A 55,393-nucleotide genomic window follows, 5' to 3' on the forward strand; every position below is an offset into this window, starting at 1 on the left:
GTCCTACGGCATCACTGAAACAGAAAATAATCACTAAAACTGCGATTGTTGAACATAAGATAGATAAATTTAAAAAACTTACGCGGCTTTCTTTTTTGCCCGCTAGTAATCTCAAACTTTCAAGATTAGTGCGAGAATAACCATCTAGCATTGATAATGTCGTACCGAAAATACACATAAATGCGATAAAGGCAATGAGGTCTTTTGCCCATTCACCAATGGTTGAAGAATACATATTGATAAGCTGTGCAATATATTTCCCCCCTACCATTTCAACGGTTTCGTTGGAGCCAAATTGCACTAGCGCACCCAATGCAAGAAACACTAACGCTAAAATCGCAGTGCTAACATAGCCAACATTAAAATCAAAAATCCCATCTTTATAAGATACTTTAGTTAAACGGCGTTTTGCCACCACCCACATTGAATTAATGACGGAAAGTTCAATCGGAGCTGGCATCCACCCCATTAGCGCCACAATAAAAGCTAATGCGCTTAAATTCCAAGGTGATGGGGAAATATAATCATCGGCTGCAATTCCTTGCACGCCATTACGCATCAGTGCGATTACCACGGCGGCAACGGTCGTTACCGTTAATGCAATCATAATCACTTTCGCTAAACCATCTAATAAGCGATACTTCCCAAAAAGTAAAATCACTGCAGCGGAAGAAATCATTATTGCGCTTAAGATAGACATATTAACTGGTGTAGGTAACACAAAATTAAGAATAACCGCACACAACAAGGAAATCGCTGTCATATTAATGGCGGTTGAGAAAATATTAAGTAAAAAGAAAACCCATAAATATAATTTTCCTTTTTGGCGATAACCGTCAAGTAAGGTATTGCCTGTATCTAGCGTGTATTGCACACCGAAACGGAAAAAAGGATATTTAAAAAAATTTGCAAGAATAATGATAATTGCAAGTTGCCAACCATAAATTGCCCCAGCTTGGGTAGAAGCAATAATATGCGATCCGCCGATGGCGGCTGATGCCATTAAAATCCCCGGCCCTAGGGAGCTAAACTTAGTTGTCCAGCCTGTTTTTGTTGTGTTTGTGGTCATAGTTATTCCTTATGAAAAAAGGAAATGATTATAATTGATATAAATGCAAAAAACATAAGTGCGGTGTAATTTTTTACAACTTTTTTACACTATAAAAAGAAGAATAAAGGAAAATCTATTAGGAAAGATAATGGCTGGGGTACTAGGATTCGAACCTAGGAATGCCGAGATCAAAACCCGGTGCCTTACCGCTTGGCGATACCCCAATAGGAAATTCTTTAAGAAAAGAAGATTGAAATATTAGATAGTATGGCTGGGGTACTAGGATTCGAACCTAGGAATGCCGAGATCAAAACCCGGTGCCTTACCGCTTGGCGATACCCCACCTACTAAAGAACTGCAAGCTAATGAATGGTGCGGGACGAGGGACTTGAACCCACACACCTCGCGGCGCCAGAACCTAAATCTGGTGCGTCTACCAATTTCGCCAGTCCCGCAATATGGTGGCTATGACGGGATTCGAACCTGTGACCCCAACATTATGAGTGTTGTGCTCTAACCAACTGAGCTACATAGCCAAACACTTTGCATTCACCTCATCGGCTTTGCGGGGCTAATTATGCTGATCTGACTCCCCTTCGTCAACTCTTTTTTTATGCTTTTTTCTAAATTCTTTCTCATTCGCATAGAGATTATACAAATCGGCGTAAAAGCAACCGCACTTTACTCGGTTAATAAATGTTGTAGCAATCTGCCATCTAATAAGGCTTGTTTAATCAATGCAAATGCGCCAATCACATCTTCATTTTTTAATTCAGATGCCACCAGTGGCGTGCTTTTCACAAACGCGGGTAAAGCTAAATTGTCTAAGGTTCGGCGAATGGCCGCAAACAGCACGCTTTGTGCTTGCGTAATCTCCCCTGAAATAACAATTTTTTCAGGATTAAACATATTGACACTCATCGCCAATACGCGTCCAATCTGCACGCCAACGTGTTCGATCAAATCCACTGCCACGGCATCTTGCTTATTTACCGCTTTACAAATCGCTTCAATATCGTGACTTTCTAAAGAAATCCATTTGCTTTGATAACCATCTTCTAGCAAACGCTGCATTTTTTCTTCAATTGCGGCATTGCTCACCACCGTTTCCAAGCACCCCACATTGCCGCATAAACAACGCTTACCCAAAGGGTCCACCTGAATATGCCCAATTTCTCCCACATTATTTTTATAGCCGAGAAAGACTTCGTGATTAATCACAATGCCTGCGCCAACGCCACGATGAATACGCAATAATAAGGAATCATAGCAATCTTTGGTAACACCAAAATAATGCTCCGCTAAGGCTAAACTTCGCACATCGTGGCCAATAAAAGTCATTAATTGGAAGTGTTCTGCAAGGTGATTCGCCAGCGCCCAAGGTTTATCAAGGGATAAATGCGGTAAATATTGAATGTCGTTGGTCTTCACATCCACAAAGCCCGGCACAGTAATGCCAATGGCAATAAATTCCGCATTTTTACGCTGATTTTTTTCGATAAACTGCGCAAGGTGCGTTATTAAAAATTGCTCAATTTGCACCGCACTTTGATAGTCAGGCAACAGCACAATTTCTCTTTTTAACAGCTTGGTAGAAAGATCCATAGTAGCAAAGGTTACCTGTTTACGCCCTAGATGAATTAGAATAGTACGAAAAGCTTTATGCTCAGCGACAATCGAGGTGGCGCGACGCCCCCCCGTAGATTGCTGCTGTTCCACCTCTTTAATCAGCCCTCGCCCTAACAGGTTACGCGTGATTTTGGTCACACTCGCTGGGGCAAGTTGGCTCAGTTCAGAAATTTGAATACGAGAAATCGGCCCTTGCTGGTCAATTAATTTATAAACCACCGCACTATTCATCTGTTTAACAAAATCAACATTCGCGATTTGATGATTATCCCGCATTCTTTTTCCCACACATAAAATACATAAAACGAATAATGCTGTATTTTAAAATGAATTGGGCAAAATGCCTAGACTAGAAAATGGCTAAACAAAAAGGCAACCGAAGCTGCCTTTATTTCGTATTTAAATAGCACTCAAAGTGCGGTGATTTTTACTCGTTTTTATACCACGTCCACTGCCCATTGACTGCGCTGCCTAGCACGTCAAAATCATTGTTAAACACAGTCAAATTAGCGATTTTTCCTTCTGCAATATCGCCTAAATGATCATCGACACCAATGGCTTTGGCTGGGTAGTAATTGCACATTCTTAGGGTTTCATCAAGTGGAATGCCCACTTGTTTCACCGCATTTTCTACCGATTCAATCATTGTGATTGCAGAACCGCCGAGCGTGCCGTTGGCGTCATAGCATTTGCCATCACGCACATACACGGTTTTGCCGACAAAGTCGAAAGATTCAATATCCGCGCCTGCGGCGGCTGTGGCATCTGTAACAATGCACAGTTTATCGCCTTTCACTTTTTTATCAATTTTGATATTACCGAATTCAACGTGCAAGCCATCAACGATAATACCCGTGTAAATATCGCTATCTAACACCGCGCCGACAACGCCCATTTCACGTCCTGAGCTAATTGGCGACATCGCATTGTGCAAGTGAGTGGCGAACGTTGCGCCATTGGCAATGGCTTGTTTAGCCACATCATAAGTAGCGTTAGAATGCCCAATAGAAACCACAATCCCACTTTGTACAAAATCACCAATATATTTTGCCGTTGGATTTTCAGGGGCAAGGGTGATTTTAGTGATCACCGCTGAATTTTGGCATAGAAAATCTTTCATTTCAGAGCTTATGGCTCGAATATATTCTGCCTGATGCACGCCTTTCTTTTCGACACTTAAATAAGGGCCTTCCAAATGCAAACCAAGGGCTTGATTTTTATGCTTTTTAAGATATTCCCCCATTACCGAAACAGCTTGCTTAATGCCCTCATCATCTGCTGTGATAAAGGTTGGCAGATAACTTGTTGTGCCAGAACGCAAATTGGTTTGCTGCATAATTTCAAGGGTCTTCACGGAGGTATCGCCATTAAACATCACGCCACCACAGCCGTTTAATTGCAGATCAATAAATCCTGCTGTGAGATTATTCCCTTTTAGATCAATTTGTTGCATTCCTTCAGGCAGATTTTCTTGTGGCAAGATAGAAAGGATTTTTTCATCTTCCACAATCACCGCGTGTCCATAAAGCACGGCTTGGGCGGTATAAATCACGCCATTAACTAACGCATAACGCATTTTTTCACCTTCTTTTTTATTCGCTATAACACACTATGAATGGCTTTGGCTTCTAACTCAGTGAAATATTTCACGGTTTTCACTTTTAATTCCTGCGTTGCAGGTTCATCACAAACAAAGATTGCGTGGCGGTGTAGCTGTAACGCACTGATCGTCCAAAAATGGTTCACACTTCCCTCTACACCCGCTTGCAAAGCAAGGGCTTTATTATGCCCTGTGACTAAAAGCATCACTTCTGCTGCGTCAAGCAACGTGGCAACCCCAATGGTTAAGGCATATTTTGGCACTTTATTCACATCATTATCAAAAAAACGTGAATTAGCGATAAGGGTATCTTCTGTCAGGGTTTTAATTCTGGTGCGAGAAGCCAGCGATGACGCTGGTTCGTTAAAGGCGATATGGCCGTCCACGCCAACGCCGCCCATAAATAAATTGACCTTGCCGTAAGATTGCATTTTTTCTTCATAACGGCGACATTCAGCATCAAGATCAGGCGCATTGCCGTCTAATAAGTTAATATTTTTTTCTTGAATATCAACGTGATCGAAAAAATTCTTATACATAAAAGAGCGGTAACTTTCTGGGTGATCTTTTGGCAGCCCAACATATTCGTCCATATTAAAGGTCACCACGTTCTTAAAGCTCACTTCTCCAGCTTGATAAAGTTTGATTAATTCTTTATAGGTTTGTAACGGCGTGCCGCCTGTGGGCAATCCCAACACAAAAGGGCGTTCTTCCGTTGGTTTAAATTCATTAATACGATCAACAATATGACGTGCAGCCCATTTGCTGACTTGCTCGGCGGTTTTTAAAGGAATTAAACGCATAGCTCTCTCCTGTTTGCTATCTCAATTTCATTATTTTGAAGTATCATTTCATAATTTTCATTATAAAATAAGATTAACTTCAAAGAGAAATAGAATTTTAACGAAAAGAGAAAATCGTGATCTAAATCACAAAGAGAAAAATTTGCAAAAATAATACCGCTCTATAAAAAAGCGGTATTCTTCTATCATCAGGAATGAAAGGTTAGAAATTACGCCTTACCCCAAACTTCCTCAACAATTTCACGAATAAAATTCAGTTTGTTCCATTGTTGCTCTTCTGTCAGGATATTGCCTTCTTCCGTTGAAGCAAAGCCACATTGCGGGCTTAAACAAAGCTGGTTGATGTCCACATATTGTGCGGCCTCTTGAATACGTTTGATGATTTCGTTTTTATCTTCAAGATTGCCGTCTTTTGAAGTAACCAAACCTAGCACTACTTGCTGATCTTTAATAAAGCGCAATGGTTTGAAATCGCCCGAACGATCGCTATCGTACTCAAGGAAGAAGCCATCAACGTTACAATGCCCAAATAGCGTTTCTGCCACAGGTTCATAGCCGCCTGATGAGAACCAAGTTGAGCGGAAGTTACCACGGCAAATGTGCATTGTAATCGTCATATCCGCTGGTTTCGCGGCAATAATGCGGTTCACCATATACACATAATCTTTCGCCAGTTGCTCTAAATCGAAGCCACGTTCTTGATAAGCTTGACGCTTTTCTTCAGAACATAATTCACCCCAGCTCGTGTCATCTAATTGCAGGTTACGGCAGCCTAGCGCATAGAATTTTTGCATCGCACTAATATAAGCGTCTGCAATATCATCAAGTAATTGCTGATTGTTATTTTTGTAACGCTCAATTGGCTGATAATCCGTTTCACGCACCGTACAAATTAAATGTAACATTGAAGGCGATGGAATGGTGAATTTGACAGGATAATCACCAGCGATTTGCTGTAAGGAACGGTAATGTTCAAGGAATGGGTGAGTATCCGAGAAACCGATTTTATCAACAATTTTCAACGTCTTAGGACGAACATTATGATGTTTAAATTGAACAGAAAATTTTTCTGCTTCCACTTCTTCCACGCCATCTAACGCACTTAAAAATCTAAAGGCCAAAAGGTACGGGCGAAACTCCGCATCAATTACGGCTGGTAAGCCCACTGCTTTTTGTTGCGCCACTAAATTGGCAATTTCTTTATCTTCCACTTGGGTAAGAACCGCACAAGAAATATCCCCACAGCTACATTATTGGCACGCCTGTTTTAAACTTTCAGGACGTAAAAAACTGCCAACAATATCAAAACGATAGGGCGCTTTATCACGAAGTTGTGCATTAGGAAATAGTTTGCTCATAATCACTCTCTTTTAGTTATATTTAGATAGAAAGCCGTAATTTTAACAAAAAATTCACACATATTCTAAAAAAATCCCAAAACACCACCGCACTTTTAAAACCACAATAATTTTTACGATCGAGATCGCAAAACCAAATTGCATTTTCCACAAGCACTAAAAAGTCGCTTAATATCCCAACCAAATTTTTATTGCGCAGAAAAATCGGGGAAAAAATTATGCTTTATATTCAGCGTATCCTGCTCATTTTATTCGCACTATGCTCAGCATTAGCTAAGGCCAATCCGCCAGATTTAATGCTACTTGGCACTTACCACAATCAAAATGTGCAAGGTTGGGTGATGAGCGAAAAGTTAGACGGCATCAGGGGATATTGGGACGGTAAACAGCTTTTTACAAGACAGAATAAAATTCTCACGCCGCCATATTATTTCATTAAAGATTTTCCGCCTTTTGCCATTGATGGTGAACTGTTTAGCCAACGCAATGCGTTTGAGCAAATTTCTTCTATTGTGCGTTCGCAAAAAGATAAAGGTTGGGAAAAATTAAAGCTTTATGTGTTTGATGTGCCTAATGCCAAAGGCAATTTATTTGAACGTTTAGCCGTGTTGGAAAATTATTTAGCCCAGCACCCAAGCCAATATATTGAAATTATTAAACAAATTCCAATCAAACATTATGCCCAAGTACAAGATTTTTTGCGTGAAGTAGAACAAAAACAAGGGGAAGGCTTGGTGCTGCGTAACCCTAATGCACCTTATGAAAACAAACGCAGTCAGCAAATTTTGAAATTAAAGACCGCACTTGATGAAGAATGTGAAGTGATTGCACACCATAAAGGCAAGGGGCAATTTGCTGATAAACTCGGTGCGATTACTTGTAAAAATCAGCGTGGCGAATTTCGTATCGGTTCAGGTTTTAAATTATCGGATAGAGAAAATCCACCACCAATCGGTTCAATCATTACCTACAAATACCGTGGTTTGACACAAAAAGGGCTGCCACGATTTGCCACTTATTGGCGGAAGAAGGAATAATAGCGCATAAAAAATCCCCTTGAAATCAAGGGGATTGATAAAGTGCGGTGGAAATTAAGCGAGAATTTTATCTAATTCTGCACTCACTTCTTCCACTTTTTGCGTACCGTCTAAACGGAAATATTTTGTATTGCCCGCTTCGGCTTCAGCTTGGTAATAATCAACCAACGGTTTGGTGGTGTTGTGATACACTTTCAAGCGATCTAATACGGTTTCAGGCTTGTCATCAGCACGGATAATTAAATCTTCACCGGTTACATCATCTTTACCTTCCACTTTTGGCGGGTTATACACAACGTGGTAAGTACGTCCAGAAGCTTGGTGAACACGGCGACCACTCATACGCTCAACAATCACTTCATCTGGCACATCAAATTCCAACACATAATCAATGCTGATGCCTGCGCTTTTTAAGGCGTCCGCTTGCGGAATGGTGCGCGGGAAGCCGTCTAATAAAAAGCCTTTCGCGCAATCTTCTTGTGCAACACGCTCTTTCACGAGCGAAATAATTAAATCATCTGGCACAAGCTGCCCTGCGTCCATTAAGGTTTTCGCTTGTTTGCCTAATTCTGTTCCCGCTTTAATTGCCGCGCGCAACATATCGCCCGTAGAAATTTGCGGAATACCGAATTTGTTCATAATAAATTGTGCTTGCGTGCCTTTACCTGCACCCGGCGCACCTAAAAGAATAATCTTCATATCAACCTCGTTTATAAAAAAATCTGCGATAACATACCTTTAATAAGTCGAAAACTCAAGGGCGATGAAAATCAAAATTAACTAATTTGCAAAAAATTCATAAAAAAGCACCGCACTTTATTTTCCTTGCTCTCACGAAATCTCTTCCGCAAGTTCCTTTTGTGAAGGGGATTTGCGGTATTTATCCACCCATAATAAGAAATTAGCATAAACCGTTCCTGCCACAGAGTGCCACACGCACGCCACGGCACAAACCACCGCTGATTCTGGAATAGTTGGGAAGAACTTCATACTTAATCCGGTGGCTAAGCCTGCGTTTTGCACGCCCACTTCCAAGGAAATAGTTTTCTTTTTTGCTAAGCTCATTCCAAATAATTTGCCTGAAGAATAGCCAAGGGCGTAGCCGATAAGGTTATGCACCACGATACAAAGCAAAATCATTAAGCCTGATTGTAAGAAATAATCCCCATAAATGGCGACCACACCGCCCACAATAAAGGCGAAGTTAATCACTGCCACGCCCGGCATTAACGCTTTGATGTCTTGGAACCATTGTTTGCGGTGTAAGCTGATGTTTAAAATCGAGCCCACCGCCACAGGCAACACAGTCACTAAAAGCATAAATTTAAACATTGCCCAGCCGTTCATTTCCACGCTTTGGCCTACCAAATAATTTAGCAATAATGGCGTCATTACTGGCGCTAGTAAGGTTGAAACGGTGGTCATTCCCACTGAAAATGCTACATCGCCTTTGCATAGGAACGTCATAATGTTAGATGCCACACCACCAGGGCAAGAGCCAACTAAAACTAAACCAAGGGTGAGCGCAGGAGAAAGATCAAAACTTTTTGCAATAGCAATCGCCACAAAAGGCATTACGGTATATTGCACAATGGTACCAATAAGAATATCCAGTGGGCGTTGCGCTAACACTTGATAATCTTTTTTACCTAAGGTCATTCCCATTGAAAGCATAATAATACTGATGATGAAAACCTGCGTATCGCCTTTTACCCAAGTGAATAATTCAGGTTTATAAAAGGTGATTAACGCCAGCACAATAATAAAAAGTGCGGTAAATTTTGCTAATAAAAAACTGAGTTTTTTCAGAAATTGCATTACTTTCTCCTAAATTTCTTCGTCAATAAACGTACTACTCTACTTGATTCCAAGGGGCAACTTTAACTAAGCATAACATTCCGGGGATCGCGAGCCAGAAGCAAAGCCAGAAATAATCATAGTAGCCCAGCCAATCGATCAACGTGCCAGCTTGGGTGTTGAGCGTAGCTCTTGGTAATGCGGCAAGGCTGGTGAATAAGGCGAGCTGAGTAGCGGTGTAAAGGGGATTGGTTTCCCTTGCCATAAAGGCAACAAAGGCGGCTGTGCCTAAACCGATACCGATATATTCCGCGGCCACCACAAGACTAAGCGACCATAAGGCGCGGCTATCTACGGTTTCAAAAGGCCCTTGTTGGGCGAGCCAAGCAAAGCCAAGAATGGTGATAATTTGCACAAATCCAAATAACCATAAGGCGCGGTTAATGCCCACTTTCAGCATTAAAATTCCACCAAAAATACTGGCGACCACCATTGGCCATAAAGAGGCATTTTTCACAACCAAACCGATCTGGGTTTTGCTAAATCCCATATCTAAATAGAAGGGGGAAATCAGTGCCGTTGCCATACTGTCGCCTAATTTATACAGAAAAATAAACGCCAAAATCCCTAAGGCTGACCAAACGCCTTTGCGTTGAAAAAATTCGCGAAAAGGTTCGAGGACACTTTCTTCTAAAGTGCGGTGTTTTTTTAGCGCAATATTAGGTTCGGTACTTAAAAATAGACACATTAAAATCCCTGGCAACATAAACATTGCGGTAATGATAAACACCGTTTGCCAAGGGAAATGATCCGCCAAAATCAATGAAAGCGAACCGGGAACAAGGCCTGCAATACGATAAGCATTTACGTGAATGGAGTTACCTAAACCTAATTCATTGTCGGTTAAAATTTCTCGCCGATAGGCATCTAGCACAATGTCTTGCGTGGCGGAAAAGAAGGAACAAAGCACGCCCAAGGCGGCGATTAAACTGAGTCCAAATTGTTTGCTTGGATCTAAAAAGCCAAATAATGCCAAGCTGATTAACAATAAAATTTGTGAGATCAGCATCCAGCCGCGGCGGCGACCTAAAAAAGGCGGCACAAAGCGATCAAGCAAGGGCGCCCAGACAAACTTCCACGAAAAAGGGAGCATTATCAGGGTGAAATAGCCCAAGGTTTTGAGATCAACGTTTTCTGCGCGTAACCAAATAGGCAACAAAGAAACCAAAACATAAAGGGGCAAACCCGAGCTAAATCCCGTGAATACGCAGATCAGCATATTACGGCTGAAAATTTGTGAAAGTAAATTCGATTGTGTGGTCATAGCCATAAAGTGCGGTGTGTTTTTCAAACAAATTGTGCTGCAAGTTTCCTTACAGCACAATGAGATTAACGATTAATCACGATACCCTTGTGGGTTCTTTTTCTGCCAATTCCAAGTGTCTTGCATCATTTCCGTTAAGCCACGTTCCGCTTTCCAGCCTAATTCTTTGGCCGCAAGAGAAGGATCGGAATAGCACGTTGCAATATCCCCTGGACGGCGCGCCACTAATTGATACGGAATTTGAATATCGTTGGCTTGCTCAAAGGCTTTCACCATATCCAACACGGAATAACCTGTGCCTGTGCCAAGGTTATAAATGTGCAATCCTGCATCGTTTTGATGACGATCTAAGGCTTTTAAATGCCCAATAGCCAGATCTACAACGTGGATATAATCACGCACGCCCGTGCCATCGTGGGTGTCATAATCACTTCCAAAAACGGAAAGTTGTGGTAATTTGCCGATAGCCACTTGGCTAATATAAGGCAATAAATTATTTGGAATGCCCGTTGGATCTTCGCCGATCAAGCCGCTGTGGTGCGCGCCCACTGGGTTGAAATAACGCAAAATCGTAAAGCTAAATTTATCTTCTGCTTTGGCAACGTCTGTTAAAATTTGTTCTACCATTAATTTCGATGTGCCGTAAGGATTGGTCGTGCCACCCACTTTGCATTGTTCGGTGATTGGCACAATTTCAGGATCGCCATAGACTGTTGCCGATGAGCTAAACACTAAATTCCACACGCCAGCCTTGCGCATTTCATCAACTAACACTAATGAACCCGTTACATTGTTCATATAATATTCGATTGGTTTACGCACACTTTCGCCCACGGCTTTCAAACCAGCAAAATGAATTACGGAATCAATTTGGTTTTCTGCAAAGATTTTCTGCAACATTGCACGATCTAACACATCGCCTTGGTAGAACTTCACCGCTTTGCCCGTGATTTCTTTTACACGTTGTAATGATTTGGCGGAAGAGTTGGATAAATTGTCCAGCACCACCACGTCTTTGCCAGTATTTAATAATTCCACAACGGTATGAGAGCCAATGTAGCCTGCGCCGCCAGTTACTAAGATAGCCATTTTTTCCTCGCTTAGATTATTTGCCTTAATTATTACGATTATTGCGCGCTATTATAAACGATTTATAAAACAAGCCCAAAAATTTCCGCAAAAATCACCGCACTTTCTATTAAGCAAACGTTTACTATTCTTTTCTTTTCTGTAAAATAGCGCCATTTTTTCAACAAGATTTTATTTTAACTTTATTAACGAAAGGAAATTTATGTTCGCAGAAAAACTTTTTGAGATCACTAAGCGTGGCTCAACGGTACGCCAAGAAATTATCGCAGGTTTAACCACCTTCTTGGCAATGGTGTACTCCGTGATTGTAGTGCCAAATATGCTGAGTGCCGCAGGCTTTCCCCCTGAAAGCGTGTTTATTGCCACCTGTTTGGTATCAGGCTTAGGTTCTATTCTTATTGGCTTATGGGCAAACGCGCCAATGGCCATTGGTTGCGCTATTTCATTAACCGCGTTTACCGCATTTAGCCTTGTATTAGGGCAAGGCGTGAGCGTTCCTGTCGCACTGGGTGCGGTATTCTTTATGGGGATCGTGTTCACCTTAATTTCCGCAACAGGCATTCGTGCGTGGATTTTACGCAACTTGCCAGCCAGCATTGCACAGGGCGCAGGCATCGGGATTGGTTTGTTTTTACTATTAATCGCAGCCAATGGCGTGGGCATTGTGGTGGGCAACCAAGCAGGTTTGCCGGTAAAACTTGGTGATTTCACCACATTCCCTGTGTTAATTTCCCTTAGTGGCTTAGCGGCAATCATTGGTTTAGAAAGATTGCAAATCAAAGGTGGTATTTTGTGGGTGATTATTGCGATCACGCTTATCGGTTTGGCGGTTGATCCTAATGTGAAATTCAGCGGTGAATTATTCAAAATGCCAACTTTTGGTGAACACTCATTGTTCCTTGAACTGGATTTAATGGGCGCATTACAACCTGCCATCTTGCCTGTGGTATTCGCCTTAGTAATGACGGCGGTATTTGATGCCACAGGGGCAATCCGCGCCGTAGCAGGACAAGCCAATTTATTGGATAAAGACGGACAAATCATTAACGGTGGCAAAGCCTTAACTTCCGACTCAGTAAGTAGCTTATTCTCCGGCTTATTTGGTACAGCACCGGCTGCGGTATATATTGAATCTGCCGCAGGTACAGCCGCTGGCGGTAAAACAGGGATCACAGCGATTGTCGTGGGCGTGCTATTCCTATTAATGCTCTTTTTCCAACCACTCGCGAGCCTTGTGCCTAGCTATGCCACCGCACCAGCGTTAATGTATGTGGGCTTATTAATGCTTAGCAACGTAAACAAATTAGATTTTTCTGATTTCATCGGCGCAATGAGCGGCTTAGTTTGTGCGGTATTCATCGTTCTTACTGCAAATATCGTAACTGGTATTATGCTTGGTTTTACTACTCTTGTGATTGGTCGAATCATCAGCGGTGAAGTGAAAAAACTCAATATCGGCACAGTGTTAATCGCAGTCGCATTATTAGCATTCTACTTAGGTGGCTGGAACATTTAATTTCTTATCAAAAAATAAGTGCGGTGGAAATTTTGTGAATTTTTCACCGCACTTTTGTTTTTAAGTGATTATTATTTCTTCGGCTCTAACACAAATTCACCGAATGAAGAATTAATATGGAAATTTGGTTTTTCTGTTTTTGGATCAACCCAAGTAATCCAATTTGCTTGCTCTTTGCCTTTTCCTTTAATAATAGAAAATTCTGCACGATAAGCCCCTGCACGAATTTTATTGCCTTGAATTAAATTATGTTCTTTTAATTCACTAAGCGCAATTTTACCTTCAAGGGTATAACCTTTTTCTGTGCGGACGCCGACGGTTTCTAAGGTTTTTGGATCCCATTCTGCATTAATATTTTTTTCAACATCACGCAACATTGATAATGTGCGGCCTTTGTAATCCATTTCTAAAGCAACATATTTTGGATATTTTCCATCTGCTTGCTGTTTATCAATTTCGCCTGGTGCCATAAATAATTCTACACGGTCTTCACGCGCAACCATCCATTCGTGATCGGTGGTGTCATAAATTAAAACATTCGGATCTTCTACATCAAAAGAGAAATAAAAATTTTGATCATCGTGAAACGCCTTAAATTCTGTTTTTGGCATTTGCGCTTGTTCCCAAGGGTTCACAAAATCCGTAACGCCTTGCACTTTTCCCCAAACAGCCTCGTCAAGTTTTCCATCTAAAACAGGCATTTGTGACTCAAAAGCGACTTTATAACTTTTAGCGGGATTATCCGCCGCCAAGGCGTGAAACGAAAGTGCGGTGGTAAAAAGCGAAGCAATCAGTAATTTTTTCATCATTTTTTCTCCTATTTTGATATAAAAACCAGTTAGCGATGCTTTTGCCGCATTAGGCGAATAATGGTAATGGTATTAACAAACATCACTGTACTTTCTAGCAATACTCCACCGAGCGATCCTACTAGAATATTATTCGTGAGCCAGCAGGCAGAGCCGACCAGCATAAATAATCGCATTGGAATGCCTTTCAATAAAAATAAAGAAATTGTCCCAATGGTCGAAGCAATGATAGGAAACACCTGCCACACGGAATCCGCAATCACATAACCAAAAATAATCCCCACAATCACAAAGCCTAAGGCGATATACTTCGAGGAAATATAAATCGAAGTTGCCGTTCTCAACGTCGAAAGCAACGAACTCAACGCTGCCACTTTGGCATCAAGCAAAATAAAATGGCTCATATAGGTGATATTTTGAATCAACATCACGATTTTTAATTTCCGATCATTCCGTTGATAAAAACAAATCACGCCTAAAATAAACGCCAAAATGCCAAGGAATTGTGGAAAAGTGATAAATTTATCTAACATAGAAATTTTATAATCATTTAAGTTAAAAATAAGATGGTACAGCAAGCCGTAAATAATGCACAGATTGCCTTATTCTTCTTTCTCATACTGTCTAATACAGAAGAAAAATCCGCTTCGCTATCATACGCAAAAAAATATCATTTTATCTGTAAATTACCGCTTTCTTACACCTTATTTCCTTAAAGAAAACACGTGTCAAATGTAAACTAGAATAGAAAGCTCGTCTATAAACAATGTTTAATTTTGTGATCTTGATCTAAAATTTAGAAACAGCGTTTTGATTTTTTAGAATAAAAGAAAAAGTGCGGTCTTTTTTCACCGCACTTTTTAAGTTAGTTAAAACAATCTGGGCTTTATAATACTAAAGGCTGTGCGGTTTCTTTTAATACGGCATTAAGGGCTTCAATGTTGGCTTTGCCTTCATTGAGTAGCCATTGTTTTGCTGCTTCTGCCCCTTCTGCTTTAAAGATTTCCGCAGCACCGGCCCAAGTGGCACGTCCGCATAATACACCGTTGAAATCGCAACCGGCCTCTTTAGCAAAACGTAACGTATCAAGGAATAAGGAGGAACTCACGCCAGCACTTAGGAAGATAAATGGAAGATCCGTCGCATCGCTTTGTTCTTTGAAGTAAGCTTTAGCTTGAGCTTGGCTATATACCACATCTTGCTCTGCGAAACCTTCGACAAATTTCATATCTACTGGCACTTCCACTTTTAGCACATCAACACCAAAACGTGGCTCGGAGAATAATTTCATTGCTTCGATCACTTTACGCGGTTTGATTTTCGCATATTCTTTTGGATCAGAAATATTCGCATCATAGCTTACAAGCTCAAGGAAGAATGGCATTTCTTCTTCTTTACATTCTGAAGCCACGCGTTCTACAAAGGCTTCTTTGCGATCATTCACTTCTTTGCCTTCGTCAATGTCGATATAAAGCAATAATTTGATCCCATCTGCACCTTTGGCTTTTAAGCGTTGCACGGAAACATCGTCAATCAAATCAGGGTAACGACCCGGTTGGGTTTTGTCATAACCTGTTTTTTCATAAGCCATTAATAAGCCTGCGTTGGAAGCACGTTTTTCAGCCGCTTTCCAGCCCACTTCTGGGTCAAGCAAAATAGACGAGGCATAAGGGGTTAAGTATTCAGACACCAATACTTTAAACTCAGCAAGTTGCTCATTCGTTGCGTCTTCGCCCAACATACGGCGTAATGCACCACGTTGGTCAATAGCAAGTGCTGCGATTAGATTGTCTTGGCTACATAATTTTTTTAAACGTTCAGTTCTTAACTTTGACATAGTTGTTTCTCCATCTTTGTAAATATAAAAATCTTAAAATTTTTCACCGCACTTATAAACTTGTTCCCCTTGAATATAAGTGGCTTGAACTTGTAATTCTTTATTTAATAAGGTGAAATTTGCTTCTTTGCCGACAGCAATATCACCAATGCGATCTGCCACACCTAAATAAGTGGCGGGAATGGTGGTAACCATTTGAATGGCTTCCCATACAGGCACATCAGCTTTAAATACCATATTACGCAAGGCTTGATCTAGGCTGCAAGTGCTACCTGCGAGCGATCCGTCAAAGGTTCTCGCTTGCCCGTTTTCTACACGCACGGTTTGCACGCCTAATGTGTACTCACCATCTGGCAAACCACCTGCACGCATACAATCCGTGATCAGTACCATTCTGCGGTAAGTTTTTAATTTATACGCTAAATTTAATACAGCTGGGTGAACGTGAATGCCGTCTGCAATAATTTCTGCCAGCATATCGTGATATAACACCGCCCCCGTACAACCCGGCTCACGGTGATGCAAGGCACTCATTCCATTGAATAAATGCACGCCACAATCTGCCCCTAAATAATAAGCTTTGGTTATCTGCTCAAAGGTGGCATTAGTATGAGCTACAGACACCTTCACGCCATTTTCCACCAACCATTTAATAGCAGGTTCGGCATTTTCAATTTCAGGTGCAATGGCAACCCGTAATAAAGTGCGGTCGGAAATTTGCAATAATTCTTCTAGCTGTGGAATCGTTGGTGGCATTAAATATTCGGTTGGGTGCGAGCCACGATGGCGTTCAGTGAAATAAGGCCCTTCCATAAAGCTACCCAATAATTCTGCGCCCGATTGCTTGCCTTGTTGAATGTAATCTTTCATTCGTTGCATTGATGAAAGAATATTTTGCCAAGGCGCTGAAACCGTTGTTCCCACCCACGCAGTAACCCCTGTTTGTGGTAGCGCTTGTGCAATGGTCGCCAGTGCGGTGTCGTTTTCGTCCATCACATCGGCACCAGCACGGCCGTGAATATGCACATCAATGAAACCCGCTGAAAGGTAGCTGTCAGGATAATAATGCACATCGCAATCAGTGGGCTTTTCTACTTGGATACGTTCGATTTTACCTTGATTTATCACCACATATTTATTCAGTAACTCCCCTGATGACGTCATCACTTTTTCAGGTTTAATGGCATAACGCATTGTTTTTTCCTCTTAATCTACAATAATCACTTCAATATTATTTTCCTGAAGTGCGGTCAAATATTCAGGAGAAATGCCAGAATCGGTAATTAATACATCAATATCGGCAAATTTGCGGATAACGTGGCAACTTTTTTTACCAAATTTACTGGAATCCGTTACCGCAATCACTTGATTAGAAATCTCACACATAATGCGGTTGAGATTCGCCTCTTGCTCATTATGCGTAGTAATACCTGCTTGAATATCAAATCCATCAACGCCCAAAAATACTTTGCTGAAGCAGTAATTTGCTAAACTCGCATCTGCTTGTGGGCCAGAGAAAGACATCGCATTTTTGCGTAATTTCCCGCCTGTCATTAGCACTTCCACATTTTCCGCATCGGCTAATTCAGAAGCAATATCCAGTCCATTTGTCATTACCAGCACATTTTTCACTGTGGATTTTTTCAACGCAGCAGCAATTTCTCGCGTGGTCGTGCCTGAATCTAAAATAATAATATCATCGTCATTAATCAGTTTTAGCGCGGCTTCCGCAATCTTATTTTTTGCCCCTAAATTACGATGTCTTTTTTCGGCATTGCTTAATTCTGCGATCATTCCTTTATTTGGTACAGCACCACCGTGTGAACGCACAATATAGCCATTTTTTTCTAAAAAATTGAGATCTTGCCGAATAGTAACGGTAGAAACAGAAAAGGTTTCAGCCAAATCTTCCACACGGGCAGAAGAATTTTTATTGACTATTGCGACAATCTCCATTCGTCTTTCAATTGCACTTTTCATCTTTTCGTCCTTTAAGATGTGACATTAAAAATTATAGACCAAAATAAAGCAAAATGAAACAAAACGAAAACCAAGATATTGAAAAAAGATTAACTTATCAGCACAAAATTTTATTTTACTTTCATTTTCTTATCTTTTTTTCATTCTTAAATATTTCTGCCTAATACTTCAATTTGGCTTAATGCCGTAAACGGTGATGGATCTTTCGCTTTCACAAAATGCGTTAATTGCAGATAGTCGCATTGCCGTTTGGCAAATTGGAAAAACTGGGGTTGCCCTGTTCTTGCTAAATTTAAGATTTCTTCTGAGCCATCAGAAAACTGTACGCTAACTTGTTGCCACCACGCATCGTGCGGAAAATCTGCGCGCAAAATTAGCACAAGTCCATCAACTTCTACGTTGCGTCCAAATTCAATTTTTAATTCTGCATTCGGATCTTGTGCGTTACTCCAAGAAGTGAAAGGGTAAGAACCGTGTGCATTGCTGTCAAAAACACCGTCAATCACATTGTATGGCGCAAAACGAATGTTGCTCGCTACAATGTTGCTACTGATGCGTGGATAAACGCTCGTTTGCTGTGGTTGAAAATACGGATTAAAGGCAAGATTGCCATATTGCGCCACTTCGTAATCTCTGGCTACGCGTACCCATAGAAAATGAATGCCCCCTTGGAATGCCTTATCGCTGTTAAATAAACGTCTGTCATCGCCAAAGGGAATGCGGTATTCAAAGCGATTTTCAGTTAAATAAACAAGGCTGCTTTCAAGGCTGTCTTCTAAACGTAATTTTAAATAGCAAGGTGCATTATCTGTTTCAATACAAATGCGATCGCCTGTTTGATACTCACCTTTGTAGGTGAGCATTAAGAAATCAAACGCACTTTTACACAGTTTAATATTATCGTCTTTATCTAGAATGCTTAGCGTAATTTTTGTCATCATTCTTCCTCAAAAAAATCAGCCACAATAATAGTGGCTGATTAATCAGATTATTTTGCTTTTGCTGAAGCCTCAATCGCTTGGAATTCTTCAGGATTCCACGCCATTGGTTTTGGTTGTGTGCTGATCCAGTCGTAAAATGCTTTTTGCAATTCTTTTACTTTTTCTGGATATTTATCAGCCACATCTTGGCTTTCTGCTGGGTCAACTTTGTCGTGATAAAGATGAAGTTTGTTACTTCCGTCATTGTAGAAATATAACGCCCAATCTTGATCTCGAATTGCCCAAGAGCTTTTCGAGAGTTTCTCTAAGTTTGGATTTTTCGGTGCTTCGTTGGTGTTATAGGTGATGTATTTCCAATAATCCGCCCAGAATTGTTGGTTTTCTTCACTATAATGTTTCGCACCAGGGCCTGCCCAATATAAGTATTTATGCGGAGAAACTTTTTCTTTCCCTTCTAACACAGGCAGAATATCACGGCCATCTAATTTCAATGAATCTGGCACTTTGATATTTGCGGCTTTCAATGCGGTTGGAAGAATATCCATCGCAGAAATTAACATATCGCTTTTGCTGTTTGCTGGGATATGGCCCGGCCAAGATACGATAAATGGCACACGCACCCCGCCGTTATACATTTGCCCTTTGAAGCCGCGATCCATACCATTTAATGGCATTGGCGCTTCGTGTACAGAACCGTTATCGGATAAGAAGAAGATAATAGTGTTATCTAATTTGCCATCGGCTTTTAATTTGTCGATAATTTTTCCGATACCTTCATCTGCGGCATTAATTGCTGCAAAATATTTATCCGCTTCAACGTTACCTGTATTGAATTGATCCATATATTTTGCTGGTGAAGCTTCTTCTAATGGAATGTGCGGTACGCTATACGCAAGATTTAAGAAGAATGGTTTATCCCCTGCTTTATCAATAAATTGCAGCGCTTCATTGGTTAAATTATGGGTTAAATAGCCCGGCGCTTCGATTGGCTTGTCATTACGCCATAAAGCCGGTGAATTCCACAATGCTGCCCCTGATACAAAGTAGCTGTAAGAATAATCAAAACCGCGATCGGTTGGGAAATAACCTTTATCTGGTACAGATGAGAAGTTATCGTGGTAATCACGGGTTTTTACATCATCAGGCTTAGTGATACGTCCAATTTTTCTGTCTTTATTCACTCGAGCATTATGGTATTTACCAATATTCGCCGTGGCATAGCCATTTTCTTGGAATAACGCTGGCAACAGCTTCACATCAAGTGGAATACCGTTGAAAGAATCATCATTACTATAAATACCAAATGACGCTGGATAACGTCCTGTCAAAATCCCTGCACGAGATGGGCCACAAACAGGGTGAGCAACGAACGCATTGGTCATTTTTACCCCAGTTGCGGCTAATTTAGACACATTCGGCATTGCACGCTGTGCAGCGTCAATCATTTTATCTAAATCACCTTGATAACGAGCAGCAACAGGGCGTTTGCTTAATTCGTTCTTGTCTAAGCTGTCAATGGCGAAATCAAGCTGGCCTGTGCCTAAATCGTCCATTACAATAACCAGCACGTTCGGTTTTTGAGGATCTTGGCTGTGTGCGTAAACAGGCTGAGCCGCAGCACCAACAACCAATGCGGATAATAAACACTGACTAAGTAACGAGCGTTTCATTATGATCTCCTTTGATTTTAGTTGATTATTTTCATAATATCTTCAGCCAACCCGCCACGCTGAATAATTTCCCGCATACGGTGCATCAAAGGTGCGGTTTGACGAAAGAAGAGTTGGTAAGAAGGACAAAGATAATTTTGTTTAAATTTTTCCCCTTTCAAATTCACAATACGATGCTTCGGACACCCGCCTTGACAAATCATTCTCACATCACATTTTTCGCAGGCTTTAGTGAGCGTTTCTTTTTTCGCTTTACCAAATTTTTGTTGCTTGGTTGAAAGTGCAATTTGATTGAGAGGCTGTTTATTCACATTACCTAAACGATAATCAGGATAAACATAGTGATCGCAAGAATAAACATCGCCATTGGCTTCTACGATCATTGCGGTACCACAAGTTTCCGTATGAATACAGCTGGTGGAAGGATAGCCCAACCATTGCCCAAGTAAGTTATCAAATTCACGCACGAAAATACGTCCCACATCTTGTCGAACCCATTCGGTAAACACGTCTAATAGGAAATGCCCGTAGCCATCAGCTGGTACAGAAAAGGGAGCCATTCGATAATTTTTTCCAGGACTATAATCACAGCGTTGTAAGGAATAATTCGCCACTTCAACAATAGGAATAAACTGCATAAAAGTCGAGCCTAACTCTTTCAACGCTTGGTAAGTTTCCCGTCCTTTATCCCAGTTTTTATCATTAATTACAGTGAGCGTATTAAAATCCACTTCATATTCTTTTAATAGATCAATGGCTTTTTTCACCCGTTCAAATGTGGGCTGCCCATTGACAGAAATACGATAGCGGTCGTGAACCTCACTTAAACCATCCACAGAAATCCCTATAAGAAAATTATTTTCTTTGAAAAATTCTGCCCATTGACGATTAATCGCAATGCCATTGGTTTGAAAACCATTGGTAATCGTTTTGCCGTTAGCAAATTCTTTCTGAAATTGCACCGCTCTTTTAAAAAAATCCAAACCGAGTAAGGTGGGTTCACCGCCTTGCCACGCGAAATCAACGTGATCGCCTGCGTGGGATTCAATGTAGTTTTTGGTATATTGACGTAAAGTATCGTCAGACATTAGGCGAACGTTATGTGTTAGGACTTGCTCTTTTTCCAAATAAAAACAGTATTCACATTTGATATTGCAATGGAAACTACTTGGTTTTGCCATCATATGAAAATAAGCGGGTTGAGATTGACACATAAACAACTCCTAATGTGAAAGAAATGTTAGGTTAGGGAAACGATAATTTTAGTTTAAACAGAATTATCTTTGAAAGGGGAAATGTCCTATTTCCCCTTTATTAATAGCAAATTAGCTATTTAATACTTCAGTAACGTAAGCACGAATTGCGTCATCTTGACAATTATCGAAGAAGCATTGTTGGAAACGCTCACCGCTTACCGCTGTTTTCACCAATTCAGGATCGATAGCGCGTAAGGTATCTAAGTAGTTATCTTTTGCCACCGCTGTTTTCACTTGATTGAGAATGCCAGCATTGCGAACTTGAGGTTCACGACGTTCAACTGGATAGCCTTGACCACGTTCACCTTCAAAAGCTTTTTCAAACATATAACGCACGTTTAATTCAGCCCCCCAGCCAAATCCTTTGGCAAAGGCTAAGGATAAGGCGTTACCATTGTTGATTTGTGCGAATAAGAACGCATCAGCAGGTTCTAAGCAGTAACCACACACCACACCTGGGTGAAGATTTAATGACATTAATGCACCTTGACCTGTACCACAACCTGTTACCACAAAATCAACGGCTTTTGAGTTTAATAAAATGCTCGCCATAATCCCTAAGTGGATATAAGTTAAGTGGTGATCTTGCTCGCTGTTCATTCCCACGTTATAAACGCTATGCCCTTTCGGCTCAACCACGTTTTTTAACTCATTTAAGATAATTGGATTTTTCGCCGCTTGGCTGTTTTCCATCATTAATGCAATTTTCATTTTTCTTTCCTTAATTCAATAATTAAAAGTTACCGTTATTCGGCTTGTAATTGATAAATTTCTGCTCCTGCAAGTAAGAAAGCACCCACACCGTAATCGATGTTGTCTTCTTCTTTCACTTCACGCGGATTGAAAGCAGGAAGCTGAATCCAGCCTAATTTGCCCTCAGAATTGACCGCACTTTCTAATGAAGCCCAAGCTTTTTCAACCACTGGCAAATAAGTTGCACGATCTAAAATGCCTTGATTGATCCCCCAAGCTAATGCGTAGCAGAATAATGCCGTTGCACTGCTCTCTTTCGCAGGGAACGTTTGCGGATCAAGTAAGCTCGCTCGCCAGAAACCATCTTCGTGTTGGAATGGTAAAACGATTTCTGCAAGCTGACGATAAAGGGTTAAATAACGCTCACGTTCTGGATAGTCTTCGGGCATATCACGGAATAAGCGTGGAATCGCTGCAATCACCCAACCTACGCCACGTCCCCAAAAGACTTTTTCACCATTGGCTTCACGCAATTCACCGCCTTTGCCATCTGGAATATAACGATAATCACGGTAAAACAAGCCAGTTTCTTTATCTTGTAGATGATCGACAGAATCCCACCACGCTTGGTTTGCGTAATCACGATATTTACTTTCACCCGTCAATGTGGATAAAGCAAAAAACACTTGTGGCGCCATAAAGAGTGAATCACACCACCACCAGTCTTCACGCCCCGGTTTTGGATTTGCCAACATATCTTCCACAAAATTCACTGTGGGTTCTAAGGCTTCTGGTTGGTTAAATAAAGGATACACATCAAGGTAGGATTGCGCACAAACCAAATCATCGGCAAAACGCAAATGTGGCCCTGTGCGAAAACCTGTGTGTAAGGTGTAATTCAATACGCCATCTAAGAACACTTGTTCACCCGTGACTTTCCACGCATTAGACACGCTTGCCCAAAATACCGCGCGATCCCAATCTGTATCTTTAATAAAACGAATGCGACCTGTGCGGCGTACAACGGTACGAGTTTGATGTGCTGCCTGCCACTGATACACTTTTTTCATCAATGCAAGGGTTTGCTGTTGTTGAGGGTTCATAATTTTTCCTCTTTTTTTGTAAGCCAGAATGCTTATAGTCCGTCTGTTTCGTCTTCATCATCTTGCGAAAGTGCGGCAAGATCTTGGCGTAAATCTTTGATTTGGCTAAATTCGCCATTGGCAAGACAATCCGTTAATTCACGCAAGGTAAGTTCCTCACGTTCTAATGCCGCATTGACGATCATTGATAAATTGGTGCCAGCCACTACTTCGACATTAGGATCTTGCAATAAGAGATTGATTGCACGATTACAAGGCGAACCGCCATAAAGATCCACTAAAAATAACACACCGTCCCCTGAGTTTACACGCTCTTTCGCCGCTAATAATTGGGCTTCTAGCTCATCAGTGGACATAGATTCTAAGAAATCAACAAATTCTAATTGCGGTTGTTCGCCAACAATGGCTTCAGCCGCAGAACGCATACCCGAAGCAAAATTAATATGACCTGATACCACGATACCTAACATAAGCTGTCCTTGTTTTTCTTGTTATTGTGGAGGGAATGAGATAGCTCTCATTCCCTGATTTCGTTGATTACTCAACAATGCATTAGATAATGCCGATTAAATGTCCAACCACACCGAAAGCAAGCATACTGAAGATCAATACTGGTGGTTTCGCCCAGAAGCCTGTACCTTTTACTAATTTAAACATTAGGAAAACTAAGGCTAATGGTAATAGGTTTGGCATAATCTTATCGAAAAGTGCGGTCTGTAATTCCACCACTTTTCCCCCCATTTCTATGGTTGCCGTGGTTTTAAAGCGTATGAAGGTCGCACACAATGCCCCGATAACGAAAATACCCATAATGTTCGCCGCTTTAGCTAAACGCTCGGTAGAATCACTCATATTTACCATCGCAGCTGTACCGGCTTTATATCCCATAAACATCAAGCTGAAATACACAAAGAAGTGTAAAATTTGATATAGGATAAAGAACACGAACGGCCCTGCAATCGAACCCTCAATGGCAATAGATGAACCTAATGCAAGGGTTAATGGCATAATGGTCATATGGTCGATACCATCACCGATCCCCCCAGTTGGGCCCATACCAGCTACTTTCATTACGTTGATAGTAGATGGTTTTTCTTTATTTTCTTCCATTGCAATGGCTGTACCAAGCAAGAAAGTAAAGAGTTTTGGACTTGCATTGAAGAATTGTAAGTGGTTTTTTAATGATTTCGCTAAATCATATTTATTGTTACCGTGAATTTTTTTCAACGCTGGGATAATTGAATATGCCCAACCACCTGCTTGCATACGTTCAAAGTTGAAGTTCCCTTCCATAAACAAACCACGAATCGCACATTTCCAAAGATCACCTTTTGTAATCACTTTGCGAACGGTTTGATCTTGATACGCATCGATATCATCAACAAGATTTACTTGATTATTTACGTTTTTAGATTCCATCTTCGAACTCCTGTGCTTGTGATTGGTTGTTGTTATTGCTGTTACCTGAGAAGTAGAAATAAAGTACTGCGATTGAACCACCGATGATTGCAACGGCCATAATTGGTAGTTTTAAGTAAGTGGTTGCAACGAAACCGATGAAGAACACACCCGCAACTTGTTTTGACCACATAATTTTTAATAACATTGCAAAACCGATTGCTGGAACTAAACGCGCACCTAAGCCTAAGCCTTCTAATAATGCTTTTGGTGAGTTATTGTTGATCCAATCTGCTGCGTGTTCACCGAAGTACACGGTAATAAAGGCAACGATTGCATACATTAATGAACGTAATGAAATCGTCGAAATCAATAAGAAATCAATACCATTTGGATTCGCTTGTTCTGCATACTCATCGGCTTTACCCATTGTGAATGAAGTTAATGCGAAGAAACCAATCACCAACATTTGCATTAACACTGCAATTGGCATACCTACACCCATTGCCACTTCCGCGCTTTGACCTGTCATTGCGGCGAAAGCCACTGCGGCGATAGTACCCATTGTTACATCTGGTGGCTGAGCCCCAGCATTAGGCACTAAACCTAACCAAGCTAATTCAAGTGTTGCACCTGTGATTAAGCCTAATTGCAAATCACCCATAATCAAGCCCACAACAGGCCCTGTGATTAACGGACGGTGGATATTTAATGCGACATCGTATTTATCGATACCACAGAAGAACGCCCAAACGGCGACTAATAATGCTTCAGTTAACATAAACGCTCCTTATTGAGTATTAAAGATATTGTTTAATATCGATTTCTTGTGCGTCCGGCGTATTTTGGATTGTGCAAGTTACCCCTGCGTTCACCATACGGCGGAATGCGTCAAGATCCTTTTCATCAACAGAAACCGTTTTGGTTAATTGCGTTTTGCCTTCGTGGAAATGCATATTACCGATATTGCAATGTTTGATAGGCACACCACCTTCAACTAAGCGTGCGACATCTGTTGGATTGTTACATAAAATAAAGATTTTTTGTTGTGGCGATGCTTTATGAATCACATCAATAGTTTTTTGGATTGTGAAGAAACGCACAGCATATTCACCACCCGCTGAAGCTTTCATACCTGCTTGCATAAATGCCGCATTTGGGCCTTCTGCTGCTTCATCGTTTGCCACTAAAATCAAATTGGCTTCTGAGTGTTTACCCCAAGTAATACGGATTTGTCCGTGTAGTAAACGCTCGTCAATTCGTGTCCATACAATATTAGGTGCTGACATAAAAATCTCCTTAATTATGAATTAAATGGGTGAATAATAACGCCTTGAACCACTCGGTTTACTTCACCTGTTGGGCAAGGATTGTCGGTGGTGATACCACGACTGAAAGAACTATAAAATGAATTCACTTGTGCAAAAACAATGTATGGGAACAACAAGGCATAATCTGGTACATTGCTAAAGCCTTCCACTTCAATCACATCTTCGCCTTCCACACCTGCTTGCGCAGTTAAACATACAACGCGACTTGCGATATTATCGCGACGTAATTCATTATATAAATCAAGATCATATAAACGGGTATAAGGTTGATTTGATAAAAATTCTACGACCACCGTTTTAGGATTCACAATAGATTTAGGCCCGTGGCGGAAACCGAGTGGTGAATCATAGGTTGCTACAATGCGTCCTGCGGTTAATTCCAAAATTTTCAACGCAGATTCTTGTGCAAGACCTTGTAAGCCACCGCTGCCTAAATAGATAATGCGCTCCATATCAACCTTAGAAAGTTGGCGTGCATAATCCACATAACGAGGGATCAATTTTTCTGTGGCATCACAAATAAATTGTAGCTGTTCAACTACTGAGCCTTTTGGTAATAAGAACACAGAAAGCGCTGATAACATCATTGAGCTAAAGCTGGATGTCATTGCAAAACCGCCGTCATTGGTTTGTGGTGGCATTAATAAAGCTAAAGTGCGGTCATTTTTTTGCGCATTTTGATATAACGCGCCTTGCTCATTACAAGTAATGAATAAGTGATAACAATTGGTTAAACACTGATTAGCTAACTCTACCGCTGCCACACTTTCCGGGCTGTTACCTGAACGTGCGAAAGAAATTAATAAGGTTGGCACGTCCTGTGCAAAATATTGGTAAGGATTAGACACAATATCTGTTGTGGCAATGGATTCCACACGTTTATCCGTTAAGGTTAAAACGAAAGGCTGTAAGGAATGTCCCACGAAAGCTGAGGTTCCTGCACCAGTGAAAATCACACGTCCATTTGCTGCATTCATTACAGGCGCAATGAAATCTAAGATTTGCTGACGTTGCGCTTCCACTGTCTGTAATGCTTGTAACCAAGCCTGAGGCTGATGCTCAATTTCTTTTGCGGTCATAATGGCTTTGCCTGCCACTAATTCGCTTTCTGAAAAACCTAAATAACTTGTCATCTTATCTATCCTCAATTATTTATTGAAAAAACTTGCTAAGGCATATTGGCGAACCACTGCACGCACTTTATCTAACACTACCTCTTTACCACGAGGGGCTAATGTGCCTGCACGCACGGCGGCATATTGCTCTGGTAAATATTGGCTTAACAATGGTAATGGAATATCTACGTTCTCAAAATTAGCAAATAATTTTTCCACTGCGGCTGCGATTTCAGGATTAGTCCAGTAATAACGAATACGATCACTAAAGCTAAAACTTCTTGCAAAACGTTGATCTAACTCGGTACCGTGATAGTATTTTTGCCAGTTTTCTGGGTGTGCTAACATTTGCTCTTCAAGCACAGCGAGTAAGTTAGCTCGTTGTTCCGCTGGGAATAAATAGTCTTCCATTGCACATAAAGCATATAAGCCTTCACGCAATGCAAACGTTAATGCTGGCCCCACTTTCAAAATCGCAAAGTGGTTTTTTACTAAGGCTTTGTAAGCTTCTTCCGTTTGATAATCAGTAGAATGTGCTTCAAACACTAAATTTTCATAATCATTCACCACTTGGCTTAAGGCTTGTGCTTTCTCAGGAATAAAATCAATCACTTTTGTATGATCAAACTCTACCCCTGGCTGCACCACCAAACCAATTACGCGTGGCCAAATATGTTCTAACCCAACGCGAGCAAAGGCTTGTTGATGAGCATTAATGGTGGCTTTCGCGGCACTTGGTGAAGTTACTTCTAATTCGGCAATTTCCTCTGCTTCACCACCTGGTACAGGAACTTCTGTGCCAACAATGTAAACGATACGATCAGCAAAGCCATTATTCACTGCCGTTTGTTCGGCAACCACAGCTAAGCGAGCCGCACGTTCTGCCACAATTTCATCAGACAAAGGCACAGGATCGCCTTTGCAAGACATACTGCAATCTAAATGAATTTTTTCAAAACCTGCTGCGATATAAGCTTCAATGAGCTTCTCGGCGTTTGCCATTGCTTCATCAGCTGTTAATCCTTGCCAACGATTAGGCCCTAAATGGTCGCCACCTAAAATTAGTTGATCACGCGGAAATCCTACTTCATCTGCTAATTTTTCAACAAAGTGGCGAAAATCCAATGGCGTCATTCCTGTATAACCACCAAATTGATCCACTTGGTTAGAGGTTGCTTCAATAAGTAATGGTGTTTGATCTTGTTTTGCCTGCAACAATGACGCTTCTAATACAAGGGGATGAGCAGAACAAACCGAATAAATTCCGGTTGCCTCGCCCGCTTTATGTCGTTGGATTAGGTTTAGCAAAATACTCATTTTTATTTACTTCCTTTTCGGTATACTAAATTTCGTTTTCGTCATTATGAAAGAAATTCCACTTTCATATTGTTTTAAGCTGATTATAACGAAAGAAATCAAAGCAAAAAAATACCAAAATCAAAATCTGTGATCTAATTCACAAAATAAAATATTTTTTGTAAAACGATGTTTTAAAATATGGTTAGACAGTCATTTTTATGAAAAAATGACCGTACTTTGTTTTAGATATTCGTACAACAAAGTGTAACTAATCTATCCTACTTAAACGTTTGAGGAGCTATAAGATGAGTATCTCACGTCGTAATTTTATAAAGGGCGTTGCAACAACAGGCGCTGCGGCAGCATTATCAGCGGGTGTATCTAAAACCGCTATGGCTTCAGAAAAAGACCGCTGTACGAGCAAAAAACCAGAAAAACCCTTAAATTTACTGTTAGTTTTTCCTGATGAAATGCGTGCAATGGCGCAAGGATTTAAACATCAAGATCCAGCTATTACCCCCCATCTTGATGCCTTTGCTAAAACAGCTAAGGTGATGGATCAAATGGCATCAAACTATCCTCTTTGTTCGCCTTTCCGCGGAATGTTAATGACAGGTAAATATCCGCTACACAATGGGGTAACAGGTAATACCCACGACTACGGTGGCAAAGTAGGGATTGAGCTTTCCCCTTATGCAAAATGTTGGTCTGATGTATTAAAAGATGAGGGTTATTCCCTTGGTTATATCGGTAAATGGCATTTGGATGTGCCACACGAACCTTATATAAAAAGTTATAACAATCCGATGGAAGGACGCTATTGGAATGAATGGACACCACCAGATCGCCGCCACGGTTTTGATTTCTGGTATTCTTATGGTACTTATGATCTCCATTTAAAACCAATGTATTGGGGCAATGACACGCCGCGTGAATACCCTGAATATGTTGATCAATGGGGGCCTGAACACGAGGCAGATATGGCGATTAAATATCTTCGCAATGAAGAAAATAAATATCGCGATCCAAGCAAACCATTCGCTTTGGTAGTTTCAATGAATCCTCCTCATTCGCCTTACGATCAAGTGCCACAAAAATACCTTGATATGTATCCACAAAGTTCAAAAGAACTCAATACTCGCCCAAATGTAGATTGGGATAAAAAATATCAAGAAGGCTATGGTCCACAATATTTCAAAGAATATTTAGCAATGGTCAGTGGGGTTGATGAACAATTTGGTCGCATTCTTGCCGAACTTGACAAACAAGGCTTGGCAGACAACACCCTAGTAGTGTTCTTCTCTGACCACGGTTGTTGTATGGGATCGCACGGTGCACCGACCAAAAATAATATTTATGAAGAATCAATGCGCGTACCAATGATGTTCCGCTTGCCGGGTAAAATTCCTGCTGGCGTAAACCAAAGTTTAATGTCAGCGCCAGATATTTATCCAACCATCTTAGATCTTCTTGGTTTCAAAGATAGCATTCCAGATAGTGTGGAAGGGGTAAGCTTGGCAGAACAAGTGCTACACGACAAAGGGGTTAGCCCAACTTCTCAGCTCTATCTCTTTGTGCCTTATGGTCAACCTTCTTTCGGCAGACGTGGCGTGCGTACCAAAACTCACACATTAGAAGTTGATCGTCAAGATGGCGAACCATTGAAATATAAACTCTTTGATAATGTGGCAGATCCATACCAAATGAAGAATATTGCTGATAGCAATCCTGAATTGGTACAAAAACTGATCAAAGAAGAATTATTGCCTTGGTTAGAAAAAACTGGTGATTCTTGGCGTCCAGTGGAATTCATTACTGGCCCAACGAAAAAAATGAAAAAACAACTGGAAAGCTGTGCGGCACCAAAAGCCTAACATCACGCACTCACTGAATGTTCGGTGAGTGCAACTAGGAGCGAATAAATGCCAACCCAACCTCAAATTCGTTTTAATGAACGACCTTATTTAGCTCACGAACATCCTCGTTTACGGGATTATTGGCGGGCGTTTAAGGAAAGATTGCAGCGTTCACTCAAACGAAAAGCCTTGTTTGGCAATACTGATCCTCTTATTGATAAACAGCTCAAACAGGCATTTACAAAAGATTCCACCTTTTCGCAAGAAAAGTTTGAATTATTGGTGAGTTATTTTATCCGCTCCTTTCTTCATTATGCCAATGATGGCTATGCCCGTGCCGATTATCACGGCTATCCATCAGAACAAGGAATGGTATCGGATTCCATTGAGGGAGCAGCGCGGAATTATCCCCTGCTTGCTGCCTATTTACATTATCAAACTCATTCCAGCGAGCCACTTTTCATTCAAATTCGAGAACGGCTTGCACAAGGTTTTCTGAATGCCACCAATCCCCAACATTTAGGCTATTGGGGAGATTTAGCCAGCTTTCAGCAAACCATTTGCGAAACTGCTGATTTTGCCCTTGCCTTATGGCTGAGTAAAAAATGGATTTGGCAGCAATATAACGATGAACAACAGCAACAAATTCTCACTTGGCTACGGCAAATTAATCAAGTTCAAACGGTGGATAATAATTGGCATCTGTTTGTTTTACTGGTGCAATTTGTGGTGAAAGATCTCAGTGGCATTGATGAAATCAACCACGAACGCTATCAACGAATTAAAGAATTTTATGTGAGCAATGGCTGGTTTAGAGATGGCGAGAAAGGCAATTTCGATTATTACAACTCTTGGGGCTTTCATTATGGGTTATTTTGGCTCGATCAAATTTCACCCAATTTTGACCGCACTTTTATTCAACAAAGTGCGGTGGAATTTTGCGACAAATTTCATTATTTATTCGCCCCACAAGGCTTTGCCTTTTTTGGACGCAGCCTCCCTTACCGCTTTGCCGCACCAAGTGCTTTAATTAGCACAATGATCCAGCAAGGCAAAACGGACGGACGTGGCAAACGGATTTTCTCCACTCTCACACACTTTTTTATCCAACATTCCGCCATTCAACAAGGCAATGTTACACAGGGCTTATTCCAAGCGGATAGACGGTTGGTTGATCCTTACAGCGGTGCGGCGAGCGGGCTTTGGTCGTTACGACCGCTGATTTTACTCCTTTATGGCAGCCAACAGATTGATTTCTGGCAAACGGAAGAACAGCCCCTTGCCCTCGAACAGCAAGACTACGACATCAGCATACCCGCGATTAATTTAAGAATCATTGGCACACAAGCAACACAAGAAATTGTGGCGTTATTCCAACATCAACAATACCCCAACGCCCCATTCAGCCAAGCGTGCCTGCAACGACAAAATATATTAAAACGAGGCTTAGAATGGCTTTGTGGACGCTCAACTAGGGGAAAAAATAATCTATTGCGCAAAGGGGTTGTCTCATTTTCATCGAAACTCTCTCTTTATCTTGCTGATAAAGAGAAAAATTAATTGAAAATCTACCGCACTTTCAAACTTAAGTTGGCAATACCATATTGAAAAATAAGGTGATTTTATGCCTATTTGCGAAAAAATAAGGCGTTATTCCACGCCTTATTTTTAGTGAATATATGTTATTCCGCCACAGGATAATGTTGATAGCCAAGTTGTTTTGACACATTTCGTCCTGCTTGGTGCAACATTTCCACTAAATGTGCTAAGTTTTCTTTTTCAAAACGCACTAACGGCAATGAAATCGAAATGGCAGCAATGCAATGTCCAAAGCGGTCGTAAATCGGTGCGGCGACACAATGTAGTCCGACCTCTTGTTCTTCTTTATCTTCAGCATAATGCTGTTCACGCACCAATGCTAATTCTTGCTTGAGTTCTTCGATATTTTTAAGCGTGTTCGCCGTGTGCGGGATAAATTCCACCTCTTTCAACAAGGTTTCCACTTCGTCATCAGTATGTGCGGAAAGCAACACTTTCCCAATCGCCGTGCTGTACGAAGGATTTCGCCGCCCAACGCGAGAATACATTCTTAAATTGTAAGTGGAATCAATTTTATGCAAATACACAATCTCATTGCCATCAAGCGTGCCTAAATGCAGGGTTTCGCCTGTTTGTTTTGAGATTTCTTCCATTTCTTTATTTGCCAACTCAATCAAATCTACATATTCCAATGCCCTTGCGCTGAGTTCAAATAATTTTAAGGTTAAGCGATATTTATCCGTTTCACCTTCTTGAGCCACAATCCCTAGGCCTTTCATCGTTTGCAAAAAACGATAGATCGTGCTTTTCGACATCATTAAACGCTGAGCAAGATCCGTTACACCAATTTCCTTTTGTTCACTTAACGCATCAACAATACCGAATACTTTCAATACTGATGATACGACATCGGGTTGAGTATCTTTTTCCATAGTGCCTCTAAATATCATAAAAGAATTGCCTGTGCATATTAACACAAGCAATATTTTTGAAAAGTAGAAAAAATAAAATCACATTTCATTTTTATTGAATAAAAGCATTAATAAATTTATAATCGGCATTATTTCACTCACTTTATTAAGGGGGAAAAAGTGAAAAAAATTGCAATTATTGGCGAATGTATGATCGAATTAAACGGTGAGCCATTTGGCAATATGTGGCAAACTTACGGCGGGGACACGCTTAACACCGCTACCTATCTTGCCCGAGTAAGTAATCCACAAGATATTGATGTGCATTATATTACCGCAATGGGGGCGGACAAACTCAGCCAACAGATGATTCAACATTGGCAACAAGACCACATCAATACCGACAACGTGCTGATTGATCCTCATCGCCAAGCGGGGCTTTATCTCATTCAGCTTGATAAATTTGGCGAACGCACCTTCCTTTATTGGCGTTCTGAATCTGCCGCTCGTTATCTTCTTCAACACCCTGACTATGCCCAAGTACAACAGCAACTCAGCGAAATGGATATGATCTATTTGAGCGGAATTTCCCTCGCCATCTTGCCAGATGCCGATCGCTACGCTTTAATCGCCCAGCTAAAACAACTTGCCAGCCAAGGGGTGAAAATTGCGTTTGACAGCAATTACCGCCCGAAACTTTGGGAGTCCGTGGAAAAAACGCAAGAAATTTACACCGCACTTTTGCCTTTCATCGATCTAGCACTGGTTACGTTTGACGATGAACAAGCCTTATGGGGCGACAGCGAAACCGCTCAATCCGTGCAACGTTTGAAAGATTTTGGGGTCAAAAATATTGTCCTCAAACAAGGCAAAGACGGGGCATTATTCTGCGATGCACAAGGTAACGAACAGCACATCGCCACCACGCCTGTCGCCAATGTTGTGGACACCACCTCCGCTGGCGATGCCTTCAATGCAGGCTTTTTAAACGGTTATTTGCGAGAAAAATCGCCACAGCAATGCTGTCAGCAAGGCAACCAAGTGGCAGGGATCGTCATTCAGCACAAAGGGGCGATTATTGACAAAAACGCCACCGCTCACCTCATTCATCAATTTAATTAAGGAAAAACTATGAATACCGCACAAATTATTGAAAAACTTCGTGAATTTAAAGTGATCCCCGTGATCGCTCTAGACAACGCACAAGACATTCTTCCCCTCGCCGAAACCCTCGCCAAGAACGGTTTGCCCGTGGTGGAAATCACATTCCGATCGGCAGCGGCAGAAGAAGCCATTCGCTTAATCCGCCAACACAACCCGAATATTCTTATCGCTGCGGGAACCGTGCTAACCAGCGAGCAAGTGGTGCAAGCGAAAAACGCAGGGGCAGACTGCATTGTTACTCCAGGCTTCAATCCGAAAATCGTGAAACTTTGCCAAGACTTGAATATCCCCGTAATGCCGGGCGTAAACAACCCGATGTCCATTGAAGCAGCGTTAGAGTTGGGTATCACGGCAGTGAAATTTTTCCCTGCCGAAGCCTCTGGCGGCGTGAAAATGATCAAAGCCCTACTCGGCCCTTATGCACAGTTACAAATTATGCCAACGGGCGGAATCAGCGTAAACAACATTAAAGAGTACCTTGCGATTCCAAATGTCGTGGCGTGCGGCGGCTCGTGGTTTGTGGAAAAATCCCTTATCAACAGCCATAACTGGGAAGAAATCGGCCGTTTAGTGCGTGAAGCCGTAGCAATTACCAATGCTTAACAGAAAAACAAAGTCTTAAAATAAAAGTGCGGTGGAAAATTTTGAAAAATTTGCACCGCACTTTTTATTATAATTCAAAACATCAATAAGGCGTTTTGCCTGCTTTTTCGATTAATGATTTGAGATAGGGAATATCATCGTGGCTGAGCATATCGATTAATCCCTCGCGTAGCCATTGGATAATTTCGCTTTCGGTATCATAGCCGTATTTTTGATTGTACATTTCTAACACGGGGATTTCTTTGGATTCGTGTAAATACATTCTCACTGACAGCCCTGCTTTTTTGTAAGCAATTAAATCTTCTTTGCCAACATAGTGGTATTCCACGCAAACACTGCTGGCGTTTGATCCCAACACCGCACTGAGCTGATCGTTATAGCGTGCGAGGGTAACCACTTGCAAACGCAACGCTGGTAATAATGCTTTGACTTTATTAATTAAAACGTGATCAAAACCCAATAATAAAATTTGATCTACCGTGTTGGTGCGTTGCAAAATCTCCGCCAGCACTTCGGCAAAACGCTGATGATTACGGCGTTGTTTGGCTTCTACAATCAAACCAACATTATTTTCTAATGCCCATTTTAACACGGTTTCTAATTCCACAATGTGCGTACCTTTGAATTCAGGTGAGAACTTTTCACCAAAATCATAGCGTTGTAGTTCAGCAAGCGTCATTTGTTCCACATAACCTTCACCGTTAGAAACGCGTTCGATAGAAAAATCGTGAATAACCACCATTTTTTCATCTTTTGTCATTGCAATATCAAGTTCGATGCTATGTGTTCCCGCCTCTAATGCACCGATAAAAGCAGGCATTGTGTTTTCTGGATACTTGGCACTGTAACCGCGATGGCTATTCGCCAAAATCAAGCCCTTTTCTGTAACGTTAAATTCAAATGCCATTTTCAACCTCTCTTTTAATTCAATTTAAAAACTAAATTCATTTTAGAGATAATAGAAACCTCGTGCAAATACTATCGCAAATAATATGGATAAATATCTAATTTTCGTGATCGAACTCACAAAAATAAACTTAAATGAGTTTATTTTTTAAATTGTAATTGATCGCGCTTTATCTTCTAGTTTAGAGTATCCACAAAATTATCATCGAGGAGGAATCGATTATGGCAAAACTAGAATTACGCAATATCACCAAAAAATTTGGTGATTTCTATGCAGCAAATAATATTTCGTTTAGTGCTGAAGAAGGGGAATTTGTTACCTTGCTCGGCCCGAGTGGTTGCGGAAAAACCTCGTTACTAAAATTGATTGCAGGCTTTCATCGTGCTGATGAAGGAGAGATTGTGATTGGCGATCGCCAAGTGAATGATATTCCACCAGAAAAGCGTAACACAGCGATGTGTTTCCAATCTTATGCGTTGTTCCCCCATTTGAATGTTTCACACAATATTTGTTATGGGCTAAAGCAAAAGAAAATTCCTATTGATGAACAAATTGCACGCTTAAATGTGGCATTAAAACAAATGGATTTAGAAACACAAAAGTTGAAACTGCCCTCTGAGCTTTCGGGTGGTCAGCAACAGCGTGTCGCCCTTGCGCGTGCAATGGTAACGCGTCCTGATGTGATTTTATTTGATGAACCGCTTTCAAATCTTGATGCAAAATTACGCGAAAGTGTACGTTTTGAAATTAAGCAACTTTCTCATCAATACAATCTTACCAGTATTTATGTTACCCACGATCAAGCAGAAGCCTTATCAATGTCAGATAAGATCATCGTGCTAAACAAGGGGTCGATTGAGCAAGTAGGTACGCCGCAAGAAATTTATTATCAACCGAAAAATCGCTTTATTGCCGATTTCATCGGCGTGGCAAACATTACTAAAGCGAACGTTAAACATTGGCAAGATGATCTCTATCAAGTGGATTCCTTATGGGGCAAATTTATTGTGCAATCAGCCCACAAGCCTGTGGCTGAGAATATTTATATTTGTTTCCGCCCTGAAGATGCAATCCCTTGTGAGCCAAATAGCAACGTGGAAAATAAATTTAGCGTCAAAGTGCTACAAACCGCCTTTATGGGCAATATGACTGAAGTGCAAGGCTTGGTAACTTCAGGTTTGCCAAATGAGAAAGTGCGGTTGCAATTAACCAAATTTTCGCCGTTGTTAAATCAATCAGAAGAATTATTTTTCACCCTCGCGCGTGATGCCATTCGTTTCTTGGAGGCAGTATGAAATCGGTAAAACAAGATCTCAAGGCTTGGCTACTGTTAAGCACAGGGCTTGGCACGATTTTATTATTAATGGGTTCAACCTTTTATTTAGTGGTGGCACAAAGTTTCGGCTTACAAAATATGTATGGCGAACCCTCGCATTTCACCTTGGATTATTGGCAAGAGGTGCTGAGCAACCCGATTTTTCATAAATCCTTTTGGTATTCCGTGCGGGTTTCCTTCCTCGGGGCGTTGCTGTCGATTTTGGTCGCCTACCCTATCGCCTTATGGCTACGCAACCCAATGAAAGGCAAAGAATTTATCATCACCTTTTTCCGTATGCCGATGCTTGTGCCGGGCTTGGTAGCCGCCTTTTTGTTTATGAATATGATTTCCTATCACGGTATTTTAAACGAAACACTGGTTTGGCTCGGCATTTGGCAAGAACCAAAATCCCTACAAAATGATAGCTTTGGCTGGGGCATTGTGATTTTGCAAATGTGGAAAAATATTCCTTTCGCCTTAATTCTTGTTGGCGGTGCGGTAAATTCACTAAAAAGCGATCTCTTTGATGCGGCGTCAAATCTGGGTTCAAACAGTTGGCAACGTTTTATTTATGTGATTTTCCCTCTCACACTTGGGGCGGTGCAAGTTTCCTTTATTTTGATTTTTATCGGTGCATTAGGGGATTTCGCCTTTTATAGCATTGCCGGCCCACGCGATACCTATTCGCTAGCTCGTTTTATGCAAATGAGCGCCTATGAATTTGAAGAATGGAACCAAAGTGCGGTGTTAGCGATGGTGATTATGCTCACCTCTGCACTCGCGTCAATTTTAATCACGCTGATTATTCGTCCATTATCTGTTAAACGAGGAGCGGTAAAATGAACAAAATACAAAGCAAAAACACACGTTTAATCAACCGCATTGTGCTGATCTTTTTTGTGGTAGTCAATTTTGTTTGGCTCGTTTTGCCGTTCCTAATGGCAGGATTATGGTCGCTTGTTGATCCACAACATCCTTGGAGCTATCCAGATATTTTCCCACCTGTACTTTCTTTTGAACGTTGGCATTATGTATGGGAAAACACCGCACTGAAAGAAGCAATGCTGAATAGCTATACCATTGCACCGATTGTTTCTTTAATCGCCATCACCCTTGCCCTGCCAACGGCTTATGCCTTTGGACGAATGGAGTTTCGTGGTAAAAAAATTGCCGAACTCATCACCTTAATTCCTTTGGTGATCCCAGGAATGATCATTGCGCTATTCTTTAGTGCGGTGTTAATTCAGTTAAATATTAACAATCCAATGATCGGCATTATTATCGGGCATACGGTAATGACATTACCTTACGCGATTCGCATTTTGTCTTCAGGATTTTCTTCCGTACCGCAAGATTTGATTGATGCAAGTCGTGATCTTGGTGCGTCAAAACTCACCACCTTTAAAGATGTTTATCTACCTATGCTAAAACCTGCATTTTTGGCGTCAATTATTTTCTGTTTAGTGAAAAGTATCGAAGAATTTAGTATTTCTTTTGTCATCGGTTCACCAGATTTTATCACCGTGCCAACCATACTTTATTCGTTCTTGGGCTACTCTTTCATTCGCCCAAATGCCGCCGTGGTATCGATCATCTTATTAATTCCAAACGTTATCTTGCTGTTAATTATCGAGCGTTTATTGAAAGGTAACTATTTATCACAATCCACAGGCAAAGCCTGATTTCCACCAGAGGAGAAACAATGATGAAAACTCGTCTTATCAAAACCGCATTAATCAGTTTAGGGCTAACCACCGCCCTGTCCGTTTCGGCTTCCCAAGATCTCAGCCAAAAAAGCTGGGAAGAGATTGTGGCGCAAGCTAAACAAGAAGGCTCGGTAACCTTTAGCGTGTGGTATTTACAACCGCAATTCCGTATTTTTGTCAAAGATTTTGAAAAAACCTATGGCATCAAAGTGAAAATTCCTGAAGGCACTTTAGACGGTAATATGAATAAGCTGATCGCGGAAAAATCCCTCGCGAAAGGAAAAATGGACGTGATCGCCATCGCGGCAGATAACTACCCTATCGTGCAGAAAAACGATGTGTTACGAAATCTCAACAGCTTGCCTAATTTCGCCCAAGCCAACCACGCGTTGCAAGGGGTAAAATTTGACAATCACGCAATGGGCTTTTGGGGCAATCAAACAGGCTTTGCCTATGATCCATTACGGGTTTCAGAAGATCAGTTACCACAAAGCTGGCAAGAAACCGTGAACTATATTCAAACTCACCCGAAAAAATTTGGTTATGCCGATCCAAATGGCGGTGCTTCAGGGAAAGCCTTTATTTTCCAAGCCTTACTCAATGTAAGTGGTCAATATGATTATCAAAATACCCCATTTGATGCGTTACAAACGAAAAACTGGCAAAGCACTTGGGATTGGTTTAATCAAAATAAACAAAATATGGTACGCACCGCCTCGAACGCGGACAGCTTAACACGCTTAAATGATGGTGAATTAGACATTGTTTCCGCGTGGCAAGATCATTTATTTAGCCTACAAAAACAAGGCGCGGTAACACCAAGATTGAAATTCTATGTGCCAAAATTTGGTATGCCGGGCGGCGGTAATGTGGTGGTAGTCGCACAAAATGCCCCACACCCTGCGGCAAGTTTAGTGTTTACCAACTGGCTAGTTTCACCTGAAACACAACAAAAATTAGCCGACCATTTTGGTATCCGCCCATTAAATGCCGAAGTGGGCGAAGCGGATATTCCATTCTTCCCACTGGATTGGAGCAAAGCCGCTATTGCTGATTTCACCAAAGAAGTGATCGCCAAATAACATTATTGATGAGTTAAGGTTCTGCCTTAACTCATTTTTTTCTCTCTTTTTTGATTATTGTTGCAACAAAATCCATTTAGATTTAACGTTGTTATTGCAAAAGTGCGGTTAAAAATTTTGCAATTTTTATGGCATTTAGTGCAAATAATGCCCCTTCCTTTCTCTCAATATTGGAGGACATTCTATGAAAAAACTCACCTTAAGCCTTAATTTAGTTAGCTTACTTAGCTGCTCACTGTTTTATCCAACCAATCTTAATGCTGTGCCTAATGTGCCTGACAATCCCCAAGCACAAGCGCTACAATTAGAAAAAATTGTGATTTTCAGCCGACACGGTATTCGCACGCCCTTAGTTGGTAAAGACAGCATTTTATCCCAAGCTACCCCTTATCAATGGGTAAAATGGCAGGATAAAACGGGCTATCTCACTGCCAAAGGCGCAAGATTAGAAAAATTATTCGCGGCGTACTGGTCTGAATGGTTGCAACAAACGGGAATTCTTTCCTCACAATGCCCGAAAGACGATCTCTTTATTTACACCAATGCTCGTCCACGCACCATTGATACTGGCGTAAGTTTCGCGAAAGGGGCTTATTCACATTGTGCAATAAGAGTCAATTATCTAGGCGAATATAACACGATGGATAACACTTTTAATCCCGTGATTCGCAGCAAAGTAGATAAAGCCTTTGAACAAAAAGCACGCAAAGCGGTAGATGAATTAGTGGGCGAAGGTGGGTTTGCACAACTCAACACACATCTACAAAGTAATTTCAACGCCCTAGCGACAGCCTTAAATCAAGAACAATCGCCATTATGCCAAGAAAAACAATTGTGTAATTTAGACCAAGAAACAAATACCCTCACGTTTACACAAGGGAAAGAGCCTAAAACCACTGGGGCATTGCGTGATGGTACAGGTGCTGCCGATAGCTTTCTTCTACAATATTACGAAGGCTTTCCAGCTAAAGATGTAGCTTGGGGACGCATTGACAATCAAGAAAACTGGAAAAAAATTGTTGAAATAAAAGAGCGTTACAACCAATTATTATTCGGCACGCAAGTAATGGCAAAAGAAGCCGCAACACCATTGCTCACCTTTATTCAAAACAGCTTCAAAGATTATGGTTATCAGCACCCTTACATTGAAAAAGCTCGCAATGCCAAAGTGGTATTATTAGTCGGGCACGATTCCAATGTTGGCTCGCTCTTACCATTATTGAAAGTGAAACCTTATCATCTGCCCGATCAGCTAGAAACCACGCCAATTAGTGGTAAAGTGGCATTTGAGAAATGGGTGAACGCAAAAGGCGAAGCCTTTATGAAAGTGGAATATGTTTATCAAACCATTGATCAATTACGCAACGGCACGAAACTTTCTTTGACTAATCCGCCAAATCGTATAACCTTACAGCTTGAAGATTGCCCAACCAACGCGCAAGGTTTATGCAAAATGGAAAATTTTTACCAAGCCGTTGAAAACGCCTTAAAATAATACCGCACTTTTCGTTGTGCGAGTTAAGGTAACATTGAGGGATAAGCCTCTCTGATCGCAAAGTGAGGCTTTTATTTCATAAAGACAACAAAATGAAAAAAGAAAATTCCGTATTTAATTTAAAATCCAGCGAAAAATTGTTATTGCGCCTGATTCGCCAATATTCCCCCTCACGCAAAGAATTAAGCGCATTATCGGGTTTAACCCCTGGGGCAGTAACGCAATATTGCCGCAAATTGCTGTTTCTCGGCTTAATTAAAGAAACGGAGAAAATGGTAAAAAAACGGGGAACGCCCTCTTTTCATTTAACTTTAAATCCCAATGCTTGTTGCTCGATTGGTATCACCTTTTCAGATAACTCATTTCAGCTCGCAATCGTGGATTTTATTGGCAATAAAATTGCCAATGAACGCTATGTTTACCACAATAGCGTGCAATTTGATGAATTATGCCAACAAATTCGCACCGCACTTCAGCAACTTTTAGACAAAAAATTTCTCGCTGAAGCAAAAATTCTCGGCATCGGTTTTTCTCTTTCTGGCTACCTATTGGCCGATCAATCCATTTCCTCCCCTTGGTTTCCGTTATTACAAAATATCCCGAACCTAGCCAATGTATTCAGCGAAAAACTCGGCTACCCCTGCCATATTGAGAACAACATCAACACGGTGGCACTTGGGGAATATTATTCGGGATTATGGAATGATATTGAAGATATGGTGGTGATCAGCCTTGATTTCGGTATCGGCGCAGGGATTATTTCACAAGGTAAGCTAATCCGTGGCGGTTTTGGCAATGCGGGCGAAGTGGGCTTATTGTTCCCTTATGATGCCCCTCGCCCAAGCTGGAAATATTTGCAAGACAAACTCGGCGAGTCGCAGTTGCAAGGAAATGTAATGGAAAATCCTCAAGTGCAAAAATGGCTCGCACACAGCCAAGAGCAAATCCATTCCCTTATGCTATCTGCCATCGCGTGGCTCGATCCCCGCGTTATCGTCCTCACAGGAATGTTGCCACCGCCATTAATCAACCAGTTGATTGACTATGTAAAACACACAAAAACAATGCAAAATTTACACCGCACTTCCGCCCAACTCTGTGCCTCAAAAATGAAGTTTGAAGATATTTCCACCGCCGCCGCCATCGTCCCGATTTATCATTTTTTGCAGAATAATGAATAAAAAGTGCGGTGTGAAAAAATGAAGGATTTTCGCACCGCACTTTTTCTTTACCTTATTATTGTTCGTAATGCAAAATAGCATTACAATTATCACAAAAATCGAAGGAGGAAAAATGGCAACACTTAATATTCGTCTTGATGATGAACTAAAACAAGAAGCTTATGCGGCATTAAAGAAAATGAACCTGACACCAAGTGAGGCGGTCAGATTATTATTCCAATATGTAGCACAAAATAATAAATTTCCGATTCAAACCGTGTTAGTCAATGATGAAGATCTTGAACTGCTAGAAACAGTACGTCATCGCCTAGCCCACCCCGAAAAAGGCATTAAGGTTAGCTTAGATGAGCTATGAGCTAGTTTTTGATCCAAGGGCGTTAAAAGAATGGCATAAACTTGGTGAAAATATAAAAGCACAATTTAAGAAAAAACTGGCTGAAGTTTTGCGTAACCCTCGCATTGAAGCCAATCGGCTTAGTCATTTTCCTGATTGCTATAAAATAAAACTACGCAATGCAGGATACCGTCTAGTTTATCAAGTTCAAGATGAACAAGTGGTTGTTTTTGTTGTGGCTATCGGTAAACGAGAAAACAACCAAGCTTATAAAAATGCCAAAACAAGGCTATAAAAAATCCGCACTCAAAAGCACGGATTTTTTCGATACTTGAACGATTATTTCACACGCGATACATATTCACCAGAGCGGGTGTCCACTTTAATCACTTCGCCTGTTTGTACGAATAATGGAACACGCACTACCGCGCCTGTGCTTAATGTGGCTGGTTTGCCGCCTGTGCCTGCGGTGTCGCCTTTTAAGCCAGGGTCAGTTTCTACGATTTCTAATTCAACGAAGTTTGGTGGGGTTACAGAAATTGGTGCGCCGTTCCATAGGGTTACGATACAATCTGCTTGGTCTAATAACCATTTTTCTGCATCGCCCACCGCTTTTGCGTCTGCTGAATATTGTTCAAAGGTTTCTGGGTGCATAAAGTACCAGAAAGCGTCATCTTTGTAAGAATAGGTTAAGTTTAAATCCATTACGTCAGCCGCTTCCACAGACGTACCTGATTTAAAGTTCACATCTAACACTTTGCCAGAAATTAATTTACGAATGCGAGTACGAGTAAACGCTTGACCTTTTCCCGGTTTTACAAATTCATTTTCAACGATCACGCAAGGCTCGCCATCTTGCATAAATTTTAGACCTGGTTTGAAATCAGTGGTAGTATATGTAGCCATATTATCCTCAAATAAAAAGAGATTGTTTTTAAAAGTGCGTATTTTAACCCGAAATATCCCCATTAGAGAAGTAGAAAATTGGGCAGATCATCTCGCAAATGCCATTTCTGATCCTAAAGTCTTGCTGGAACACTTAAATCTTCCCCTTTCTCTTTTTGAAAAAGATTTTGCCGCGCGCAAGCTGTTTGCGCTGCGCGTTCCCTTGCCTTTTGTGGAACGAATGGAAAAAGGCAATCCAAATGATCCGCTCTTTTTGCAAGCAATGACCTCGCATTTAGAATTTGTGCAAGCGGAAGGATTTAGCAAAGACCCCTTAGAAGAACAACAAACCGCCGCGCCAAATATTTTGCATAAATACCATAACCGATTGTTATTTATGGTAAAAAATAGCTGTGCGATTAATTGTCGCTACTGTTTCCGCCGCCATTTTCCTTATGCTGAAAACAAGGGCGATAAGAAAAATTGGCAAAAAGCCTTGGACTATATCGCGCAACATTCAGAAATTGATGAAGTGATTTTTTCTGGTGGCGATCCCCTTATGGCGAAAGATCACGAGCTAGAATGGCTGCTAAAACAATTACAAAAAATCCCGCACTTACAGCGTTTACGCATTCACAGCCGTTTGCCTGTGGTGATTCCGCAGCGTATCACTGATGAATTTTGCGAACTGCTAGCACAATCTCGCTTGCAAACGGTGCTGGTTACCCACATCAATCACCCCAATGAAATTGATGAGCATTTGGCGAACGCAATGGCGAAACTGAAAAATGCTGGCGTAACCTTGCTTAATCAAGCGGTGATGCTGAAGAATATAAACGACAATGCCCACACGCTAAAAGCCTTGAGCGAGCAACTTTTCCGCATTGGCATTCTGCCCTATTACTTGCATTTGTTTGATAAAGTGGAGGGCGCGAGCCATTTTTATCTTGATGATGAAAGTGCGGTGGAAATTTACAAAGAATTACAAAAGCTCACTTCAGGCTATTTAGTGCCGAAATTAGCACGCGAAATTGCCAATGAACCAAATAAAACTTTATATTCTGCCTAATTGCTAATGGAACAATGGCAAAATATCCTTTAAAATACGCAAAATTTACACCGCACTTTAGTTTAGTGCTTTTATTAACATAAGGTATCAACTGTGACTGAACAACATAAACCAGAAAATAATGCTGCTAACACAGCGCAAAATGAACTTGATTTAGAATTTAATCAAATGGAACCCATTACGCCGAAGAAAACCATTATGCCAGAGCCTTCTTTATTAGATAAAGCTAAAGGTTTTGTTCATTCTTTCGGTAAAAAAGAACAACCAGTTTCAGAACCTCAAGCACCTATTATCAGCGAAAGCGAGGTCATCGTGGAAAATCACGCCAACAATACCCAAGAAACGGAGGTGATTATGGAAGAAAATGTGAAAACAGAACCCGTTCAGGAAGAACCTGTAAGCAGAAGTTTAAATAAGCCTGAACGTTGGGCAATTTTAGGCTTCATTCCGCCAAAATATCGCCGTATTTTTATCGTATTATTACTTGCGGTGATCATTTTATTGATTATCTCTTGGTTAAAACCAAGTTCAGATACCGTCAATGCGTTTGAACAGCCGTCAAACAGCATTCCAACGCAGTTCCAGTCGCTCAATCAAGAGCAGCCAATGGAAAAGAATGTGTTGGATAACTTAAACCAAAGGCAACCAGCACAACAAGCAGATACACAAAATGCTCAAGATAGCAGTGAGAATGCGCAAACTACTGTGGCAAATACAGAAAATAGTGCAGACAATGCTCACAGCAATCATGCAACAAGCCCTGAGCCTGTTGCCCAGCCAAGCGTTCAAACAGAGCAACCTGTTGTACCAGCAGTAAAACCGCAACCAACACCCGTTGAGCCAAAACAAGTGGTAGAAACGGTGAAAACGGCAAGCAAACCTGCTGCGGCACAAACACAGCCGAAACCACAGCCTAAGCCTGTGGCAAAAGCGACAACGCAAACAACCAATACAAGCAAACCAAAAGCAGAAAACAAAGCGCAAACAGCACAAAGCGTGAAAAAAGCTGAGCCTAAAGCAGAGAAAAAAGCAGAAAGAAAAGTCCCTGTGGTGGAAGCAAAACCAGCAACGAACAAACCTACTGGCACAAGCAAAACCCTGACTATTCCGCAAGGCGTTTCGCTTATGCAAGTCTTCCGCGATAACAATCTGAATATTTCTGATGTGAATGCGATGACAAAAGCGAACGGTGCGGGCAATGCGTTAAGCAGCTTTAAACCGGGTGATAAAGTGCAAATTTCGGTTAATTCGCAAGGGCGTGTTGAACAGCTTCGTTTAGCCAATGGTAGCACCTTTATTCGTCAGGCGAATGGTACTTATCAGTATAAAAAATAAATCGTAGAAAAAGTAAACTGTTGAAAGAAACAAAAATGGTGGAATTTAATTTTCCGCCATTTTTTATTCCTGACAAAAACGACAAAAATTACAACCGCACTTTCTCTCCGCCGAAATCGTCCAATAAATTTGACGTTAATTTAGCAAGAATCCCTGTCATCAACACAAAATCGGCATCAAAGCGTTGCGCCACATTTTCTTTCAAAATATCATCATTTTTTTCCCGCACTTCATCGGCAAACTTCAAGCGTTTTAATGTGCCGTCTTCATTTAATACAAAGGTGAGATGCGCTTCCCATTCCAAAGCCAATTTGGTAATAGTTTTGCCAGATTGCAATAATGACAGAATTTCTTCAGCATCTAAGGCTTGCTGTTTGCAACGGATCACCGCATTATCTTCACTGCCGCGTAATTCGGCATCTTCCAACGCAATCAACCAATCTGGCGTGGCATCATTGCTCACCCAATGGCTCATTACTAAACTTGGATCATTGGCAAAAGCCAGCGGCACAACAGGCAGAGATCCTAAGGATTTACGCAATAGCGCAAGGGCGTCCTCTGCACGCTTACTTGAAGCCGCATCGACATAAACGAGTTGATTTTCACTATCCACCCAAATTGCCGTTTGCTGATATTTACTAAAGGCACGCGGTAGCAACATTGCCACCACATCGTCTTTCAGCGCTTGCTTTTCCACTTTCTTTAATTTGCGATTTTCTTTTTGCTCTAAATCAGCAATCCGCTGATCTAATTCGCGTTTTACAACGTGAGCAGGCAGGATCTTTTCTTCTTTGCGAGCCATTAATAAAATCTGTTTGCCCACCGAAAAATGTAACAACTCACTGGTTTTCAACGGTGAAACCCAACCAAATTTCTGCATATCCCCTTGACCACAAGGGTGAAACTCACATTGTGCAAGCTGCGCTTGCAACTGCTCGGCTGACCAATCTAATTCTTTAGTTAAACGATAGGTCATAACGTTCTTAAACCACATAGGCATTCCTTCTTTATTCGGGTAAAATGTGCCAACGAAAAACCTATTGTAACTGATCTTAAACAAAACTATGCAACAGAAATTAATTACTTTCATCGGCGGCGGAAATATGGCGCAAGCTATCGTGTTTGGTTTATTGAAACAGGGTTATCCTGCACAAAAAATTACCGTTAGCGATCCGAATGCGGATAAACTGGCGTTGTTTGCTGAGCGTCAAGTGAATATTTCGCAAGATAATGTGCAAGCGGTACAAAATGCGGAGGTGGTGGTGTTAGCGGTGAAGCCACAAGCCCTTGCGGAAGTGTGCCAGCCTTTAAGTGCGGTGGATTTTTCTGAAAAATTAGTGATCTCCATCGCGGCGGCAATTTCTGTGCAAAAACTTACCGCACTTTTGCCTAGCGCGCGCCATATTATCCGCGTAATGCCGAATACGCCAGCCTTGGTATCAGAAGGAATGGCTGGCTTATTTGCAGAAAACTCTGTGCCTGCCGATCTCAAAGCCTTTGCACAAGATTTAATGAATGCCGTAGGGCAAGTCTGCTGGGTGGAGCAAGAAGATGAAATGCACTTGATTACCGCAGGTTCTGGCAGCAGCCCTGCGTATTTTTTCTTATTTATGGAAGCGATGGAAAACGCCTTGAAAGCGCTTAATTTAGATGCACAAACCGCACGAATGTTAGTGCAGCAATCGGCTCTTGGGGCAGCCAAAATGGTGCAACAACAGCCTAATGTGGCTATTTCTACCTTGCGTGAAAATGTAACATCAAAAGGCGGCACAACGGCGGCGGCGCTTAATGTTTTCCAGCAACAACAATTATCTCAAACCGTACAGCAAGCCATTGAAGCCTGCGTGCAACGTTCACAAGAAATGGAAAAATTATTTTGATGAAAATCAGCCCTTTTAATTGGTTAGCCTTGAGCTTTTTCGGCTATTACTGCGCATATGGCGTGTTTGTGCCATTTTTCCCAGCGTGGTTGAAATCGCAATCTTACAACGAAGAAATCATCGGCTTTATTATTGCCAGTTCTTATGTATTCCGCTTTTTAGGTGGGATCGGCTTTTCCGCCATGATCAAAAAAGCAGGGCATTTGCTCAATGCCTTGCGTTATCTCGCTTGTGCAAGTTGTGGCGTAATGCTTTATATGAGCTTTGTGGCGGAAAGTTTTCCTTTGCTTTGCCTTGGCATCGCCTTATTTGCCATGATTAATGCGGCGGGAATGCCCTTAAGCGACACCCTTGCGACCACTTGGCAACAGCAAATTAATTTGGATTATGGCAAAGCGCGATTGATTGGCTCCGCTGCGTTTGTGGTGGGTGTTACCCTGTTTGGCAACATTATTGGCTTTATTGGTGAGAATTATACGGTATGGATTTTAACCGCATTGTTAGCCCTTTATGCCATAATGCAAATGACCACGCCAAAGATTTTGCCACAAGATACGCAAACAAGTGCGGTGGAAAATTCCGTTGGATTTTTGCAGCTATTAAAAAATAAATGTACGTTACGTTTAATTATTGCCATTTCTCTTATTCAAGGTTCGCACGCCGCTTATTATGCTTATAGTGTGCTGTATTGGCAAAGCATCGGCATTTCTGTGCAGACAACCAGTTTGCTGTGGGGATTAAGCGTGGTGGCGGAAATTTTGCTCTTTTTCTTTTCTACCAAATTATTCCGTTTCTGGAAAGTTAGCACCCTATTTTACTGCGCCGCCATCGCTTGTGTGGTACGTTGGGGCGTGTTAGGCAGTGCGACAAGCCTTTGGTTAATTGCCTTAGTGCAATTATTGCACAGCTTAACTTATGCCCTTGGCCATTACGCAATGGTGCGTTACATTACCACCCAACCGCAAAATGCTATGGCGAAATTGCAAGGCTTGTATAACGGCATTTCAGGTTCGGCGGTGATCGCCTTGCTTACCGCATTGGCTGGCGTATTATACCCAATTTCGCCACAAATGACATTTACATCAATGATGATTTTTGCCTTGCTCGCATTGCCGATTATTCCGCGTAAAGTGGAAGCCTTTTTGGTGCGCCGAGTTGAATAAGAATTGAATAGGATTAACTATGAAAGACAGCGCCTTAATCGATCTTTTTCTGAATGAACAATGGCTAGAAAAAGGGCTTTCGGAGAATACCGTTCAATCCTACCGCTTGGATCTCAGTGCGGTGGCAAATTGGCTCGAAACGCAAAATCTCACCTTTGAAATCTTAGATGCCATTGATTTGCAAAGCTTTCTTAGTGAGCGATTGAACTTGGGCTACAAAGCTACAAGCACAGCAAGATTATTGAGCGCGTTGCGTAAATTCTTTCAATATTTATATCGGGAGAAATATCGCACAGACGACCCAAGTGCGGTACTAGCTTCGCCAAAATTACCGATCCGATTGCCCAAATATCTCACCGAACAGCAGGTTACGGATTTGCTCAACACCCCCTGCGTGGAAGTGCCGTTAGAATTACGCGATAAAGCAATGCTGGAATTGCTTTACGCCACAGGTTTACGAGTTACCGAATTGGTTTCACTCACCCTTGATAACATCAGCGTGCAACAAGGCGTAGTGCGTGTTATCGGCAAAGGCAACAAAGAACGCATTGTGCCAATGGGTGAAGAAGCCGCCTATTGGATCAAACAATTTATGCTTTATGGTCGGGCCGCATTGCTAGACGGACAGCCTTCTGATGTGCTATTTCCCAGTCGGCGCGGCACTCAAATGACTCGCCAAACCTTTTGGCACCGCATTAAACATTACGCCATTTTAGCGGATATTGACAGCGAAGCGCTCTCCCCCCACGTCCTACGTCACGCCTTCGCCACTCACTTAGTCAATCACGGCGCCGATCTACGCGTGGTACAAATGCTCTTAGGCCACAGCGATCTCTCCACCACCCAAATCTACACCCACGTCGCCAAAGAACGCCTAAAACACCTACACGAAAGGTATCACCCAAGAGGGTAAAATTTGTGAAAAAACGACCGCTCTTTTAGTTCAGAAAAATATAGCTAGGTTCTATTTCAATAGGTTAGGTTGAATTTTGAAGTGCGGTGATTTTTTGGAGATTTTAAGAAAGATAAAGAAAATTACTTTAAGAATAAATCTCCCCAACTTCTCTTTACTAAAGATTGGCTTAAAAACAAGCATACTAAATGTATGAAAGGAAAAATTAAATTCCCGTGTAAATTGCCTTTATTTTTAACAAATTTTTAGAAAAGTAACGCCGAGCGAGAGCGAAGCGAACATCAGGCTTACTTTTCGTGAAGAAAATTTGTTAAAAATGAAGATCAGCAATTTAGTCGGGGGCTTTTTTTCTTTGCCTACTTTCTTTTGAGCAAACAAAAGAAAGTAGGTCGCTCAACGAGCGAAATCTGTTAGTTATTCCAAAGAAAAAGTAATTAGCCAAAATAACGATAGCGTAATTAAAAATATTTTAAATTTATGCCTAAATAAAATAATTACTCAATTTTTTCCTTAGGCAAAATCACCTTATTATAAAAACTACCGTTGATTTGGGTTTTGTGTAAATGATAAAGGTGATATGCCTTAAATGCAGCGGCATCAGGCTGTTGTGGATTGTGCCAAAATTCTTCTAATGAGCCTTGGTGGGTTATGTCTGGAATGTCGTAATGCGCGCGTCCTAGTGTAATCACGGGCATATTATGGATTAATGCGGATAATCCACTGGTGCTGTTAAGCGTTACCATTCCTTTGCCGTGGCGAAGTAACACAGGCATTGAAATATCATAGACATAAAACAAACGTCCTTGTAGTTCTGGGTGTTCTGAGAGATAACGCTGAATAACCTGTTTATAGCTGATAAATCCTCGATCCATTGGGTGATGTTTTACGATTAATTTTAGCGAAGTCGGGGCATTTTTTACAAAAGAATCTAACACATAGTTCAAAAATTGCTCTACGCTATCGAAATCACAATGCACTCTTACTTGGCTGTCATCATAAACTTGCAGCGGTAAAATATAAAAATCACCTAATTTATTTTTCTTAATTTTACGAATGAAACATTGCTCTTTTATCCAATGACAAACACGCTTCATTCCTGAAACAAGCCATAATTTTATATAATAATTGAGATTATAGACTCGATGATGTTTATAATAAGGGAATTCTTTTTCTTTGTATCTGGAGATTACATAATATTGTGTAGCAAGTTTTGCCATTGGAAAAAAACCGTTTGCCACAGGAATGGGTTGAGAAATTTGAGATAAGTCTTTAGCTTGTTGTAAAAAGAATTGTTTATCTCTTGGCAATGGTGAATAGGCATTTACGCCTTCTTTTTCTAAGGTAACATAATGCGGACGAAAATAGCCTTCTTCAAATACCCAAAAGGCACACCCTAATTTTTTAGTTACTGCTTTTGCTATACGATGATAACGGCGATTATCGCCAAAGCATACTATTGTATCAATGTTATGATCTTTGCAAAATTGTAATAAGAAAACATCAAAATATTCTAATTTGCTGTTGTAATCAAAAATAAATTGATTATGAAGTGCGGTGGAAAAAAATAATTTATCACCAGAGTTAAAATTTAATTTATAAACCGTTTTTTGCTGTGTTTCAGATAACCAATCCGCCAACTCTTTGAAAAAATGTCCAATAGGCCCTTGTAATAATAAAATCCGTTGTGAGCTTGCTACTAACTCGTTTAAATTATTAACAATCATTTTGTTCCCTTAGGTATAAATAGCTATTTCAGCCAAAAAGTGCGTACAAAGTAACAATATTTCCCTATTTTTTTGCTTAACCAACTCTTATATAAGCCCGTATCTTTCAATTGATTTTTTTGTTCCAACAATATCTTAACTGCGGTGCTTGCATTGGTTAATTGCATTGTATTAGGATTTAGATAAAGTGGATAGTATAACAGAGTTCCTGCAATTAACTGCGCTAATGTCAATTTTCTTTTTCTACGCGGTAAGGCATAGGCATCAATCGTTAATCCCCAATGGGCATAAAAGGGTGAACCGTAACAATATACCCTTTTACCCCGCAATAGCGCTTCAAAGCCAGCTAAAGATGTCATTGTATGCACTTCATCGACTGCTTGAATGCAATCCAAAATATTCGCCTCAGTAACAATTTGATCTGCATAAATTAATGCTTGCTCTTGTGCTACGTTACCTTTTCGGTTGCCACTTAATACATCTGGGTGTGGTTTATAAATAATGTAAGCATCAGGGTGAGCTTGTCTAACCTGCTGCAGCAAAGTGAGATTAGATTGACACTGCGGCGAACCAAAGCGAATAGAGGCATCATCTTCCACTTGCCCTGGCACTAAAAGGACTTTTTTCTCCGTATTTGGGCGAATAAAGCCAGTAGATCCTACATTATATTTACCAATATTGGCTTGGATCAGTTGTTGCTGTATTTCTCGAGCTAAATCTTCATCTTTTTCTGAGAAAGCTGTATTCTGCAAAATAGATTCTAACTGCGAAGGCTGCTGCGGATTAAAATAAATTCCCAAAGGATCAACCACTAAAGAAAGTGGCGCAACAAGGTTTGAACCTAATCCAACAGAGCGAATAAAGCCATCTTCCATTCGCCAAATTGGAATATTATTTTGTTCTGCATAAGCTATGAATTCAGGCTTACCTTGTCCCCATAGCAATAACTTCGCATTCTCACGCAGTTGAATTTTTTTAAACTTGGCAAGAGAAGAAACAAAATGTAAACGACAGTTTGGTAAATGGAAAAAAGGTTTTAACACCGTTTTTTTCCACAAAGAAAGCCCAATGCAATAAAAATCGCCCACTAATACAGATTGCCAATGCTTAACCCAGCTTAAATAATGAATGACATCAAAAATATCACCTGTTTCACCAGTAAATGGATTAATATAGCGGCTATACTGAAAATAAGCTGCATAGAAAACTTCATTTAATGTACGGGACTTGCGGCGTTGTTGTGTGATCAGTTCAGCAACAAAAGGGTGGCGATCATCGGTTAATCCCCAGCCTGCAAACCAAGGTACACCAAAGGTTACCACTTCTTTACCTTGTAGCAATGCTTCAAATCCCATTTGTGAAGTAACGCAGTACACTTTATCCACCTGCGATAACAAGGTTGGTGGATTAATGTCTTGGCTAATAATTCTCACACGCGGTTGATCTAATAAATCCGTTAAATATCCCCGTTTCTTCCCTGCAATTACATCAGGGTGTGTTTTCACCCAAATCTCAGCATCGGGATTTTCTTGCAATGCCGCTTGCAACATCTGACGAAAACTATTCTCATCAGCCAAGCCATATTGCACCGCCATATCACCAAATGTTTGATCAATAACTAATACAATTGGTTTTTTATGTTCTGTGGCTATTGGCTTGCAAGGTGCGTGATTATACTTGGATAATTGCCATTCACGAATCAGAGCCATTGCTTGATGGGATTGCTGTGCTTGCTCATCATCTAAGTTACAATCAGAAATTAACTTTTCCAATCGTGAAGGTTTTTCGGCTGCATAATAAATTCCCACATCGTCCACAATCAAAGAAAATGGTGGGTATCCTTCAACCCCTAATCCGATAGAGCGAAGAAAGCCATCTTCAAGCGCAATATAACGCAGATTATGCTTTACGGCATAATCTCGCGCTTTGTTTGCCGTTGGACGAAATCCCCAACCTATCACCGAATTTTCAAAGGAAAATGCTGGGCTATCCTTTAGAAAATTGGATAGGTTAGGGATTTTTTTTATTCCGGAGGAAAAGATAATTGGGGTCATGGCGATCTCGATCTAGTTGCTATCTTTTTATTTAAATTAATTGGGAACTTGTCTAGGAACTGTACTAAAAAACTAGACTCCCCTTTTCTAATTAATTGTTTTAAAAGAGAAACTCTAAAATTTATATTGCTATTGTTAAACGCCTTTACATATGCTTCAATATGATCTTTTAGAATACTATTAAATTTGTACATTGCGTAAATGTGCTTTGGTTGGTTTCAAAAATTCTCAATTCCGTTTATGTGGGTATGATTCTCTGCAAAATGTGTGTATTTCATGGATATGCAATGGCTAAATTCACATCAAGGATGTAATAACTTCGATAAGAATAGGCCTAGGCCACGCTTTACTTTTTCCCCAAAAGTCCTATTCTAGCATAAGTAGAGCCTTTAGTCTCTATCTAGTATGACTAAAATATAATACATAAGAGCTGGGAATTGTACTCTTATTTTATTGAGTGATCCTTCTTAATTTAGAGGGATTTTTGAGAATTCACAGAACATAAAAATCAAATTGTATTAGTTATTGATCAAACATTTGGTGATATGGCGGTGCAATATGGTTTGGCTGATGAAAATAGTTTTCGTCAGATGTTGCAAGCGGCATTGCAAGAAAATCCCGATGCTGAAATTTGGGTAAAAACACACCCTGATGTAATTACAGGGAAGAAACGGGGATATCTAACGGATTTATTGGATCAACCGCGTGTGAGCATTATTAGCCAAGACATTAATCCACCAACCTTGTTATCACAGGTGGATAAAGTGTACTATAGTAGGCATATGTAGTGATCTACTAAATTAGCAGTCACTAATAGGTTTCTTTGCTAAAATTGTCGGTAATCCTTGATTACTACCATAATAATTATTCAAAGTCTTTCATATTCTATAGGGCAGCCCTTAGTATATGTATAGCTTTCTCACATACATTTATCTCTAAGTTATTGCATTCTTAGGGGGTTTTGGTATAATTAAAGGTTATGTTTTATTTATATGTAGTTAGAGATATATTATGCAAAATATTAAAGCTAACAAAAAAAATAATCTAAACAAGTCTAGAATTTTCAGGGGGATTCGGAAGGTTAGGAAGTTTCTTTTTCATCCGATAGCCTTTATAAGAGATTCTTGGATATTCAAATATAATCCTTTAGGGAATTTAATTAGAATTAAAAATTTATTTGTAATATCCCATTTAGGCCAATTAGCACAAGTAGAGTCAGTAATAAAAAAGGAGCAGTTATTAAACTGCATGTTGATTATTGTATACACTAATAAAAATAAAAAGATGCCTCAGTTAGTAAGAAATAATTCAGATAAAAATATTTTTAAAGAGATTTTATTTTTAGAATTGCCGTCATTTCCTAATAAAATTAATATTAAAAACTTAATTGTGATTAATAACTCATATAGAGAAGCTTTAAAAAGAGTGAAACCACATAGGTTATTTATACTAAGCTTTGAGAAGCACTACTGTTTATTAGCAAATAGAGCTAATGAAATGAATATAGAGGTTAATTTGATTGAAGAAGGAACTGCAACCTATAAGTATGATAATTATCATGAGGCAAATAATAAAATCATGCAATCCTTTTCTAAGTCAGAACAATGGAAATTATTCCTTATTAAAACATTACCTTTA

General features: G+C 40.8%; 50 protein-coding genes, 4 tRNA genes and 2 pseudogenes. 21 read left to right on the forward strand and 35 right to left on the reverse strand.

All coding sequences use genetic code 11. The features are described from left to right. The 9 genes and pseudogenes from ACLS0A_RS06005 to ACLS0A_RS06045 all read right to left on the reverse strand — a co-directional run. Nucleotides 1-1,069 (reverse strand): NRAMP family divalent metal transporter (locus ACLS0A_RS06005; protein WP_416082787.1); only part of this gene is annotated, 1,069 nt, incomplete at its 3' end. 131 nt (nt 1,070-1,200) lie between these two features. Next, nucleotides 1,201-1,275, reverse strand: a tRNA-Gln gene (locus ACLS0A_RS06010). Between the two features lie 44 nt (nt 1,276-1,319). Beyond that, nucleotides 1,320-1,394: transfer RNA gene (locus tag ACLS0A_RS06015), tRNA-Gln, on the reverse strand. 27 nt (nt 1,395-1,421) lie between these two features. Then, a tRNA-Leu gene (locus ACLS0A_RS06020) sits at nt 1,422-1,506 on the reverse strand. 4 nt (nt 1,507-1,510) lie between these two features. Then, nucleotides 1,511-1,587, reverse strand: a tRNA-Met gene (locus ACLS0A_RS06025). Nucleotides 1,588-1,732: 145 nt separating this feature from the next. Beyond that, nucleotides 1,733-2,956 (reverse strand): ROK family protein, encoded by a 1,224-nt coding sequence (locus ACLS0A_RS06030; protein ID WP_416082786.1) that lies wholly within the window; start codon nt 2,954-2,956, stop codon nt 1,733-1,735. Nucleotides 2,957-3,107: 151 nt separating this feature from the next. Next, nucleotides 3,108-4,256, reverse strand: coding sequence for an N-acetylglucosamine-6-phosphate deacetylase (nagA, locus tag ACLS0A_RS06035; RefSeq protein ID WP_416082785.1), 1,149 nt, complete (start codon nt 4,254-4,256; stop codon nt 3,108-3,110). Nucleotides 4,257-4,279: 23 nt separating this feature from the next. Beyond that, nucleotides 4,280-5,083 (reverse strand): glucosamine-6-phosphate deaminase, encoded by an 804-nt coding sequence (gene nagB, locus ACLS0A_RS06040; protein WP_103854081.1) that lies wholly within the window; start codon nt 5,081-5,083, stop codon nt 4,280-4,282. 209 nt (nt 5,084-5,292) lie between these two features. Then, nucleotides 5,293-6,441, reverse strand: a pseudogene (locus ACLS0A_RS06045) (5-methyltetrahydropteroyltriglutamate--homocysteine S-methyltransferase). A 218-nt stretch (nt 6,442-6,659) separates the two neighbouring features. Between ACLS0A_RS06045 and ACLS0A_RS06050 the strand changes: the two are divergent. Further along, on the forward strand, nt 6,660-7,478 hold the full coding sequence (locus ACLS0A_RS06050; RefSeq protein ID WP_416082784.1) for a DNA ligase: 819 nt from the start codon (nt 6,660-6,662) through the stop codon (nt 7,476-7,478). A gap of 54 nt (nt 7,479-7,532) precedes the next feature. Here the strand turns inward: ACLS0A_RS06050 and adk are convergent, their stop codons facing one another. From adk to galE, 4 genes are all read right to left on the reverse strand, one after another. Beyond that, nucleotides 7,533-8,177: an adenylate kinase gene (gene adk, locus ACLS0A_RS06055; RefSeq protein ID WP_415777292.1), complete on the reverse strand. Its 645-nt coding sequence runs from the start codon at nt 8,175-8,177 to the stop codon at nt 7,533-7,535. 132 nt (nt 8,178-8,309) lie between these two features. Next, nucleotides 8,310-9,296: a bile acid:sodium symporter family protein gene (locus tag ACLS0A_RS06060; RefSeq protein WP_126371890.1), complete on the reverse strand. Its 987-nt coding sequence runs from the start codon at nt 9,294-9,296 to the stop codon at nt 8,310-8,312. Nucleotides 9,297-9,330: 34 nt separating this feature from the next. Further along, nucleotides 9,331-10,599 (reverse strand): AmpG family muropeptide MFS transporter, encoded by a 1,269-nt coding sequence (locus ACLS0A_RS06065; protein WP_416082789.1) that lies wholly within the window; start codon nt 10,597-10,599, stop codon nt 9,331-9,333. Between the two features lie 72 nt (nt 10,600-10,671). Further along, nucleotides 10,672-11,688, reverse strand: coding sequence for a UDP-glucose 4-epimerase GalE (galE, locus tag ACLS0A_RS06070; protein ID WP_416082783.1), 1,017 nt, complete (start codon nt 11,686-11,688; stop codon nt 10,672-10,674). Nucleotides 11,689-11,890: 202 nt separating this feature from the next. Here galE and ACLS0A_RS06075 point away from each other — a divergent pair, with 202 nt between their 5' ends. After that, entirely contained in the window at nt 11,891-13,204 is a 1,314-nt protein-coding gene (locus tag ACLS0A_RS06075; protein ID WP_416082782.1) for an NCS2 family permease, read from the forward strand. Nucleotides 13,205-13,275: 71 nt separating this feature from the next. On the opposite strand, the gene ACLS0A_RS06080 is transcribed toward ACLS0A_RS06075, so the two are convergent. The 16 genes from ACLS0A_RS06080 to kbaZ form a co-directional block, all read right to left on the reverse strand. Then, nucleotides 13,276-14,013: a carbohydrate-binding family 9-like protein gene (locus ACLS0A_RS06080; protein WP_416082781.1), complete on the reverse strand. Its 738-nt coding sequence runs from the start codon at nt 14,011-14,013 to the stop codon at nt 13,276-13,278. A gap of 29 nt (nt 14,014-14,042) precedes the next feature. Then, nucleotides 14,043-14,546 carry a YgjV family protein gene (locus ACLS0A_RS06085; protein WP_017806050.1) on the reverse strand — a complete coding sequence of 168 codons (504 nt, stop codon included), beginning with the start codon at nt 14,544-14,546 and terminating at the stop codon, nt 14,043-14,045. Between the two features lie 353 nt (nt 14,547-14,899). Beyond that, the gene (locus ACLS0A_RS06090) at nt 14,900-15,850 is read right to left on the reverse strand and encodes a tagatose 1,6-diphosphate aldolase (protein WP_416082780.1); all 951 of its coding nucleotides are present in this window, start codon (nt 15,848-15,850) and stop codon (nt 14,900-14,902) included. Between the two features lie 33 nt (nt 15,851-15,883). Next, the gene (gene nagA / locus ACLS0A_RS06095) at nt 15,884-17,044 is read right to left on the reverse strand and encodes an N-acetylglucosamine-6-phosphate deacetylase (RefSeq protein WP_416082779.1); all 1,161 of its coding nucleotides are present in this window, start codon (nt 17,042-17,044) and stop codon (nt 15,884-15,886) included. Nucleotides 17,045-17,056: 12 nt separating this feature from the next. Then, nucleotides 17,057-17,830 carry a transcriptional repressor AgaR gene (agaR, locus tag ACLS0A_RS06100; RefSeq protein ID WP_103853293.1) on the reverse strand — a complete coding sequence of 258 codons (774 nt, stop codon included), beginning with the start codon at nt 17,828-17,830 and terminating at the stop codon, nt 17,057-17,059. A 146-nt stretch (nt 17,831-17,976) separates the two neighbouring features. After that, a complete protein-coding gene (locus tag ACLS0A_RS06105; protein WP_416082778.1) occupies nt 17,977-18,771 on the reverse strand; it encodes a hypothetical protein in 795 nt (264 codons plus the stop codon). Nucleotides 18,772-18,818: 47 nt separating this feature from the next. After that, nucleotides 18,819-20,441 carry a sulfatase family protein gene (locus tag ACLS0A_RS06110; protein WP_416082777.1) on the reverse strand — a complete coding sequence of 541 codons (1,623 nt, stop codon included), beginning with the start codon at nt 20,439-20,441 and terminating at the stop codon, nt 18,819-18,821. A 17-nt stretch (nt 20,442-20,458) separates the two neighbouring features. Beyond that, entirely contained in the window at nt 20,459-21,655 is a 1,197-nt protein-coding gene (locus tag ACLS0A_RS06115) for an anaerobic sulfatase maturase (RefSeq protein ID WP_103853296.1), read from the reverse strand. 111 nt (nt 21,656-21,766) lie between these two features. Beyond that, a complete protein-coding gene (locus tag ACLS0A_RS06120; RefSeq protein ID WP_416082776.1) occupies nt 21,767-22,408 on the reverse strand; it encodes an RpiB/LacA/LacB family sugar-phosphate isomerase in 642 nt (213 codons plus the stop codon). Between the two features lie 35 nt (nt 22,409-22,443). Continuing rightward, nucleotides 22,444-23,493: a glycoside hydrolase family 88/105 protein gene (locus ACLS0A_RS06125; protein ID WP_416082775.1), complete on the reverse strand. Its 1,050-nt coding sequence runs from the start codon at nt 23,491-23,493 to the stop codon at nt 22,444-22,446. Nucleotides 23,494-23,525: 32 nt separating this feature from the next. Then, nucleotides 23,526-23,963, reverse strand: a complete 438-nt coding sequence (agaF, locus tag ACLS0A_RS06130) for a PTS galactosamine/N-acetylgalactosamine transporter subunit IIA (RefSeq protein ID WP_416082774.1) — start codon at nt 23,961-23,963, stop codon at nt 23,526-23,528. Between the two features lie 82 nt (nt 23,964-24,045). Beyond that, nucleotides 24,046-24,912 (reverse strand): PTS system mannose/fructose/sorbose family transporter subunit IID, encoded by an 867-nt coding sequence (locus tag ACLS0A_RS06135; RefSeq protein ID WP_103853300.1) that lies wholly within the window; start codon nt 24,910-24,912, stop codon nt 24,046-24,048. Continuing rightward, nucleotides 24,902-25,672: a PTS N-acetylgalactosamine transporter subunit IIC gene (agaW, locus tag ACLS0A_RS06140; RefSeq protein WP_103853301.1), complete on the reverse strand. Its 771-nt coding sequence runs from the start codon at nt 25,670-25,672 to the stop codon at nt 24,902-24,904. Before agaW ends, ACLS0A_RS06135 begins: the two co-directional genes overlap by 11 nt. 19 nt (nt 25,673-25,691) lie before the next feature. Further along, nucleotides 25,692-26,180 (reverse strand): PTS N-acetylgalactosamine transporter subunit IIB, encoded by a 489-nt coding sequence (gene agaV / locus ACLS0A_RS06145; RefSeq protein ID WP_265757291.1) that lies wholly within the window; start codon nt 26,178-26,180, stop codon nt 25,692-25,694. Between the two features lie 14 nt (nt 26,181-26,194). Next, a complete protein-coding gene (locus tag ACLS0A_RS06150) occupies nt 26,195-27,355 on the reverse strand; it encodes an SIS domain-containing protein (protein WP_416082773.1) in 1,161 nt (386 codons plus the stop codon). 15 nt (nt 27,356-27,370) lie between these two features. Further along, nucleotides 27,371-28,654, reverse strand: a complete 1,284-nt coding sequence (gene kbaZ, locus ACLS0A_RS06155) for a tagatose-bisphosphate aldolase subunit KbaZ (RefSeq protein ID WP_416082772.1) — start codon at nt 28,652-28,654, stop codon at nt 27,371-27,373. A 287-nt stretch (nt 28,655-28,941) separates the two neighbouring features. Between kbaZ and ACLS0A_RS06160 the strand changes: the two genes are divergently transcribed. After that, the gene (locus tag ACLS0A_RS06160) at nt 28,942-30,510 is read left to right on the forward strand and encodes a sulfatase family protein (RefSeq protein WP_416082771.1); all 1,569 of its coding nucleotides are present in this window, start codon (nt 28,942-28,944) and stop codon (nt 30,508-30,510) included. Nucleotides 30,511-30,558: 48 nt separating this feature from the next. Further along, nucleotides 30,559-32,052 carry a DUF2264 domain-containing protein gene (locus ACLS0A_RS06165; RefSeq protein WP_416082770.1) on the forward strand — a complete coding sequence of 498 codons (1,494 nt, stop codon included), beginning with the start codon at nt 30,559-30,561 and terminating at the stop codon, nt 32,050-32,052. A gap of 122 nt (nt 32,053-32,174) precedes the next feature. Here the strand turns inward: ACLS0A_RS06165 and kdgR are convergent, their stop codons facing one another. Further along, the gene (gene kdgR, locus ACLS0A_RS06170; protein WP_416082769.1) at nt 32,175-32,963 is read right to left on the reverse strand and encodes a DNA-binding transcriptional regulator KdgR; all 789 of its coding nucleotides are present in this window, start codon (nt 32,961-32,963) and stop codon (nt 32,175-32,177) included. Between the two features lie 159 nt (nt 32,964-33,122). Here kdgR and ACLS0A_RS06175 point away from each other — a divergent pair, with 159 nt between their 5' ends. After that, on the forward strand, nt 33,123-34,064 hold the full coding sequence (locus tag ACLS0A_RS06175) for a sugar kinase (RefSeq protein WP_416082768.1): 942 nt from the start codon (nt 33,123-33,125) through the stop codon (nt 34,062-34,064). 9 nt (nt 34,065-34,073) lie between these two features. Continuing rightward, the gene (locus tag ACLS0A_RS06180; RefSeq protein WP_416082767.1) at nt 34,074-34,709 is read left to right on the forward strand and encodes a bifunctional 4-hydroxy-2-oxoglutarate aldolase/2-dehydro-3-deoxy-phosphogluconate aldolase; all 636 of its coding nucleotides are present in this window, start codon (nt 34,074-34,076) and stop codon (nt 34,707-34,709) included. A gap of 82 nt (nt 34,710-34,791) precedes the next feature. Here the strand turns inward: ACLS0A_RS06180 and ACLS0A_RS06185 are convergent, their stop codons facing one another. Continuing rightward, nucleotides 34,792-35,616 carry a glycerophosphodiester phosphodiesterase gene (locus ACLS0A_RS06185; RefSeq protein ID WP_423096742.1) on the reverse strand — a complete coding sequence of 275 codons (825 nt, stop codon included), beginning with the start codon at nt 35,614-35,616 and terminating at the stop codon, nt 34,792-34,794. 221 nt (nt 35,617-35,837) lie between these two features. On the opposite strand from ACLS0A_RS06185, the gene ACLS0A_RS06190 reads away from it, so the two are divergent. From ACLS0A_RS06190 to ACLS0A_RS06225, 8 genes are all read left to right on the forward strand, one after another. After that, the gene (locus tag ACLS0A_RS06190; RefSeq protein WP_103853311.1) at nt 35,838-36,911 is read left to right on the forward strand and encodes an ABC transporter ATP-binding protein; all 1,074 of its coding nucleotides are present in this window, start codon (nt 35,838-35,840) and stop codon (nt 36,909-36,911) included. Then, the gene (locus ACLS0A_RS06195; RefSeq protein WP_021461277.1) at nt 36,908-37,777 is read left to right on the forward strand and encodes an ABC transporter permease; all 870 of its coding nucleotides are present in this window, start codon (nt 36,908-36,910) and stop codon (nt 37,775-37,777) included. The genes ACLS0A_RS06190 and ACLS0A_RS06195 overlap by 4 nt, the downstream gene beginning before the upstream one ends. After that, entirely contained in the window at nt 37,774-38,616 is an 843-nt protein-coding gene (locus tag ACLS0A_RS06200) for an ABC transporter permease (RefSeq protein ID WP_416082765.1), read from the forward strand. The genes ACLS0A_RS06195 and ACLS0A_RS06200 overlap by 4 nt, the downstream gene beginning before the upstream one ends. A gap of 23 nt (nt 38,617-38,639) precedes the next feature. Continuing rightward, the gene (locus ACLS0A_RS06205; protein ID WP_416082788.1) at nt 38,640-39,722 is read left to right on the forward strand and encodes an extracellular solute-binding protein; all 1,083 of its coding nucleotides are present in this window, start codon (nt 38,640-38,642) and stop codon (nt 39,720-39,722) included. 184 nt (nt 39,723-39,906) lie between these two features. Further along, nucleotides 39,907-41,217, forward strand: coding sequence for a histidine-type phosphatase (locus ACLS0A_RS06210; protein ID WP_416082764.1), 1,311 nt, complete (start codon nt 39,907-39,909; stop codon nt 41,215-41,217). Between the two features lie 92 nt (nt 41,218-41,309). Beyond that, nucleotides 41,310-42,398, forward strand: coding sequence for an ROK family protein (locus ACLS0A_RS06215; RefSeq protein WP_416082763.1), 1,089 nt, complete (start codon nt 41,310-41,312; stop codon nt 42,396-42,398). 112 nt (nt 42,399-42,510) lie between these two features. After that, nucleotides 42,511-42,753 carry a type II toxin-antitoxin system RelB/DinJ family antitoxin gene (locus ACLS0A_RS06220; protein WP_416082762.1) on the forward strand — a complete coding sequence of 81 codons (243 nt, stop codon included), beginning with the start codon at nt 42,511-42,513 and terminating at the stop codon, nt 42,751-42,753. Next, nucleotides 42,743-43,027, forward strand: coding sequence for a type II toxin-antitoxin system RelE family toxin (locus tag ACLS0A_RS06225; RefSeq protein ID WP_416082761.1), 285 nt, complete (start codon nt 42,743-42,745; stop codon nt 43,025-43,027). The genes ACLS0A_RS06220 and ACLS0A_RS06225 overlap by 11 nt, the downstream gene beginning before the upstream one ends. 44 nt (nt 43,028-43,071) lie before the next feature. On the opposite strand, the gene efp is transcribed toward ACLS0A_RS06225, so the two are convergent. Further along, nucleotides 43,072-43,638, reverse strand: coding sequence for an elongation factor P (efp, locus tag ACLS0A_RS06230; protein ID WP_103854617.1), 567 nt, complete (start codon nt 43,636-43,638; stop codon nt 43,072-43,074). A gap of 34 nt (nt 43,639-43,672) precedes the next feature. Between efp and epmB the strand changes: the two genes are divergently transcribed. Both epmB and ACLS0A_RS06240 read left to right on the forward strand, forming a co-directional pair. Then, nucleotides 43,673-44,686, forward strand: a complete 1,014-nt coding sequence (gene epmB, locus ACLS0A_RS06235; RefSeq protein ID WP_416082760.1) for an EF-P beta-lysylation protein EpmB — start codon at nt 43,673-43,675, stop codon at nt 44,684-44,686. A 93-nt stretch (nt 44,687-44,779) separates the two neighbouring features. Beyond that, nucleotides 44,780-46,021: a LysM-like peptidoglycan-binding domain-containing protein gene (locus ACLS0A_RS06240; RefSeq protein ID WP_416082759.1), complete on the forward strand. Its 1,242-nt coding sequence runs from the start codon at nt 44,780-44,782 to the stop codon at nt 46,019-46,021. Nucleotides 46,022-46,109: 88 nt separating this feature from the next. Here ACLS0A_RS06240 and rdgC read toward each other — a convergent pair whose 3' ends face one another. Beyond that, a complete protein-coding gene (gene rdgC / locus ACLS0A_RS06245) occupies nt 46,110-47,015 on the reverse strand; it encodes a recombination-associated protein RdgC (protein WP_416082758.1) in 906 nt (301 codons plus the stop codon). A gap of 70 nt (nt 47,016-47,085) precedes the next feature. Between rdgC and proC the strand changes: the two genes are divergently transcribed. From proC to xerD, 3 genes are read left to right on the forward strand one after another with little or no spacing between them, the layout of a single operon-like run. After that, nucleotides 47,086-47,901, forward strand: coding sequence for a pyrroline-5-carboxylate reductase (proC, locus tag ACLS0A_RS06250; protein ID WP_416082757.1), 816 nt, complete (start codon nt 47,086-47,088; stop codon nt 47,899-47,901). Then, complete coding sequence (locus ACLS0A_RS06255; protein WP_416082756.1) at nt 47,901-49,064, forward strand: 3-phenylpropionate MFS transporter; 1,164 nt, start codon at nt 47,901-47,903, stop codon at nt 49,062-49,064. The genes proC and ACLS0A_RS06255 overlap by 1 nt, the downstream gene beginning before the upstream one ends. Nucleotides 49,065-49,083: 19 nt before the next feature. After that, nucleotides 49,084-49,977, forward strand: a complete 894-nt coding sequence (gene xerD / locus ACLS0A_RS06260; RefSeq protein ID WP_416082755.1) for a site-specific tyrosine recombinase XerD — start codon at nt 49,084-49,086, stop codon at nt 49,975-49,977. 494 nt (nt 49,978-50,471) lie between these two features. Here the strand turns inward: xerD and ACLS0A_RS06265 are convergent, their stop codons facing one another. Continuing rightward, nucleotides 50,472-51,701 carry a capsule biosynthesis protein gene (locus ACLS0A_RS06265; RefSeq protein ID WP_416082754.1) on the reverse strand — a complete coding sequence of 410 codons (1,230 nt, stop codon included), beginning with the start codon at nt 51,699-51,701 and terminating at the stop codon, nt 50,472-50,474. Between the two features lie 23 nt (nt 51,702-51,724). Then, complete coding sequence (locus ACLS0A_RS06270; RefSeq protein ID WP_416082753.1) at nt 51,725-53,755, reverse strand: capsular polysaccharide biosynthesis protein; 2,031 nt, start codon at nt 53,753-53,755, stop codon at nt 51,725-51,727. A gap of 506 nt (nt 53,756-54,261) precedes the next feature. On the opposite strand from ACLS0A_RS06270, the pseudogene ACLS0A_RS06275 reads away from it, so the two are divergent. Continuing rightward, nucleotides 54,262-54,525: pseudogene (locus tag ACLS0A_RS06275) on the forward strand (capsular polysaccharide biosynthesis protein); the annotation flags it as partial. Nucleotides 54,526-54,766: 241 nt separating this feature from the next. Continuing rightward, the coding region (locus tag ACLS0A_RS06280; RefSeq protein WP_423111571.1) for a polysialyltransferase family glycosyltransferase at nt 54,767-55,393 on the forward strand (627 nt) is incomplete at its 3' end.

This window comes from Avibacterium volantium, assembly GCF_049366555.1.
Taxonomy (GTDB): domain Bacteria; phylum Pseudomonadota; class Gammaproteobacteria; order Enterobacterales; family Pasteurellaceae; genus Avibacterium; species Avibacterium volantium_A.

Coding starts and splice junctions, on each gene's coding strand:
- kbaZ (WP_416082772.1), bottom strand. CDS start 28,654: ATGAGTATTTTGCTAAACCTAATCCAACGACATAAAGCGGGCGAGGCA.
- agaR (WP_103853293.1), bottom strand. CDS start 17,830: ATGAAAAGTGCAATTGAAAGACGAATGGAGATTGTCGCAATAGTCAAT.
- ACLS0A_RS06065 (WP_416082789.1), bottom strand. CDS start 10,599: ATGACCACACAATCGAATTTACTTTCACAAATTTTCAGCCGTAATATG.
- agaF (WP_416082774.1), bottom strand. CDS start 23,963: ATGTTAGGTATCGTGGTATCAGGTCATATTAATTTTGCTTCGGGTATG.
- adk (WP_415777292.1), bottom strand. CDS start 8,177: ATGAAGATTATTCTTTTAGGTGCGCCGGGTGCAGGTAAAGGCACGCAA.
- ACLS0A_RS06220 (WP_416082762.1), top strand. CDS start 42,511: ATGGCAACACTTAATATTCGTCTTGATGATGAACTAAAACAAGAAGCT.
- ACLS0A_RS06265 (WP_416082754.1), bottom strand. CDS start 51,701: ATGATTGTTAATAATTTAAACGAGTTAGTAGCAAGCTCACAACGGATT.
- ACLS0A_RS06090 (WP_416082780.1), bottom strand. CDS start 15,850: ATGTCAAAGTTAAGAACTGAACGTTTAAAAAAATTATGTAGCCAAGAC.
- ACLS0A_RS06215 (WP_416082763.1), top strand. CDS start 41,310: ATGAAAAAAGAAAATTCCGTATTTAATTTAAAATCCAGCGAAAAATTG.
- ACLS0A_RS06115 (WP_103853296.1), bottom strand. CDS start 21,655: ATGTGTCAATCTCAACCCGCTTATTTTCATATGATGGCAAAACCAAGT.
- ACLS0A_RS06030 (WP_416082786.1), bottom strand. CDS start 2,956: ATGCGGGATAATCATCAAATCGCGAATGTTGATTTTGTTAAACAGATG.
- ACLS0A_RS06205 (WP_416082788.1), top strand. CDS start 38,640: ATGAAAACTCGTCTTATCAAAACCGCATTAATCAGTTTAGGGCTAACC.
- proC (WP_416082757.1), top strand. CDS start 47,086: ATGCAACAGAAATTAATTACTTTCATCGGCGGCGGAAATATGGCGCAA.
- ACLS0A_RS06050 (WP_416082784.1), top strand. CDS start 6,660: ATGCTTTATATTCAGCGTATCCTGCTCATTTTATTCGCACTATGCTCA.
- ACLS0A_RS06160 (WP_416082771.1), top strand. CDS start 28,942: ATGAGTATCTCACGTCGTAATTTTATAAAGGGCGTTGCAACAACAGGC.
- ACLS0A_RS06270 (WP_416082753.1), bottom strand. CDS start 53,755: ATGACCCCAATTATCTTTTCCTCCGGAATAAAAAAAATCCCTAACCTA.
- ACLS0A_RS06135 (WP_103853300.1), bottom strand. CDS start 24,912: ATGGAATCTAAAAACGTAAATAATCAAGTAAATCTTGTTGATGATATC.
- nagA (WP_416082779.1), bottom strand. CDS start 17,044: ATGCGTTATGCCATTAAACCTGAAAAAGTGATGACGTCATCAGGGGAG.
- ACLS0A_RS06180 (WP_416082767.1), top strand. CDS start 34,074: ATGAATACCGCACAAATTATTGAAAAACTTCGTGAATTTAAAGTGATC.
- ACLS0A_RS06125 (WP_416082775.1), bottom strand. CDS start 23,493: ATGAACCCTCAACAACAGCAAACCCTTGCATTGATGAAAAAAGTGTAT.
- ACLS0A_RS06200 (WP_416082765.1), top strand. CDS start 37,774: ATGAACAAAATACAAAGCAAAAACACACGTTTAATCAACCGCATTGTG.
- nagB (WP_103854081.1), bottom strand. CDS start 5,083: ATGCGTTTAATTCCTTTAAAAACCGCCGAGCAAGTCAGCAAATGGGCT.
- ACLS0A_RS06150 (WP_416082773.1), bottom strand. CDS start 27,355: ATGACAAGTTATTTAGGTTTTTCAGAAAGCGAATTAGTGGCAGGCAAA.
- ACLS0A_RS06195 (WP_021461277.1), top strand. CDS start 36,908: ATGAAATCGGTAAAACAAGATCTCAAGGCTTGGCTACTGTTAAGCACA.
- kdgR (WP_416082769.1), bottom strand. CDS start 32,963: ATGGAAAAAGATACTCAACCCGATGTCGTATCATCAGTATTGAAAGTA.
- ACLS0A_RS06110 (WP_416082777.1), bottom strand. CDS start 20,441: ATGAAACGCTCGTTACTTAGTCAGTGTTTATTATCCGCATTGGTTGTT.
- xerD (WP_416082755.1), top strand. CDS start 49,084: ATGAAAGACAGCGCCTTAATCGATCTTTTTCTGAATGAACAATGGCTA.
- ACLS0A_RS06225 (WP_416082761.1), top strand. CDS start 42,743: ATGAGCTATGAGCTAGTTTTTGATCCAAGGGCGTTAAAAGAATGGCAT.
- ACLS0A_RS06075 (WP_416082782.1), top strand. CDS start 11,891: ATGTTCGCAGAAAAACTTTTTGAGATCACTAAGCGTGGCTCAACGGTA.
- efp (WP_103854617.1), bottom strand. CDS start 43,638: ATGGCTACATATACTACCACTGATTTCAAACCAGGTCTAAAATTTATG.
- nagA (WP_416082785.1), bottom strand. CDS start 4,256: ATGCGTTATGCGTTAGTTAATGGCGTGATTTATACCGCCCAAGCCGTG.
- galE (WP_416082783.1), bottom strand. CDS start 11,688: ATGGCTATCTTAGTAACTGGCGGCGCAGGCTACATTGGCTCTCATACC.
- ACLS0A_RS06255 (WP_416082756.1), top strand. CDS start 47,901: ATGAAAATCAGCCCTTTTAATTGGTTAGCCTTGAGCTTTTTCGGCTAT.
- rdgC (WP_416082758.1), bottom strand. CDS start 47,015: ATGTGGTTTAAGAACGTTATGACCTATCGTTTAACTAAAGAATTAGAT.
- ACLS0A_RS06105 (WP_416082778.1), bottom strand. CDS start 18,771: ATGATGACAAAAATTACGCTAAGCATTCTAGATAAAGACGATAATATT.
- ACLS0A_RS06190 (WP_103853311.1), top strand. CDS start 35,838: ATGGCAAAACTAGAATTACGCAATATCACCAAAAAATTTGGTGATTTC.
- agaW (WP_103853301.1), bottom strand. CDS start 25,672: ATGTTAACTGAAGCATTATTAGTCGCCGTTTGGGCGTTCTTCTGTGGT.
- agaV (WP_265757291.1), bottom strand. CDS start 26,180: ATGTCAGCACCTAATATTGTATGGACACGAATTGACGAGCGTTTACTA.
- ACLS0A_RS06080 (WP_416082781.1), bottom strand. CDS start 14,013: ATGATGAAAAAATTACTGATTGCTTCGCTTTTTACCACCGCACTTTCG.
- ACLS0A_RS06210 (WP_416082764.1), top strand. CDS start 39,907: ATGAAAAAACTCACCTTAAGCCTTAATTTAGTTAGCTTACTTAGCTGC.
- ACLS0A_RS06165 (WP_416082770.1), top strand. CDS start 30,559: ATGCCAACCCAACCTCAAATTCGTTTTAATGAACGACCTTATTTAGCT.
- ACLS0A_RS06120 (WP_416082776.1), bottom strand. CDS start 22,408: ATGAAAATTGCATTAATGATGGAAAACAGCCAAGCGGCGAAAAATCCA.
- ACLS0A_RS06185 (WP_423096742.1), bottom strand. CDS start 35,616: ATGGCATTTGAATTTAACGTTACAGAAAAGGGCTTGATTTTGGCGAAT.
- ACLS0A_RS06060 (WP_126371890.1), bottom strand. CDS start 9,296: ATGCAATTTCTGAAAAAACTCAGTTTTTTATTAGCAAAATTTACCGCA.
- ACLS0A_RS06085 (WP_017806050.1), bottom strand. CDS start 14,546: ATGTTAGATAAATTTATCACTTTTCCACAATTCCTTGGCATTTTGGCG.